Raw genomic sequence first — 56,944 nt, forward strand, 5'->3', positions numbered from 1 at the left:
GAACTCATCAACGGTGGGCTGGAATTCTGCACGAATCGTCATGAGCTAAATCATGCCTGAAGTTACCTAGAGGCGCACGCCCAGCAAGGAATTAACTGCGGTGCGCAGCAAATCGGATGCCTCTTCTGTTGCTTCCCCGGATTCTGGAGCCTTCTTCGCCCATTCATCGAGAACCGCAATGGCGCGCGGAGTATCGAGATCATCAGCCAACGCCAACCGCAGGTGCTGAATGACTTCCTTGACCTCCTCCACCGTGCCCGGATGGCTTAAAGCTTCGCGCCATCGCTGGAGTCGCTCCTGCGCAGTGCGCAAAACGTCATCTGACCAGTCGCGGTCGGCACGGTAGTGGCCGGCGAAGACACCCAAGCGAATCGCTGAGGGATCGACGCCCGCCTCCACGAGCTTGTGGACGAACACGAGGTTGCCCAAAGACTTGGACATCTTGGTTCCGTCCAAGCCGATCATGCCGGTGTGTACATAGGACTGCGCCATGCGCTCCACGCCGAGCGCTGCTTCTGCGTGCGCTGCGGAGAATTCGTGGTGCGGGAACTTCAGGTCCGAACCGCCGCCTTGAATATCGAAGCTGGAGCCAAGCCGGTTGGTTGCGATGGCGGAGCACTCAATGTGCCATCCAGGGCGGCCCGGCCCAAAAGGCGAATCCCAGGCCGGTTCGCCTTCACGGTGCGCGCGCCAAATCAGAGCGTCAAGAGGATCGCGCTTGCCGGGGCGATCAGGGTCGCCACCGCGCTCGGCAAAGAAGGTCTCCATTTGCTCGCGGGAGTAATTCGACTCGTAGCCGAAGTTCTTCGTGGCCTCGATGGATGCGTAGACGTCCGGATAGTCGGGGTCATCGACGACGTAGGCCGCACCTGCGTCGAGAAGCGCCTGCACCATCTCCGTAATCTCGTCGATGGCTTCCATCGCCCCAACGAAGTGCTGCGGAGGAAACACGGAGAGCAGCTCCATGTCTGAGCGGAAAAGGTTGATTTGGGAGGTCCCCAACTCGCGCCAATCCACGCCATCGCGCTCCGCGCGCTCGAAGAGCGGATCATCCACATCGGTGATGTTCTGGGCGTAATTCACCTTGTAGCCGTTATCCAGCAGCTGGCGGTAAATCAGATCAAAGGTCAGATAGGTCGCGGCGTGGCCCAGGTGGGTCGAATCATATGGGGTGATGCCACAGACGTACATGGTGGCAGTCTCCCCACTGATGTCGAGCTTCTTGACCGCTTCATCAGCGGAGTCATAGAGGTGAAGCGGCGACGGGGCGCCAGGGACGGAATCGATGTGCGGGACAGGCCAAGATTGCATGCCCACAATCCTAACGTGTGCTGCCTCCGACGCGGGCGCATGGCCGGGCACATGGCTGTGTATCGCAGGGTGCTGCGGGGCTGGGCCTCTTCACCTCCTACGCGGCCAGCACGCCAAGTCCCAGCAAGAGCATGACGATCAGGCCGACGGGGATGCGGTAAGCGGCGAACCACTCGAAGGAGTGGCTGCCCACGAACTTCAGCAGCCAGGCGATAGATGCATAGCCCACAACGAAGGCGATGAGCGTGCCAACGAGTAATTGGGCGCCGGTGGCGGATTGTCCCACGGTGGGACCGAAGGCGTCGCCAAGCGAAAACAGCCCCGAGGCCATCACCGCCGGAATAGCCAAAAGAAAGCTAAAGCGCGTGGCCACCTCACGGTCGAGGCCGAGGAAGAGGCCACCGGAGATGGTGCCGCCGGAGCGTGAGACGCCAGGGATGAGTGCTAGGCATTGGCATAGTCCCATAACGATGGCATCGCGCATCGTGAGCTCGTCGAAGCCGCGGGTTTTCTTACCCACGCGCTCTGCCAGGATGAACACAAAGGAAAACAGGACGAGCATGGAAGCAGTAATCCATAGGTTGCGCAGATTATCCCTAATCAGGTCTTTCCCCAGCACTCCCAGGATGCCAATCGGGATTGAGCCAACGATGACCATCCAACCCATTCGATAATCCTGACCGCGCTGGTCCTTATGTACGAGACCCACGCACCAGCCTTTCAGGATCTGCCAAATCATCCCTGCGAAGTAGACGATCACCGCCAGCTCGGTGCCCAGCTGGATGACAGCGGTGAAGGAAGCACCGGCATCCTGTCCCCAGAAAAGAGTGGAGACAATGCGCAAGTGCCCGGACGAGCTCACGGGCAGGAATTCGGTGAGGCCTTGGACAAGAGACAGGACGATGACCTGCAGCCATGTCATGGCTTCAGTTGTAGCTGTTGTAGTCACCCGCGATAGCCTACTCGGGAGTCCCATCGCTTCCTGTTTCCACCACGCTGGCTGCTAGGATGAGGGATCGTGAAAACGCGTCGAGTCCTGCTTTCTTTTGCCCTCCTTTCCAGCGCATGCGCGCTTGCCGCCTGCAATCCTACGGTCGGGGTTGGCGGGGACCCCGACTCGGCGGTCTATGGCAAGGCCGAGCCCGCGTCCTCCCCGGCATCAGAGAAGCCGGTGGGTACCGTCGTGCCATTTGATGCAGCGTCAGACCTCGCAGCCGTCGGCGACATCCTCGCTGTGCGCACCGAGGACTCGCTCGCGGTAGGTTCAGCTGCGGACTTTGAAGGGAAAAAGTCCACGCAGGTTACCGTGGACGAGAAATGTGGCGACCTCACCGCTTCTGAGATGCACTTCCTTCTAGCGTGCGGGGATAGCGTTATGCTCATTGATCCGCTCAAGCCGGATTCCCCGCAGGAATTGGCTGTGGAAGAGGAGCAACCGGTGACGGTGGCTGCGGAAGCCTCCAGTGGCGAAGTCTTCGTTGGCTCGAAGGACTCCACCACCATCGGCGTGTACCTAGACAGCGAACGCACTACCGGCATCACTGTGGAAGCAGGCTCGGATCAGCTCATCTCCGTGCCTAATCCGGATGGCGCCGACGGCATCGTCCGTGTCTTGAGGGAAGACTCCACGATTCAATCGCTGGACTGGGAGAAGGAGCGTGCAGGCGGACGCCTTCGCGTGGGCCAGGGTGTAGGTCAGATCGCAGGCGGCGAGGGTGCCGTGGTTGTGGCTTCGGATACCGTCGGCAAGCGCATCGCCATTTACACCGCCAGCGACGTCATCCGCTTGCACCAGTACGGCAATACCGATGGCACGCCGTGGGGTGTGGCTTGGGACGCCGGGCGCAAGCTAGCGTGGGCGACAACTACAGACAACAACCTCCTCCACGCCTACACCATCGCTGCGGGTGTCCCTGAGAACGTCGGCACCATGGATACGGTGGCGGATGCGCGCAATATTGCCGTGCTTGGCGACGGCACCCTCGTCGCCGCCTCCGCTTCTGGCGACGGGCTCCAATTCATTTCTGATCCACAGCTCGAGAAATCCCCGCGTTAGTATTTCAGTCCCCCCCTTCAGCCTCAACTTTCCAAAGGACAATGCATGCAGTACTCCGCTCTTGACCGCGCCCGCCACGTGGCTTACCAAGCCGCTTTGAAGGGGATGTTTAAGCTCAGCCCGGAAAGAATTCACGGGATCATCAACGGTGGGTTGGCTGTGTTCCAATCGGCCGGTCCCTTCAACCGTGCTCTGGGCAAAGCTTTGCCGGTTACCGATCCCGTCCTTGAACAAGACGTGTTTGGGGTGCACTTTCCGCGCCCGCTGGGTCTAGCAGCAGGCTTTGACAAGAACGCGGCGGCAGCCGACGTCTGGTCTCCCATCGGCTTTGGGTACGCGGAGCTGGGCACCATCACCCCGAAGGCGCAGCCGGGAAACCCGGCTCCCCGGTTGTTCCGGCTCAAAGCAGACAAGGCCATCCTCAACCGCATGGGCTTCAATAACGAAGGGGCGCTGGCGGCCGCACGAAATCTGCGGAAGCGCCGCTACAACGATGTCATCGGCATCAATATCGGAAAGAATAAGGTCACCGAGGCTGAGCACGCGGTCGATGACTACCGTCAGTGCGCATCAGTTCTCGGGGATTTGGCCGACTACGTTGTGGTCAACGTGTCCTCCCCTAATACCCCGGGACTGCGTGACTTGCAGGCAGTGGAATCGCTGCGCCCCATCATGGAAGCCGTGGTGGAATCGACGTCCTCGCCGGTCTTGGTCAAGATTGCCCCAGACCTCAGCGATGAGGACATTGATGCCGTGGCGGATATGGCCGTTGAAGTGGGGCTGGCGGGAATCGTGGCTACCAACACCACCATTTCTCGCGAGGGTTTGAAAACCCCCTCTGCTGAGGTTGCCGCCATGGGCGCAGGCGGCGTGTCGGGTCCCCCAGTGGCTGCGCGTTCCTTAGAGGTGCTCAAGCGCCTCCATGCCCGCGTAGGAGACGACCTGGTGCTTATTTCCGCGGGCGGAATCTCCACCCCGGAGCAAGCATGGGAGCGCATCACGGCAGGCGCTTCGCTGTTGCAGGGCTACACCGGCTTGATTTACGGCGGCCCGGATTGGATCCGTGACATCCACCGCGGCATTGCCCAGCAGATCCACGCTCACCGCCTCAGCAATATCTCGGAGGCCATTGGTTCTGGTCTTGAATGGATTGACTAGCCCGGCGAAGAGCTTTCAGGCCAGCCGCACGGAGCGCTTCAGCGTTTAGCGCAGTGTGCGGCGGATGATAACCGCGCACAGCCCTGCCGCCACTGCGTAGAGGAAGACGACGTATTGGCCCATCGTCGTGAGGACCGTACTAGGCAGCGCGCGGCTGGCGATGATAAGCACTAGCGCGAGAATCAGCGCAATGATTTGTTCGCGGCTACCACGCTGATCGCGGCGTTGGGTACTGAATGCGCCGACGAGGAGGGCCGCACCAACGATGGCGAGGCGGCGCCACGTCCATTCGAAGGTGGCGCCCCATCCGTCGGTGAAAATGGACACGAGCCCGAATAGTGCTAACACGGCAGCCAACAACATGAAAGCGCCGCCCACGCGCAGGGCGGCGGGGATTTCTACTCCGTCGGATGTGGGAGGGATGTCCGGGTTCTTACTCATTGTGATGAGTGTAATTGGGCCGCTTAGTGGGCCTCGTACCAGCCCCAGGTAATCGCGCGCCCGAGGGCGTGGAAATAAAGGTTGAAGCCGAGGACCGTAGGTGTTGCCTCCGGGTCGATCTCGAGGCGTTCGACGTCGACGGCGTGAACGGCGAAGAGGTAGCGGTGCGGGGCGTGACCTGCCGGCGGCTGGGGGCCATAATAGACGCGCTGGCCGGAGTCACCGCGCAGGCTGATAACGCCTTCGAGTCCGAGATCCTCAGCGGACCCTGCACCTGTGGGGAGCTCGCGTACGTCGGCCGGGATGTTGAAGGCCGCCCAGTGCCAGAAGCCGGACCCCGTCGGCGCGTCAGGGTCAAAGCACGTGACGGCAAAGGACTTGGTCCCTTCGGGCACATCCGACCACGACAGCTGGGGCGAGACATTTTCAGGTGCGCGGAAACGCTCTGCGATCTCCGCTCCCTCCTCGATATCGGACGAGGCCACGGTAAAAGCTGGGACATCCCCCAACGGTGCATAGGGGTCTGGACCGGGGAAACGGGAGTCGGTGGCGTAGTTCGCAGTGGAATGTGAAGTGTTACTAGTCATAAATCCATTTCTACCGGAAAGCTATCTGCCGCGTTGTCGCTTACTACCCGGCTGTCTCAGGAGGTGGCAGTGGATACGCAACTTTCATCGTTGTGTTTTCCTCGTTTAAGAACCCAGTGAAAACCCATTCTGAAGTGGCGATTTGTGAAGTTATGCCGGTTCGGGATACAGTATGCGAGTGCCCAGCCGAGAGGCTGAACAAACACCCTAGCCCGGGTGGCGGAATGGCAGACGCGCTAGCTTGAGGTGCTAGTGTCCTATTAACGGACGTGGGGGTTCAAGTCCCCCCTCGGGCACAGACCGAAGCCCCGTGCTTCACACCGTCAGAGATGATAATGTGAGGCGCGGGGCCTTCTTCATGCGTCGAAGGTCTATGCGTGCGATTCCGCAGTAGGTGCCGTCTCCTCTACTACCGTAGCCTTCTTCTTCGACGTGATGTAGCTATGTAGGCCCTTGATGACGATAGGCGCCACCGACAACGCGATGATAAGCAGCATAATCTTCTCAATCGAGTCAGCAATACCCGGAATGTTTCCGAGAAAGACACCAACGAGATTCATGGAGAGCACCCAAGCGACTGCGCCGCTGACATTCCATCCAATGAACTTCTTGTACCGCATTCCCGCCGTGCCGGCGGCTACCGGAATGAAGGTGCGCACGATTGGGACGAATCTTCCGAGCACTAGTGCAAGCGGGCCGTGCTTGCGGAAGAAGTCCTCGGCGGTGTTGAGATACTCCAGTTTGAGAAGCCGAGCGTCCTTCTTAAACAGGCCACGGCCAAAACGGTGCCCAATCCAGTACCCCACCTGGTCACCAGCTATCGCGGCGATCATGCCTACAGCAATGAGTACCCACAGGGAGACCTGGAGCTCATGGCGCAGAATCGCGGCAGTTACGAGTAGTGAATCACCTGGAAGAAATGGGAAGAGCACACCGGACTCGATGAAGACGACAAGGGCTATACCACCGATGACCCAGGGCCCAAAGGCTTCGAGCAAGGTGGCTGCGTCCATATAAGACGTGAGGTTGTGGATAAAGTCCATAATGCTCTCCAAAGAAAAATGCAGGCGCCAGGGCGGGCGCCAAAAGTAGGTGGTGAATCAAGAATTCGCTCCGCAGCTAGGGCGTAGAGACAATAAAAGGTGAAACTAGCTAAGACTGACACAGTAAAAGTGGCCCTAGAGATACATGCGGATGCGCACTGCTGTTCAGTATCCCCCGCGCACGGAAATACTCATGCATCGAATCGCGGCTTAACAGTAAGTTGAGGTGCAGCTCTCAGCTGCTCTCCAGCCAGCCAAGCCGTCTCCTGCCTCCGTCTTTAGCCGTTCTCCCATGCTTTGGACTCAATGCGGGGTTTGGCGTCTTCGGCACTAGACTTCTATCTCTATGAACACAGGTTGGGTGCACAGCGTCGGGGACTTCTTCGCGTCTCTGGGCCGCGCTGCGTGGCAAAGCTGCAAGCGTTGGACGTGGAAACGTTGGACGGCAGTAGTCGCTGCCGGTGCGGCATTGATGCTACTCGCCGTGCTTGTCGACGTCCCCTCACTCGCCGCCCTCCGCACGTGGTCAGACCAACTCGGGCCATGGTTTGTCGTTGCTTTTACGGGCGCCTACATCTTCTTCACCCAGTTCCCTATTCCCCGGACCGTGTGGACTTTGGCGGCAGGCCTTCTTTTCGGCCCGTGGCTTGGGCTTTCTGTTTCCCTTGTCGCGCTGACTATCTCCGCCACCATTTCTCTCCTTATCGTCCGCGGCTTACTTGGTGAGTGGATTCGCCCGCATCTCACGCACAAAGCGGTATATGCAATCAATGCCCGGCTTGAGCGCCGGGGTTGGCTAGCTGTGGCGTCATTGAGAATGGTGGCTGGAGTTCCGTTTTCCTTACTAAACTATGTTGCAGCGCTCACGCCGATTTCGGTGACTCACTTCGCCATCGCCACACTCATCGGTTCGATTCCCACCACCGCCATCGGGGTCTTCTTCGGGGATGCGCTCACCGGAACGATGAGCCCCTACACGATCGCCGGCTTCCTTATCGCTGCGGCAGTGGGAATCGCTGGTCTCATCCTAGACACGCGGTTGCCGCTCGGCCCCGGAATGCGTGGCCCAGTCAAGCGCAAAGAGTAGACTGAGCGTTGTTTCTTGCTGGAAGGAGTCTCTCACTGTGCTAGCTGTCCATGCCCGCTACCGCGGACGCTCGGTACGCCGCGCCGATTTGGTTCAACGATCCGCCGCTGCGCTTTCCACCCTGGAGGGAATCGGCGAGTTTGAGGTCCTCGGTGTCGAGGATATTTGCGCTGTGGCCTATTCTTCTCCGGCGGTCTGTGATGTCGTTATGGCGCTTCTTGCGGACGGTGACTGGGCCATTGGCATCGGAATTATCCCTGGCGACGGTGCGAGTGATGCTGAAACACGCGCAGTGGCAACCGCCGCGGTAAAGGGCTCGGCGCGGGCCGGACACGTCTACGCCAAGATTGATCGGCGCGGGCGCGCTGCGGAGGCGCAGGATATTGCAGCGGCATTCGCCCTACTCGGCTTTGTGCTGCACAAGCGCACAATGGAAGGCCGTGAGGCGACATCTCTTGTACGCGGCGGGTTGAATCAGAACGAAGCCGCGGAAGAGCTGGGCATTTCCAAACAAGCGATGTCCCAGCGCCTCCAAGCGGCGGGGTGGGCAGCAGAGACGGCCGGTTGCCAGCTCGCCATTAACCTCATTGACCGAGCGAATTCGAATTAGAGCAAATCTTCTTTGCTCAATTCCGGTGTTGTGACAAAGTCGACGAGCCGCTCGACGGCGCCGATGAGCGTGGAATCGAGATCCCGGAAAGAATTCACGGCGTTGTACACGCGGCTCCACCCTTCCTTGGGATCAGACCACCCCGCGCGCTTGCAGATGCCCGTCTTCCAGTCTTCCCCATAGGGAACCTCGGGCCAGGCGCGCAGCCCTAGGCGCTCAGGCTTTACAGCCGCCCAGATATCAATGAAGGGGTGACCGGTGACAAGCACGTGCTCGCCCACCGTTTGCGTCAACCGCGTTTCCTTTGATCCTTCGACTAGGTGATCCGCGAGGACGCCCACACGGCGTCCCGGACCGGGCTGAAACTCAGCCAGGCGTTCCTCAAGGTTATCGAGTCCTTCGAGGTATTCGACGACCACACCTTCCACCCGCAGATCGTGACCCCAGACCTTTTCAACGATGGCCGCGTCGTGAATGCCTTCAACCCAAATGCGCGAAGGTGCGGCAACTTTCGCCTCAAGATTCTCCACACGGCGCGACCCGGAGTTTGACTTCCGCGGCGCCTGCTTTTCGACGTATCGCGTTAACGTCACTGGCTGCCCCTCCAACAAGAACCCCCCTTTCACGAGTTTGAATACTCGCTCATTTCCATGTCGGTCCTCGAGGCGCACGACTGGGCCCCATACGGTTTTGTCGACGCCCAACACTGCCCCTACGAAGTCATCACCTCGAACCTCGACGACCATGCCTGGCTCAGCGGGTACCTCGGGGTACTCCGGCTTCTTGTTCCGCGCATGTCCTGCAAAAATATCGCCGCCATAGGGATCTCGGGAATTCAAGCTCATAGGGGTCTACCCTATCGTCTACACTGTCCAGCCATGGATATGCGCGCCGAAGTCTGGTCCCCTGTACAAAACGTTTCTGTTTGGCTTGGTGCATGGCTATGGGGGCACGAATCCACTGATGGCTTTCTTGATGCCCTCAGCGAGCTGGGTGGTGAGCAACAAGGGGTCGAAGGAGAGCCGTTTGTTGATGTTATGTCACTTCTCCGGCGTGAAACGGCCTCCGTCATCGAGCGTGGAGAGCGCGAACCACTGCTTCGGCTAGTTCTCTCCGGCCCTGGCGACGCGCCAGCACTTCCAGCCGGTACGGAATCGGCGCGAGCGGCGGCAGAAAACCCGGCAGGCGCAATAGTGGTGCGTACCAATGATCGAGATCGAAACCTGGTGTTGGTGCCCACCTATACCGCGGGCGCGACGCGGTGGACGGTCATTGAAGAGACTGCCCCGTTACCCTCGCCCGCTTGGCTTAGCCCGGGCGAGGCCGATGAGCTTTTGAGTACTGCGACGAATGAGTCAGCAAACCTCATCGAGGCATTGGGCTATCGCAGCGATGCCCTCCCTAACCCCCGGCTAACAGTAGGCACGTTGAGCGATTTCTACGACACCCCCGGATTACCCGCTGCAGTGCCGGGGCGAGCAGCGAAGCTCTTCGCCCGCGCTGACCGCGTGGCGGCCATCATCGAGACGGTGACTGACCGCATTCAAGATCACAGTCTCGATCCGCAGCTTCTGCGCCTGTGGCGCCATATCCGCCAAGCACGCATGGCCGGCGTGGCTTATGCGCTCACCGAGTTCGCGCGTTAATGCGGCTTGCGCAGAGACCAGATGTCACAACAACCTTCAGCGCAGGGTGCGCCATTGACCGTACAGCCCTGAACGGTAACCTCACCGAGTGAAGCAGGTTCAGCGTCATGCTCTAGCTCCTCGATGAGGTCCACGATGAGCGAGGCAAAACGTGCAGATGGGCCGGCGGTGCGGGTGCGATAGACGCTAACGCCCATTTCCTCAGCGGCTTGCTTCAGTTCAGTATCGAGATCCCAGATGACCTCCATGTGATCGGAGATAAATCCAATTGGGCACACGACGACGCTGTCGACACCATCTTCCTCGTGGATTCGCGTGGTGTGGTCGACAATGTCCGGTTCCAACCACGGGGTGGCTGGGTTTCCTGAACGGGATTGCCACACTAGGTCATAATTCTGGACCCCGGCAGCCTTGGCTACGAGCCGTGCAGCCTCCGCTACCTGGCGGGAATAGATATGCTTATCGCCTTCTGCTCCCCCAACAGCATCGTGTGCCGATGGCACTGAATGCGCAGTAAAAAGCATGCGGGTGCTAGCCAGCTTGTCTTCCGGCACCTCCGCATAAGCCTCGCGGACGGCTGCGGCCATCTCCTCAATGAACTTGGGGTGATCGAAGAATTGGCGCAGTTTGGTGAAGTTCATGTCGGGCAGTTGCTCGTCCTCGAGGTGCTTGCGCAATGCAACGATGTCCTCGTTGTACTGGCGGCAAGCACTGTAGCCACCCCAGGCGGAGGTAGCGAATACTGCGACGTTGCGCACACCATCGGCGGCCATCTGCTCGACGGCTTCTGCTCCAAACGGGTACCAGTTACGGTTACCAAAATAAACCGGTAGATTATGTCCGCGTTCCGTCAGCTCCGCGGAAACATTAGAAATAATCTCTCGATTTAGCGCATTAAGCGGACTAATGCCGCCTAGGCGGAAATAGTGTTCCCCGACGACTTCGAGCCGCTCGCGCGGGATGCCGCGCCCACGGGTAACGTTCTCCAAAAACGGGACGACCTCCTCGTTTCCTTCCGGGCCACCGAAGGAAAGAACGAGGAGGGCGTCAAATGAGGAGGGCACCGAATCGGTGCCGCGGGTGTTGCCCTGGGCAGTACGCAGTGTGTCAGTCATGCAGCCCAGTTTAGCAACGGGCTGAACTAGATCAGTCGCACGGCATAGGGTGCCATGCCGGCTTGTCGTACTGGGGAGATGCTGACGTTTTGACCGGACTGCGGAGCTTCGACCATGGTGCCGTCACCAAGATAGATTGCCACGTGCTGATTTCCGCTCGGGCCGTAGAAGACAAGGTCGCCTCGCTGCATCTCGCTCGGGGAAATCTTGGTTCCCTTCTGATACTGGTAGCCGGTGTAATGCGGCAGGGAAATGCCGACGCCAGCAAAGGCATAGAGCACCAGCCCAGAACAGTCGAAGCCGACCTTGTTGTAGTCGCCATAAGAGTCAGCGACGCCGCCGTCGCGAATGCCCTGCGTAGGACCGTTGGCATCGCCACCACCCCAGGCATAGGGAACTCCCACCTGAGACGTTGCGCGCTCGATGACGGTCTCGATCTTTGCTTCGCGGGAGGCATCGCCCAGTGAAGCGGATGCCTTCTTCGTCACGCTATCGGTGGTGTCAAGTTCCTCCAGGACACCGGAGACATCGGACTCAAGGGAATCCTCGTTATCAGTTGCGTTCGCTGCATCGCTATCGGACGTCTCCGTGGAATCCGTCACTTCCCCAGTGCTGTCTTGCCCACCCTGGAGGGCAAAGAGCTTGGAAGAGCCTTCCGCCAGAGCATCGATTTCCTCTTGGCTCAAGCTGTTATTGTGGTCCGGCTGAGATGCGGCCACCATCGAGGCCACCGTTCCCACCGCTTCAATGCCAAGCGCAACGGTTTCCGCATCGATTCCGTTCGTATCGAAAGAGCTGGAGCTCCCGCCCTGGGAGTTCTCGGCGTTCTCTTCAGAGGAGCTGGCCGTGCTTGTCGACGACAACTCTTGCACGTTCGGATCGGAAGCCACAGTGCTTGCGGCGCTTGAGAGCTCTTCCAAATCATCAGCATCGGCAGAAGTCGTCGACGGCTGCGATTGAAGCGTAGGGTTCTGTGCCTCAGAGTCGGAGGGGCCGGCCACGGTGGTGGACGCTGTGGACTCGGAGGTCGGCTCCGAGCTGGCCGGTGTCGAACGCCCCGCAGCGGACGGCGAGGATACCGTCGATGGGTCGTGGGCAGGAGTCGTGACACTAGACTCAGAACGACCCTGTGCAGAATTAGTCCCGGCCCGAGCCTTGACCTTAGATCCAGCTGTTGGGCTTGACACATCTTCTCTGTCCAGACCCTTGGCTTGATTTAGCGCCTTGTGAAGAGATGAGAGTTGGGAAAGCAGGTCCTCGCGTTCGGACGTGGATTCCTCAATAGAAGCCTCGGACGCGGAGAGTTGCTCGCGCGCGGCAGCCTCGGCATCGGCCGCCCGGTCCGCACGTTCCTCGGCCAGTTGTTGGGTCTTCCGCAGCTGGGATTCCTTGTTCGCCTTTTCCGTGCGCTGCTTTTCCAAGTCGCTAACAACGGCCTGCTGCTTCTCAGACTGCGAGCGAAGGTAGGACTGGCGCTCCAGCATGTCCGAACGCGCGTCTTTTCCTGCCGCATGGGAGACGGCATCGGAAGTATTGGCTCGGCGGTAGGCGGAACGGGAGACCTCATCCAGCTTGGCCTGGGCATCGGCGACATCCGCTTGTGCGTCGTCAAGCTGCTCGCGCGCCGTCGTTGTTCCTTGGCGCGCTTGGTTTGCCTTAGTGCGGGCGTCGTTGAGATCGACCAGCGCACGGTTGACGGTTTCGCGCTGCGCACCTATGGAGGCTTCCGCTTGTGCGATGCGCTCCTCAATCTGGGCGATTGCGCCCGCGAGATCTGCGATGGATGGGTTGTCGGAGGATAGCAGGGATTTGATGTTGATCTGCTCAGGCTCCGCAGCCACTGCAGGAGTGAGCGCGGAGACAGTAGACAAGGCGGCGGTGGTCGCTATGGCAGCGCACGCTGCCTTAAAGCGCCGAAAGCCGAAAGATGATGTGGTGGCCACGAGGGTTATCTCCTAGACACCTACCCCGGAGATGTCACGCATGTTGCGTAGACGAGCTTGCCGGACATCGAGACCTGGAGGCGACGAGTTGGACGAGCAAAAGAAACAGCGGTGTGTACGTAGCTAGTCTCGCCTTCAAGCAGGATGAGGCGGCAATCGATTTCCCAATGGGACAACAGATTCCCCAATGGGAATAGTGGACTTAATAAGGCTTGCGCCCGGAATTAACCGGGATACGCGAACGCGGCTTGCCCCTGAAGAGCTCTTTGCTCTCTACGCCACTAAATGCCGAATTGACGGGGCGGCATTTTCTCTCATGGAGGCGGCAGGGAAACCTGCGGGGCGTCTGGCGTGTGCACCAACATCACGTCGAACCGTGCGTCATAGCTAGCCACACTGCACTCTCATGGTGCTCGCTGGGCTCACGGTGAGCGGAGCCGAGTGTGGCTGCACGATCCGACGACGAAGGGACACACACCCATATTCAGGCTCGAGGTCCTGCGTCGGTTCCTCCTCGCTCGGCGCCGCGCTCGTGGAGGGCACTTCCGCGGTCCTTAGTGGCGCACGCGTAAGCACTCACAGCTGGCACCCAACCGGAAACCGATGGAACTCATGGCCATCACAGCCCTCGATGAGGGCGTGCGAATGAAGTGTATGAAGCCTCTTCCACTCGGGAGGTAGGTGTTTCGATATCTAAAAGGTTGAACACTGGTACCGACTGCGTCGAGAAAACTGCATTGCTACGCGCATCGCTAGCGCGGTGCGACGGTCATCCACCAGGCGGTGAACCCCAACGGTCCTCTTCGCTCGCGGCGTGCTTCCCCACATACCCGTGCGACAAATCAGTTGAGAGTCAAGGCTTGGTCCATGAACGTATGGAGCAATAGTCAACCCGTGAGTCGATACGTGAACCATACGTCACCGACACGCCATCTCGCACACTTTTCCCATCTTTCACATCAGCCACGGAAAACCACAAGGCGTTACAGGCGCACCTAACCTGCAATGACTTTGTTATCAATGTGTAACTGTGACGTTGCTCACTCTCCCCCGGAGTGCAAACCTCTTCCCCTTGACTATCGCTGTGGATTGCGGCCCTGGGGCTGCCGCAGAAGCTCCGATTGCTCCCAGCGGAACCTGTCTTCTGGGGTGCAGGAAACGCTCCATTTCGGGACTGGAGAGAACCGAAGTATTCGTCGACTTAAGGTGCCTGTGCGGCATCCGATGTGGTCGCTGTGCGAGCCGTATTCCTAGGCCCCTTGCGTACCTCTCAACCACTCCCCCGTTGCAAAAGTCAAGGCTTAGTGGTTGATACTAGCCACTTCCCTACCCCTGCGGTAGGTACGGCGCATGTTTAGTGGAATGCTCGCGGCGGCCTCGATCGCTTAGTTTCTGACCGTGTCAGCCTTCCGTGTGGCGGCTCGAAATCCCGCCCAGCCCGCAACTGCCGCTACGCAGAAAAACAGCGTCAAGATTGTCAGCCATGGCGCTGAAAAATGATCTGCAGTTGCATAGAAATCATTCAGCAAAGTTACCTGATCGAGTCCAGTTGGCAGCGAATCCTCGGCTGCCTCAATGGATGCCCGAGCATAAGAATTACTGACTGCGGACACCCGCATTGGCGCTTGGAGAATCACGGTATCGAGTCCCGTTTGTTCTTGAAGGGTTGTCGCCAGGTCGCGCAGATCGGGAATTTTGTCGGGGAAGACATCTACCACTGCGATGCCATGGTTGGGCTGGAGGGAGTCTGCGATGTGGACCTGGAGGTCGGCGTCTTGCGCCAGCTCTGGGTTGGAGAACGCTACACCGTCGGCCGAGAGCTGATCTGCAATGTCATCTACATCTACGCCCGCCGGGATCATCCGCCACTCCTTAATCTCTATGGCCGTTAATGCTTGGTGGCACAGTCTTCTGTCCAAACACGATTCGGAGGTTTGTCCCCCGGATTCCCGATCGAGCCTAAACCTCGGAGCGTGGGCGAGGCCGGTGACTCGCCGCTACCCCCGAAATGTAGGAAACAGAACGCCCGTACTGTTATGCTGGTGTCGACCGAGGGTTCTTGCATCTACAATAGATACGGAACATTCGCGTTCTGAGATCGCCGATACACCTGGCTCCATGTGGTTGCTAGGGCATATCGGCAAATTCGATGAACCTTCGACCAGTGTTCGATAACCCACAAGCGAAAAGCAAGGAATGGAGCTCCTTATGACTGAAAGCCTGAACTCCTTCGGCGCCAAGAAGACTCTTGAGGTCAACGGTAAGTCCTATGACTACTTTGACATCAATGCAGTCGAGGGCCTGGAGAAGCTTCCTTACTCCCTCAAGGTCCTGGCTGAGAACCAGCTGCGCTACGAGGACGGGAAGAACGTAACCAAGGATCACATTAACGCTTTGGCCAACTGGGATCCGTCCGCTGAGCCGGATACCGAGATCCAGTTCACCCCGGCCCGCGTTCTGATGCAGGACTTCACCGGCGTCCCCTGCGTGGTCGACTTGGCAACCATGCGTGAGGCTATCGCCGCCCTCGGCGGCAAGCCGGACCAGGTGAACCCGCTCAACCCGGCCGAGATGGTTATTGACCACTCCGTCATCGTCGAGGCTTTCGGCTCCACCGAGGCCCTGGAGAAGAATGTTGAGATCGAGTACGAGCGCAACCAGGAGCGTTACCAGTTCCTGCGCTGGGGTGCCGAGAATTTCTCCAACTTCCGCGTTGTTCCTCCGGGAACCGGTATTGTCCACCAGGTCAACATTGAGTACCTTTCCCGCGTGGTCTTCGACAACGATGGTGTTGCCTACCCGGATACCTGTATTGGTACCGACTCCCACACCACCATGGAAAACGGCCTGGGCATCCTGGGCTGGGGCGTTGGCGGCATCGAGGCCGAGGCTGCAATGCTGGGTCAGCCGGTGTCCATGCTGATCCCGCGCGTCGTGGGCTTCAAGCTCACCGGCGAGATTCCGACCGGCGTGACCGCTACCGACGTGGTGCTGACCATCACCGAGATGCTGCGCCAGCACGGTGTGGTTCAGAAGTTTGTTGAGTTCTACGGCAACGGTGTGAAGTCCGTGCCGCTGGCTAACCGCGCCACCATCGGTAACATGTCCCCCGAGTTCGGTTCCACCGCTGCGATCTTCCCGATCGACGAGGAGACCATCAAGTACCTCGAGCTCACCGGCCGTCCGCAGGAGCAGATCGATCGCGTCGAGGCTTACGCCAAGGCTCAGGGCATGTGGCTCGAGCAGGACGCTCCGGAGGCACAGTACTCCGAGTACCTCGAACTGGATCTGTCCACTGTTAAGCCGTCCATCGCCGGCCCGAAGCGCCCGCAGGACCGCATTCTCCTCTCTGAGGCAAAGGAGCAGTTCCGTAAGGATCTGCCGACTTACGCTTCCGGCGAGGTTGTTGCAGACGAGTCCACCATCGAGGCAAAGCGCATGACCTCCGAGGGTGGCGACGAGAATGCTCTCGTCGACGTTACCGGTGGCCTGAACAAGTCTCGTGCAGGCGAAGGCGAGTCCGCAGCCAAGGGCGGCTCCGGCCGCCAGTCCAACCCGGTTACCGTCACCTCCCCGAACGGTGGCGAGTACACCCTGGACCACGGCATGGTTGCTATCGCTTCCATTACCTCCTGCACCAACACCTCTAACCCGTCCGTCATGGTTGGCGCTGGCCTCATCGCACGTAAGGCTGCTGAAAAGGGCCTGAAGTCCAAGCCGTGGGTCAAGACCATTTGTGCCCCGGGTTCCCAGGTTGTTGACGGCTACTTCCAGCGCGCAGACCTCTGGAAGGATCTGGAGGCGCTTGGCTTCTACCTCTCCGGCTTCGGCTGCACCACCTGTATCGGTAACTCCGGCCCGCTGCCGGAGGAAATCTCCAACGCCATCAACGAGCATGATCTGGCTGCTACTGCGGTGCTGTCCGGCAACCGTAACTTTGAGGGCCGCATCTCCCCGGACGTCAAGATGAACTACTTGGCCTCCCCCATCATGGTCATTGCATACGCTATTGCTGGCACCATGGACTTCGATTTCGAGGCTCAGGCGCTGGGTCAGGATCAGGACGGCAACGATGTCTTCCTCAAGGACATCTGGCCTTCCCCGAAGGAGATCGAGGACACCATCCAGCAGGCCATCTCCCGCGAGCTCTACGAGGCTGACTACGCCGACGTGTTCAAGGGTGACGACGCATGGCGCAACCTGGACGTTCCGGAGGGCGAGACCTTCAAGTGGAACGAGGATTCCACCTACATCCGCAAGGCACCGTACTTCGACGGCATGCCGACTGAGCCGGAGCCCGTTCAGGACATCAAGGGCGCTCGCGTCCTTGCTAAGCTCGGTGACTCCGTGACCACCGACCACATCTCCCCGGCTTCCTCCATTAAGCCGGGCACCCCGGCCGCTCAGTACCTGGATGCCAACGGTGTCGAGCGTCAGGACTACAACTCCCTGGGTTCCCGTCGCGGTAACCACGAGGTCATGATGCGCGGTACCTTCGCCAACATCCGCCTCCAGAACCAGCTGGTCGACGTCGCCGGTGGCTACACCCGTGACTTCACCCAGGAGGGCGCACCGCAGGCCTTCATCTTCGATGCCTGCGAGAACTACAAGGCAGCCGACATTCCGCTGGTTGTCCTTGCTGGTAAGGAGTACGGCACTGGTTCCTCCCGTGACTGGGCTGCTAAGGGCACCAACCTGCTTGGCGTGAAGGCTGTCATCACTGAGTCCTTCGAGCGTATTCACCGCTCGAACCTCATTGGCATGGGCGTCATCCCGCTGCAGTTCCCGGAGGGCGAGTCCCACGAGTCCCTGGGCTTGGATGGCACCGAGACCTTCGACATCGACGGCATCGCAGCCCTCAACGAGGGCGGCATTCCGAAGACGGTCCACGTGACCGCCACCAAGGAGTCCGGCGAGACCGTTGAGTTCGATGCCAAGGTTCGCATCGACACACCTGGTGAGGCCGACTACTACCGCCACGGCGGCATTCTGCAGTTCGTTCTGCGCCAGATGGTCAAGGCCTAAAACAGCCTTGCCCATTATGTAGGCACCCCGACTCTGGGGCGACCTACATAGTTAGGCACCAAGGCCAGCTAGCAACATGGAGTGCTGGCTGGCCTTTCTGCTTCTGTCCTTCCCCTCTACTTCCACCACCCGTTTATCCGCCGCCGTGCTTAAAGGAGCTAGTTTTCAGCCATGCCGATTATGAGCGACTCTGAACTGAACCGCCGCCGCCACGACATTCTGGTTGGCGCACGTAAATGCTTCGCTGAGCACGGCTACGACGGCGCGACGGTGCGGCGTCTCGAAGAAGCCACAGGTAAGTCGCGTGGGGCAATCTTCCACCACTTCGGTGATAAGGAGTCCCTCTTTCTTGCCTTGGCCCGGGAAGACGCCGCCCGTGAGGCCGAAGTTGTTGCGAACAACGGTCTCGTCGAAGTCATGAGTGAGATGCTGCGCCATCCGGAACGCCATGACTGGCTTGCTACCCGGCTTGCTGTGACCTCGATGCTGCGTACCGATCCGTCTTTCGCCGCGCGCTGGCATGAGGAGCAACAGATTCTTGATAAGGCGGTCCGTGCCCGCTTGGAATCCAACGCCGAGAAGGGGCGCATGCGAGACGACGTCTCAATCGACACTCTCGTGACATATCTTGAAACCTTTATGGACGGATTTATCAACCGCCTAGCGCTCGGGGATACGAAGAATCTCGAGCAGGTTTTAGATTTGGTCGAACAATCGATTCGCGGCTCCCACGCCGATCACTAGGCTTTAGTACTCGGTGACGAAGTGTGGTCGCCGCTACACTGTGGCGCATGGACCATACTCCCCTACGACTTTCGCGCACGCAGTGCGGAATAGGTCTGAGCGCTACGCCGCGGCTTGCTCCAAAGGAACAGCGCACCCACGATGCTCAGCCGAACCCGCGGATGGACAATTCAGGTCTTCGCGAGGTCATCGAGGAGGCTGGGCCTCAGCCGGGACGCCTCTCGTTTGGTGCTGTCGCAGTCTGGACTTTTATAGGTCTCGTCGGGCTGTTTATGTTCAGCATGTCGATTCCTTTCTTCACTGGTGGCTTTGGTCCTCCGCAAAGCAGCTTCTCCGATCTAGGAGTATTTTCGCTTATCCCAATCATTATTTGCCTCGTCAGTCTTACTGTTTTCATCGTAGGTTTGCGGAGTATTTTCAAGGAAATCCGAAATGCACAGCGTCTGCGCACCGCGTGGCGCAACGGCTGGATAGAATACCGTCCTGCTCTTATTGGCGAGCTTGTTTACCTGCGAAGCGAAACCGAAGGGTCCGACGACCGTAAGCGGACCTATTTCTATTATTCGGCGCCTCTTTTGATCCTTCAGCCAGACGGCACACTAGCGAGCGCAATGTCCGCTGAGTTCCGCGCTGACAATCCGAATAGGCTAAGGTCACGGGGCGCTGCTCTTGCCGAAGGGGCCCGAATAGCAACCGCCGATACCGCGAACAATAATGGATGGACGGCCGCGGCTTACCGCGCCGATGGGATGAGCTCAGAGGCGGAACTATCCAACGGTCTCACCAACCGCCAAGTGGATGCCGTTCTCCAATTCGCTGAACAACGGTGGGTACGCTAGCTCTCCCCGATTAAGACCGGGTTTTCGTCGGGGGCTAGTCCCCAGCCGCCGATGGTCACCGAGAAAGTGGAGACCACGACCATTAAGCTGTGATCCATGACTCACTCGCCTTTGCAGCTGCCTCGCACTCCGCTGAAGCTTCCTTCCTCAAGTGCAGGATCCCTCGCGCCTAAGGATTTGAAGGATCACGATCAGCAACCCAACCCAAACATGGATCGCAGCGGCATCCGCGAGGCTATTAATAGCGTCGGGTCTCCGATCGGCCAATCCAACGTCGGCACAATTATCGCTGGCTTTATCCTCACCTTCATTGGCGGTTCAGCGCTACTCTTTTCGGTGGCTCACACTATCTTTATATCGATCCTGTTCCCCGGAGCTGAGGGCACAATTGGGAATATTCCGATAGCCAGCCTTATCACTGGGGCCGCTGCCCTAGTGTTCGTCATTATCGGGATCATGCTCCTACGGGGGCGCTTGGGTTCCACAACACGATTGCGCACCGCGTGGGCGAATGGATGGATTGAGTACCGCCCCGCCCTGATCGGTGAGTTGATATATAGACGGCGTGTCGATTACAACGATAAGACCGACTATTACTACACCGCCCCGATCCTGATCTTGCAACCGGACGGCTCATTGACGAAAAGCATGACCGAAGAATTCATTGCTCCAAACCCGAACTGGCTGAAACTGCGTGGCCGGCTGCTTGCCGACGGGCCCCTCGTCGCCACCGTGGACTTCAACCACAACAACGGATGGGGCGTGGTGGGTTACCGGGCAGATGCAGATAAACCGCAGCCAGAACTGCAGAATGGTCTGCGCAAAAAGAACATTGAAGCAGCACTGTCTTTTGCAGAGCGGAACTGGGTAAGAAGTTAGTGATAAGAATGTCTGACCACGCTTTAGCACCATTCGACTTCCCAGAACATCACTACTCCGAGAGGCTCATTCCCCGCACTCGGAGTTCTGTGTCCGCCCCGAACTTGAGATCAAGCACATCTAGCATCGCTCGCGCGATCGCAGCGGCTGGGCCACTCCCAGGCGGGGCCGCACCTGAATGGCGAAGTCTACGGAACAACCTCATCACGGCGGTAGTGGGCCTAGCTATCGCACTATCAGCCTTTATCGGCGAAGATATGTCTATTAGTTCCGGATGGCAGGGATTGGCCGTTGCGGTCTTTGTTCTCTTCCTCGTCGTGGCGGCCGGTCGAAACATTCGAGCAATTCGGAGCTCTACGTGGGGTGCTCGCCGCCTACGGACGGCGTCGGAAAATGGGTGGATCGAGTATTATCCCGCGCTGCTTAGTGAGATTTGGCAAACAGGTCGACACGTGCCGCACGCTGATCCCACCGAGTACTACTACAAGGCGAAAGTGCGCATTTTCCTTCCAGATGGCACAGTTCAAGAAATCATCAGCGATGAGTTTGACTCCCACACTTCTCCCCGCTCCTTCCGGGAGCATGGTGTGGCCGTGGTACGGTTCCAAAGCCAAGCGACGTTCAAGCACCCCACAGGGTGGTATATCGCGGCCCATCTGTCCACAAAGCCACTTCGCTATGCGAGCCTCCACCACCAACTGAGCAGAGAGCAAGTCATCGCCGCGCTTGACGCGGCGGCATCCGCTCGATTTTAGATATCCTTCACGCTTCCATCGCCATCGATGAACTCTAGCGGCGAAGTCGGGAAGCTTTCGCGTCCGGCGACCTCGGTGACCACCTCAGCGACAAGCTCTCGGGAGGTTGTCAGCTTACCGGTGCGCTCTGCGTCCTTATCTAGCACGGTGATGCCGCGCGAAGGCTCCTCCGTCAGGGCTGCCGGGCCAAGGATGAGGTAATTGAGGTCGGTGGAGTTGAGCTTGTTGTCCACCTCCTTCTTCGACTCCACGTAGGCGTACCACTTCTCATCCGCAGGATCGGTCGTGTTCTCCGTGGCACCCATGTAGGAAATCATGATGTAGGCGGGAGTGTTCTTGCCCTCGGCAGAAAGCTTTTCCAGACCCGCAATAGATGCCAGCGCCGCATCACGGTCGACCGCCCACGTCACCTCCGCACCAGCACGGCCACCATTTCCGGCGCCCCACACGACGACGTCATAGTCAGCCAAAAGCTCTGCCCAGTCCTCAACAGAAAGCTCAGTGAGATCGCGCACCACCGCGGTGGCACCGAGGGCCTCAATATCAGAGACCTGGTCCGGGTTGCGGATGAGGGAATGGACGGTGAGGTTGGCGTCGACAAGCTTGGGCGCCGCCAAAAGCCCAACCTTGCCGTGGCCGCCGATGTACAGAACCTTCTTGCACGTAGTTGTTGTCGTATCAGTCATGTGCGCCACCGTACGCGCCGGCTCGCTATCCTGCATGACCCCAGGGCAGCGTGAAAAACCGACGGGCTACAATCAAATTATGATCGCCATCATGACTGTTACCGGTGTTGATAACACCGGAATTATCTCTGCCGTTTCCACCGCCCTCGCTGAGCTCAAGATCAACATCGTTGACGTCTCTCAGACCCTCATGTCTGGGTACTTCACGATGATCCTGCGCGTCGAATTCGATGAGAATGAGGTCAGCATCCAACAGATTCAGGAGCGGATGAATACCGTCGGTGAGTCCATCAAACAATCCATTCGCGTGCAGTCGGAAGCACTGTTCACCGCCATGAATGAGATTTAGGAACGAGAATCAGTCATGCTTAATCGCTTCAACACCGTCAGTATTCTCGACACCATCGAGATGATCGAGAAATACCGCCTCGATATCCGCACCGTCACCATGGGGATCTCGCTGCTCGGCTGCACGCGCTCCACCATGGAAGCTACCGCAGAGGCCGTTTATGATCGCGTAACCACCCGCGCGGCTCAGCTCGTGGAAGTCTGCGAAGGGATCGAGGCCGAGCTCGGCATCCCGATCGTCAACAAGCGTATTTCCGTCACACCGATCTCACTTATCGTGGCTGGCGTCGAAGGAAACCCCGTCGACGTCGCCCGTGCACTGGATCGCGCCGCTGAGACGACAGGTGTTAACTTCGTCGGCGGCTACTCCGCATTGGTTGAAAAGGGTGCCACCACTGCGGAGAAGACACTCATCCGCTCTATCCCGGAAGCGCTGGCTGAGACCAACCTGGTGTGTTCCTCGGTGAATATCGCATCCTCGCGCGCCGGCATCAACATGAACGCCGCAGCGCAGATGGGACGCATCATCAAGGAAGCTGCCGAACTCACCAAGGACCGCAGCGCCATCGGCTGTGCGAAGCTCGTGATCTTCTCCAACTCCGTGGGCGATAACCCCTTCATGGCCGGTGCCTTCCACGGTATCGAGGAACCGGACTGCGTTGTCTCCGTCGGTGTGTCTGGGCCGGGTGTTGTCGACCGTGCTCTCGGATCCCTGGAGGGCGCCACCCTTAATGAAGTCGCCGAGGAGGTCAAGAAGGCCGCCTTCAAGGTCACGCGTGCCGGACAGCTCGTTGGTTCGATGGCCTCGGAGCGCCTCGGGGTACCCTTTGGCATCATTGACCTCTCCCTAGCTCCCACTGCCGAGCTGGGAGATTCCGTCGCGCACATCCTGGAGCACATGGGTCTGGATCAGGTGGGCACGCACGGAACGACGGCAGCCCTCGCACTGCTTAACGACGCCGTCAAGAAGGGCGGCATGATGGCCTGCTCCCGCGTGGGCGGTCTGTCTGGTTCCTTCATCCCGGTTTCGGAAGACAAGGGCATGATCGATGCGGTGCGCACCGGCGCTATTTCCATCGACAAGCTGGAGGCCATGACCTCCATCTGCTCGGTGGGCTTGGACATGATCGCCATTCCGGGCGATACTTCTGCGGAAACTATTGCCGGCATGATCGCTGATGAAGCCGCCATTGGCGTGATGAATCATAAGACGACCGCCGTGCGCGTTATCCCCGCCCCGGGAACCAAAGCTGGCGATGAGGTCAATTTCGGCGGCTTGCTCGGCTATGCTCCGGTCATTCCGGTCAATGAGGTGGGCAACTCCACCTTCATCAACCGCGGTGGCTTCATCCCGGCGCCGGTGCACGGCTTCCGAAACTAAGACCTCAGCAACTCGGATTAGTTTTCACCAAGCACTTGACCCTCACACCATGTGAGGGTTTAGCTTTGTCCTATGAAGATATCGGACGTCGCCGCGGTCGCTGGATGCTCAGTTCGTTCTGTACGACATTTACACGAGACGGGCGCGGTTCCTGAACCCGCCCGCACCAGCGGGAACTACCGCGACTATTCTGTTTCTGACTTGGCTTCGGTGCTGCGCGCGCGGGCGCTGATCGACGCCGGTGTCCCCGTCGCCGACGTAAATCTGCCGGATGCTATCGATCGTTCATTTGGCGTGCTCGACGAGCGCATCGCTCGGCTCAAGAACCAACGTGAACGCTTACGCGCCCTTGCCCAAGCACCCAACGGGACTCCACGAGACATCCGCGAATCACTCAAAGAGGCGATCCATGATCCCGCGATGCTGCAGCTCGAGCTTGATTCTTGGGATCTGATGGCGCTGTGTGGTGTCGCGACGGAAGGAACCTGGCAACAATTGCGCGAGAACCTTGAAGATGCCGAATGTTTGAGAGTTCTCCGCGAGGTTGAATCGCTATGGCGAAAACTGGGTGCATTGTCCCCGAATGATCGCGAGGTCACGGTAATCGTCGCCAAGCTGCAGCATTTAGGCGAACGCGGCCTCATGCGGGGAATCTATCCTACGTTGCGCCCAGGTAAGGTCCCGCTGAGTCCCACCGATGCACCGACAACTGGTGCACAGGGCAGAGCGCTCGCGGCACTGTCGGGAGCGCCACATGGATAGGATATGGAGATTCCTGGGAAAACATCCTGGATTCCGATTGGCAAGGTATGAACTTAGCCTCTACCGGGATTTGTGGCGTTGGATACGCGGCGAGACTTTGCTCCCCGCTGGTGCTCAGGCACTTCCCCACCCTCCGGGCAGGCTGCAAATGCTTGGGTTTGTCACCGCAGTGTTGGTGGTTGAAATGGTAGTCGTCCACCTGATTCTCCCCGCAGGTGTGGTGCGGGTTGTGGCGCTACTGGTGTCGCTGTGGGCCATCATTTTCGTGTGGGGGTTGATTGCCGCTGAGCGCATTCGCCCCAGTTATATCTCCGACGATGCTACCGTTCTGCGGCGCGGAAGAACTGTCTTCGCTGAGATACCAACTGCCGTTGTGCAGCACAAGAGCGTTGACCGCAGTTTTGCCTCAGCGATTGAAGTACGCGATGGCGAGCTGACAGTAGGCGGCCCCACAGGCACGGACACCCTCCTGCAGCTGAGCTCGCCTGTTATGGCCACCCCGGATCGCTATCCTTGGCAGCGGCCCCAGCCGATGGAGGTTGATAGGGTGCGCTTCTTCAGTGCTGCGCGCGAACATTAAATGGCGCTTTCACTGGTGGAAAGAGAATACTTATGCGCCGGCGTTGCGGAGTTTGTCTTCGAGTTCCGCTATTAACGGTAGTGCTAGTTGCGCGCGGTCAACGTCGATTCCCCATTTCTCGGGTTCACTACGCACCATGTGCGCTGTGGCAGTGAGAAAGCGGGCGAAGTTTTCCACTACCGCGCGATTACCATTGCGCACTCCCTCGTTGAGGACTGTATTGCTCAGGCGCTCAGTCCATATTTCTAGGATGTGCGGCGAGGTGCTCTTAGCAATCGTCGTGCACGCAGCACGCGCCAAGCGTTCTGCCTCATCGTCGTGCCACACTCCCCCTGGGACGCGCAGGCGGCAAGAAATAATTGCCGCGCCCTCCACGGCAGGAATCATCCCCATGCGCACGCAGGTTTCTACATAGTCCGCGCCGTAGCCGACCGCCATGACGTGTCCGACGTCCTTGACTATGCCACGCGTGTCTTCTTCGGTGACGTACCATGCGCGGAAGGTGAGATAGTCCTCGTAATGAAAGTGGCCAGACTCAGCGAGGACAGTGAGTAATCGCGCGGCCATGACCTTGGTCCACACCTTGTCCGTGCGCAGGTAACCGGTGAGGCGATCCCGAACCTGGTCGATGTGTCCATCCCACTGCCCTGACTCAATACCTTCTTTAAGCTCGGCAAAGGCCCAGTCCACACGGACTTCAGGCCGCTTGCTCACCAAACCGGTAAGCAGTGGTTCAATGACAGAATCGAGGGTATCGGTGTGGCTCATGGCTTCAGTCCTCTCCTGCTGCAGCATGGCTGGGGTCGTAGCGCTACTAGACCCAGTGCGTGGGAAGCCGGAAGGACCCAAGAAAAGAGCCTTGAGCGGTGAGTGAGTGTGCCCCCGATTCTAGCGCACTATAGGTTTTATGGAAGGCCACCAAGTACCACGGTGACCAGAAGAACATAGAGCGTTACCGTTGCCGCTTCTGGGGCTGGGTACTAGCCCCTAGGCCAACTCAACGATCTCCATGTATTCGTCGTTCCATAAATCCTCGTCGCCGTCAGGCATGATGATGACACGCTCTGGGTTGAGGGCCTTTACCGCGCCTGGGTCGTGGGTTACCAGAACTACGGCACCGGTATAAGTACCGAGCGCATCGAGAACCTGCTCGCGGGACTGGGGGTCGAGGTTGTTCGTGGGCTCGTCGAGAAGCAGCACATTTGCGCGCGAGGACACGAGCGTGGCCAAGGAAAGACGCGTCTTTTCACCACCGGAGAGCGTGCCGGCGGGCTGCTCCAGCTTGTCCCCGGAGAACATAAAGGCGCCGAGTAGACCGCGCAAATCCTGCTGGCCTGCATCGGGGCAAGCCTCGATGGTGTTTTCCCACACGGTCTTGTCTGGGTCGATGTTGTCGTGTTCCTGGGCAAAGTAGCCGATGCGCAAACCATGGCCGGAGACGATACCGCCCTCACCGTCGGTGCGCTCCACGCCCGCTAGAAGCTTGAGCAGGGTCGTCTTTCCGGCACCGTTATAGCCCAGCACGACGACGCGCGAGCCCTTGTCAATGGCCAAGTCCACGCCCGCGAAGACCTCGAGCGAGCCATACATCTTGGTCAGGCCCTTCGCGTTCATCGGGGTCTTACCGCAGGGAGCCGGCTCCGGGAACTTGATGTGGGCAACCTTGTCGGCCACACGCACGTCATCGAGCTCGTTCATCATGCGCTCAGCGCGGTGCAGCATCTGCTTAGCTGCTGCGGCCTTCGTCGCCTTAGCGCCGAGCTTTGCGGCCTGCTTGTGCAGGGCGGCCGCCTTCTTCTCTGCGTTGGCGCGCTCACGGCGGCGGCGGGCCTCATCGGTCGCACGGGCATCGAGATACTTTTTAAAGCCCATGTTGTAGACATCCGCCTCGGCGCGCACGGCGTCGAGGAACCAGACCTTGTTGCAGACGGCCTCGAGCAGGTCCACGTCGTGCGAGATCATGATGAGCCCGCCCTCATGCTTCGACAGGAAGCCGCGCAACCAGGTGATGGAATCTGCGTCGAGGTGGTTCGTGGGCTCGTCGAGAAGCAGCGTGGTCTGGGACTTGCCGGAGCCTGCCGACGCCGCGAAAAGAATCTGCGCCAGCTCCACGCGGCGGCGCTGGCCACCGGAGAGCGTCTTGAGCTGCTGATCCAAGACGCGCTGCGGGAGGCCAAGGTTGTCACAGATCTGTGCGCACTCGGAATCCGCCTCGTAGCCGCCGAGGGAATGGTACTCCTCTTCCAAGCGCGAGAACTTGCGGATGGCCTTATCGCGGAACTTGTCGTCCGTTGCCGTCTCCATGAGTTCCTGCTGCTTGGCCATGCGCCGCTTGATCTCATCGAGACCACGGGCCGAGAGCACGCGTTCGCGCGCGGTCTGTTCGATGTTGCCCTCGCGGGAATCCTGCGGCAGGTAACCAATGGGGCCAGAGCGCGTTACCGAACCGCCATAAGGCTCGGTCTCCCCCGCCAAGATGCGCATCGTCGTGGTCTTTCCTGCGCCGTTGCGGCCGACCAGCCCGATGCGGTCACCCGGCTGTACGCGGAGGTGCTGGCCGGGGGCGTCGAGAAGCGTGCGTGCGCCCACGCGCACCTCGAAATCATTGGTCACAATCACGTCGAAACAGTCTAGCAACCAGGGCAGTTAAACCCGAACCAGCGGCAGGGCGCTGATCGACGTAAAGCTAACGGTACGGAGGATAAGTCATCTGGAAATTCGTGGCCCGGATTCGGCGCGCTTGACCTATACAAGATGAAAGATGTGCCTACATTGACATCATGAGTACATCAGCCACATCGAAACCGCCATTAATCCTCGCGATTACCGCCTGCCCAACTGGTATTGCGCATACCTACATGGCGGCAGAAAACCTCGAGGCCGCTGCCGCGGAACTTGGTTACCGGATCAAAGTTGAGACCCACGGCTCAATCGGTGTCGAAGGCACCTTTAGCGCTAAGGACATCGAAGAAGCCGATGCCATCGTAATTGGCGCCGACACTGTGATTGCCAAGGATCGTTTCCGCGGCAAGCGCTTGGCAGCAACGGGCGTCGATGAAGCTATTAAGCACCCAAAGGAGCTCCTCCGCCGTTCGCTGTCCGCGTCGAAATGGGAAGAAAAGTTTTCTGCCGAAGAGCCGAAGGGATCTCAGCGCGAGGACAGCTCCGGCAGTGCCCATGGCGCGCGCGCCGTGGGACAGACCCTCTATAAAGCGCTGATGAACGGCGTATCCCACATGATCCCGTTCGTGGTGACCGGCGGTCTCCTCATCGCAGTAGCACTGTCAATTGGAGGAACCCCGACGCCCGAAGGCTTGGCAATTCCCGAGGATTCCTTCTGGAATACGCTGAACGAGCTGGGTGGTTTGGCCTTTTCACTCATGGTGCCGATTCTTTCCGGCTATATCGCAGTGGGCATTGCGGACCGTCCTGGGTTGGCGCCTGGTCTGATTACTGGCCTCATCGCTACGACTGGATCACTCTACGGATCTGAAGCAGGTGCCGGGTTCTTGGGAGGTATCGTCACCGGCATCCTGTCCGGCTATGTGGCGCTCGGGATCAAGAAGATTCCGGTGAACAAATACATCGCCCCGATTTGGCCGATCATCGTTATCCCGATTTTCACCACCCTCATTGTGGGTCTTATCTTCATTTACCTGGTCGGCGCACCGATAGCTGGCGCATTTGAAGCCATGACCGAGTACCTCGCAGGAATGCAAGGCTCCTCTGTCGTTGTGCTTGGCCTCGTTATCGGCGCGATGATCGCGTTTGACATGGGCGGCCCCTTCAACAAGACAGCGTTCCTCTTTGGTGGAGGCATGATTGCCGCTGGTAATGCAGCCCCTATGGGAATGGCCGCTACCGCTATCGCTGTACCGCCATTGGCGGTAGGCGCTGCCACCCTTGCCCGCCGTGCCTGGTTTAATAAGGCCGAAAAAGACGCCGGTATCGCCGCGCTTTTCATGGGGCTATTCGGCATTACGGAAGGCGCAATTCCCCTTGCCGCTGCACGCCCTCTGCAGGTCATTCCGGCGAACGTCATCGGCGGTGCGGTTGCCGGTGGCCTAGCAGGCGCATTCGGAGTTAAAGACCATGTCATGCACGGCGGCCCCATCGTCGCAGTGCTCGGTGCTGTCGACAACGTCGTGGGCTTCTTCGTGGCATTGCTTATTGGCGTTGTCGTCTGTGCATCAGTCATGCTCCTCTTAATCGCACTTACTCAGCATAAGAAAACGACAGAGAAGAATGAGAGCAAGAGCGACCAGGGCGCTGCGGACAAAGCTTCAGCAAACGCGGCGGAAAGCTCGCATCTGGGACAACCACTGCTGTCTATCGAAACGGTGAGCCTCGACCACAGTCTGGGCAGTACTCGCGACGAAACCATCGAAGCACTAGTGCGGCTAGTTTCTCCTCGCCTTGCTGATCCTTCTGCGGTGCTCACAGCGGCTCTTGAGCGCGAGACGAAGCACTCTACCGGCGTGGGCCATGGCGTGGCGATCCCGCACGCCCGTTCAGCTGGCGTGAAGGTTCCTACCTTGGCTTTTGCACGTCTATCCGAAGCAATCACGTGGGCACAGGGTGAGGAGCCCACAACGATGGTGTTCCTCATTGCCGTGCCAGACGACGCCGGCAAGCAACACCTCAAACTGCTTTCCAAGCTGGCACGGGCAATCATGAAGGAGGACTTCCGCGTTCGCCTTCAGTCCGCTACAACCCAAGAAGAAGCCGTCGATATCATCTCCTCGGCGCTGGATCCGGCGTCCTTGCCCACTGTGGGGCAGCGAAACGATTAGACCGCGAAGCCGAGGGCCTGGAGCATCTCGCGGCCCTCTTCGGTGATCATGTTCGGGCCCCACGGCGGCATCCACACCCAGTTGAGCTGGACGGCGTCGGCAAGCTTGTTGCCCACCACGACGTCGTCGATCTGCTCACCAATGACGTCAGTCAGCGGGCACGCCGGGGACGTCAGCGTCATGTTGATGACGCAGGTGTTCTTACCGTCAATGTCCTCGAGCCAGAGGTCGTAGACCAGGCCCAAGTCAACAACGTTGATGCCCAGCTCCGGATCGATGACGTCCCGGAGGTATTCGGTGATGTCGAATGCCTTGGCAATCTGCTCTTCGGTCTGTTCAGGCTTTACTCCGCCGCCGGCGAAGGAGGCGTTCTCGTCCTGATACGGGTCGGTCGGCTGGCTATCGTTAGTGGTATCCGCCATCTACTTCTCCGATTCAGTCAGCGCCTGCGCGGTGGCAGCCTGGAAGGCCTTCCACCCCAGCAGCGCGCACTTAACACGGGCAGGGAACTTGGCCACGCCGGCAAAAGCGACGCCATCCCCAATGATCTCGTCGTCTCCCTCAATTTCGCCGCGGGAAGTCACCATGCGGTCAAACTCCTCGAGCTTGGCGTTGGCCTCCTCCAACGGGATGCCTACGATTTCTTCCGCCATGACGGAGGTCGAAGCCTGCGAGATGGAGCAGCCTTCAGCGTCGTAGGACACGTCCTCCACAGTTTTGCCGTCGGCCGACAGCTTCACGCGCAGCGTGATCTCATCGCCGCACGAGGGGTTAACGTGGTGAACCTCAGCCTGGCCATCGCGCAGGCCGGAGAATTTCGGGTTCTTATAGTGGTCCAGGATCACATCCTGGTACATGGAATCTAGGTTCATTCGCTCACTCCAAAGAAAGCACGGGCAGCCCGCACCGCCTCTACGAGGGCGTCGACCTCGTCCTCAGTGTTGTACAGGTAAAAGCTAGCGCGTGCGGTCGAATTAGCCTTGCACGCGCGGTGCAGTGGCCACGCGCAGTGGTGACCAGTTCGGATGGACACTCCATGAGCATCAAGCACCTGGCCCAAATCATGCGGGTGGATGCCCTCCACGATGAAGGAGACCGCTCCCCCGCGATCCTCGGTGTTTTTGGGGCCGATGATGCGTAGACCAGGAATCTCGGAAAGCTTGTCCAAAGCCAATGCGGTGAGCTTCTGCTCGTGGGCGTGGATGGCCTCCATGCCCACTTCGCTCAAAAACTTCACCGCGGCCCCCAGACCAACGACCTGGCTGGTCATCTGAGTTCCGGCCTCGAAGCGAGTCGGCGGCTCGGCAAAGGTCGAGCCCTCCATCTTGACCACCTCGATCATGGAACCGCCAGTAAGGAAGGGCGGCAGCTGTGCCAGCAGCTCCGCCTTGCCGTAGAGCACACCGACGCCGGTTGGGCCGCACATCTTGTGCCCAGAGAACGCAGCGAAGTCCACGTCGAGAGCGTGGAAGTCCACCGGCATGTGCGGAACGGACTGGCATGCGTCCAGAACCACCATCGCGCCTACAGCGCGGGCACGGCGCACCAGTTCCTCGACGGGGGCCACGGCTCCCGTCACGTTGGACTGGTGGGTAAAAGCCACGACCTTGACGGAGTCATCGAGCTCGAGCGAATCAAGATCAATGCGGCCGTCCTCAGTCATGGAGTACCACTTCAGCGTCGCGCCAGTGCGCTGGCACAGCTCCTGCCATGGCACCAAGTTCGCATGGTGCTCCAATTCGGTGACGACGACGGTATCGCCCTCGCCGACATAAAGCTGACCCGCGCGCTCATCGCTAAGCACGTAGGCGACTTCATTCAACGCCTCAGTGGCGTTCTTGGTGAAGGAAATCTCATCGCGGTCCGCGCCAACGAAAGCGGCAATGGCCTGGCGGGCGGACTCATACGCGTCATCGGCTTCCTCCGCCAACTGGTAGGAGCCGCGGTGCACCGGCGCATTGGTGCCGAGTACGAACTCCTCCTCAGCCTTCCACACCGGGAGGGGACGTTGCGAGGTCGCACCCGAATCCAGGTACACCAGTGGCTTACCGTCGCGCACGGTGCGCGAGAGGATGGGGAATTGCTCCCTGATCGCATTAACGTCTAGTTCAGACATAGGTCCTTGTGCTCGGTTCTTTATCGATTGCGTACGTGGTGTGTGCAGCCTGATGAGTTCTACTTGAGGAACTGCTCGTAGCCGTCCGCCTCAAGCTGATCAGCCAGCTCGGCGCCACCGGTCTTGATGACGTGTCCGTCTGCGAAGACGTGGACAAAGTCTGGGACGACGTAGTTGAGGATGCGCTTGTAGTGCGTGATGAGGAGGATGCCGCCCTTGGTTTCTTCCTGGTAGCGGTTAATCCCCTCGGAAACCACGCGGAGGGCGTCGACGTCCAGGCCGGAGTCGGTCTCATCCATGACTGCGAACTTCGGCTTGAGGATGTCCAGCTGCATGACCTCGTGGCGCTTCTTCTCACCGCCGGAAAAACCTTCGTTCACGGAACGGTGGGCGAAGGACTTGTCGATGGAGAGCTTCTCACGAGCTTCCGTGAGCTCCTTGTTCCACTCGCGCAGCTTCGGGGCCTCGCCACGAATAGCGGTCACGGCAGAGCGCATGAACTGCGACATCTTCACGCCCGGCACCTCGGTCGGGTACTGCATGGCGAGGAAGAGGCCAGCGCGGGCGCGCTCATCAACTTCCATCTCGAGGATGTTTTCGCCGTCGAGGAGCACCTCGCCCTCAGTAACCTCGTACTTGGGGTGGCCGGCAATGACGTAGGACAGGGTGGACTTGCCGGAGCCATTGGGCCCCATGACGGCATGGGTCTCACCGGAGTTGATGGTCAGGTTGACGCCCTTGAGGATCTCCTTCGGCTCGCCGTCCTCCTCGTTGGGGAGCACCTGCGCGTGGAGATTCTTAATTTCCAGAGTAGACATTGAGTTGGTACCTGCTTTCGGGGAGTTTTAAGCGTTGATCTTGGCGAGCTCGTCGACGACGCGGGATTCCAGTTCCTCGCGCAGGGACTCGACCGGGATGCGTGAGATGACTTCGGAGAAGAAGCCGCGGATGATGAGGCGGCGTGCCTCGGCGGCCGGAATGCCGCGGGACATGAGGTAGAACAGCTCGAGGTCATCGAAGCGGCCCACAGTTGCGGCATGGCCGGCGCCGACGATCTCACCGGTCTGGATCTCCAGGTTCGGGATGGCGTCTGCACGTGCGCCCTCGGTGAGAATCAGGTTGTTGTTCGTCTCATAGGTGTCCGTGTTGTTCGCGTTCTTGCGGATGAGCACGTCACCGACCCAGCAGGTGCGGGCCTCCGGGGTGCGGGAAGCGGAGCCAGCCTCGGCCTTCTGCGCGGACGTAGCGCCCTGCAGCGCGCCCTTGTAGAAAACGCGGGAGCGGCAGTTCGGCACATCGTGGTCCACCAGCAGACGGTTCTCAAAGTACTGGCCGGCATCGGCGAAGTAGACGCCCAGCAGTTCGGCATCGCCGCCCGGGGCGTCGAAAACCACGCGTGGAACGAGGCGCACAATCTCGCCGCCGAAGATGGCAGTGTTGTGGCGCAGGACGGCGTCGCGGCCCACCTTCGCGATCTGGTGGGACAGGTGGACGGCGTCATCTTCCCAATCAGCGTCAACGACGACGGTGACGTGGGCGCCGTCGCCCAACACGAATTCAACATTGTCCGCGTGGGTGCCGGAGCCGACGTACTTCAGCACGATGGTGGCTTCGGCGTGGTGTCCCACGTGGATGGAGGTCGCACCAAAGGAGGTCACGCCCTCACCAGCACCGGTAATGGTGATCTCCACCGGCTGGTCCAACTGTGCCTCAGCGTCCACAGTGACAACCTGTGCTTCCGGCATGGAAGTCCAGGCCTGTGCGGCAACACGGTCAGCAGGGGCGCCAGCGGTGCCCAAGCGCTCGTCGTCAGGCGCGACGGTTTCGGAGGTTACGCCTTCCGGAGCGGTGACGTCGATCTTCTGTGCGGTCGCCGGCGCAAACTCACCGTTGTGCAGGCCCCGCAGGTTACGCAGGGCGATAAAGCGCCACACCTCATCGCGGCCATGCGGGACCGGGAAGTCCTCCACATTGAATGACGTGAACTGGTCACCCTTGGTGACGTCAGCAGGATTAAATTCGTTGGAAGCTACCATTTAGCCCACCGATCCTTCCATCTGCAGCTCGATAAGACGGTTGAGCTCCAATGCGTATTCCATGGGGAGCTCCTTTGCAATCGGCTCAACGAAGCCGCGCACGATCATCGCCATGGCCTCTTCCTCGGCGATACCGCGGGACATGAGGTAGAACAACTGCTCCTCGGAGACCTGCGAGACGGTCGCCTCGTGGCCCAAGGTGACGTGGTCGTTACGGATATCGTTGTACGGATACGTATCCGAACGCGAGTTATTGTCCACCAGCAGCGCATCACACTCGACGTTGGCCGTGGAGTTGGCAGCGTTGGCGTTGACCTGCACCAAACCACGGTAAGCGGCGCGGCCACCATTGCGGGCCACCGATTTGGACACAATGTTGGAGGAGGTGTTCGGCGCCATGTGGACCATCTTGGAGCCGGTGTCCTGCACCTGGTTGTCCGCAGCGAAAGCCAGGGACAGAACCTCGCCCTTAGCGTGCTCGCCGGTCAGCCAGCAGGAGGGGTACTTCATGGTGACCTTGGAACCGATGTTGCCATCGACCCATTCCATGGTGCCGCCCTCTTCCACCTTGGCGCGCTGGGTCACCAAGTTATAGACGTTGGTGGACCAGTTCTGAATGGTGGTATAACGGCAGCGGCCGCCCTTCTTCACGACGATCTCGATGACACCGGTGTGCAGTGAGTCCGAGTTGTAGATCGGAGCGGTGCAGCCCTCGATGTAGTGGACGTAGGCGTCCTCTTCCACGATGATGAGGGTGCGCTCGAACTGGCCCATGTTCTCCGTGTTGATGCGGAAGTAAGCCTGCAACGGGATGTCCACGTGGACGCCCTTCGGCACATAGACGAAGGAGCCACCAGACCAGCAGGCATTGTTCAGTGCGGAGAACTTATTGTCACCGGCCGGGATGACCGTGCCGAAGTACTCCTGGAGGATCTCCGGGTACTCGCGCACAGCAGTATCGGTATCGACGAAGATAACGCCCTGGGCTTCGAGGTCCTCACGAATCTTGTGGTAGACCACCTCGGACTCGTACTGGGCGGCAACACCGGAGACTAGACGCTTCTTCTCGGCATCCGGGATACCCAGCTTGTCGTAGGTCTCCTTAATATCTGACGGCAGGTCATCCCAGGTTTGGGCCTGCTTCTCAGTGGAGCGGACAAAGTACTTAATGTTGTCAAAGTCGATGTCGGAGAGATCCGGGCCCCACGTAGGCACCGGCTTCTTGTTGAAAACGCGCAGTGCCTTGAGTCGGGACTCAAGCATCCATTCCGGCTCGTTCTTCTTCTCCGAGATATCGCGGACGACGTCTTCGCTCAAACCTCGGTGTGCTGCCTGGCCGGCCGCGTCCGAATCGTGCCAGCCGTAGTCATATCCACCGATGGAGGAGATGATCTCATCATCGCTCATCTTGGTCTCAAGCCCTGGTGCTGGTTGTGCCTGTGTCAAAGCCCGCTCCTTTCTATGTTGATTAGTCTTTTTCCCGTTCCACCGCAGTCGGCGGGACAGGTTTTAAGGGGATATTCGTGGTGCAGATTCCGTGGCCATCCGCGATGGAGGCCAAGGGCTGCACATGTTTGCCTAATAGCGCGGAGAAAACTTCTTGTTCAGCTTCACACAACTCCGGATGCTCAGCAGCCACATGGGCCACCGGGCAATGGTGCTGGCAAATCTGCACTCCATTTCCCACCGATGTCACCGTGGCCGCGTAGCCGTGTGCATCAAGCACAGCGGCCAGCTGGCGTGCCACCTCAGGTACGGATTCTTCCTCCTCTACCAAAGGAGTCACGTCTTCCACGAGCCGCTCGAAGCGGGCCTTGGCAAAGCGCCGGACCGCCTCGGGCCCTCCCGCTTCGCGCAACGCGGTGAGTGCTTCCGCCGCCAGTTGGTCATAGGCATGCCCGAATTGGGCACGGCCTTGATCCGTGAGGCGGAAGTGCTTGGCGGGGCGACCACGGCCTGCCGACTGCCCGGGGCGGGCTGCTGGGCGGCGGTGTACAACCTCGGTGAGTCCTTCCTCCACCAAAATGTCTAAGTGCCGGCGTATGCCGGCTGCAGAGAGACCTAGGCGTTCACCTAAGTACGACGCCGTCACCGGGCCGTCCTTGAGAAGCAACAACATGACGTGGCGGCGAGTATCGCCCTCGGTTGAGCGAGTCTCCCTGGGTAACTCCTTCGTCACGGTGCACACCTCCTTGAGTGAATCATTCCCTGTTTAGACAACACTAGTGTTCCTTAATTCATTCCCAATTTCCACTCTTTCATTCGTGTCGCGGGCAGCTAGTTCCCGCTCACCACTGAGCCGCTAAGGTAGACAGTCATGAATATGGAACGCGACTACACCCGATCGGGGCGACTGCCCCGCGTCATCTGGGGCGTGCGCGATGAGCTTCCCCGCATGGGTGTTCCTGGTTCCCGTTCCGCGCTCCTTCACCAAGACTTCCCCGACTCCGCCGGGGGAGCAGATCACGCCGCGCTTGGCGACGCACACCGCCGCACCATCTCCCAGCTGCGTACACTGTTCACGCTTCGCTGGCTCGGCACGATCGGCGCATTGCTCATTGCACTCGGCGGCCTGGGCGCCGGCGCACTCCCAGTGGTGGGAAACCCGTATGAGTCCTTACCTTTCGGTTCACTCATGTCACGAATGCTGCAGTCCTCCTCCGCCATCGTGTTTATCGGTGTCGGTTTCATGGTGACCGCGTGGATTTGTATGGCCCCACTCGTGGGAGCACCACTGCGCCTGCGCAAGGCCGAGCACAATCCAAAGCTAACGGGCGACGGGGAAGATACGAGGTTTAGCCACTCCCCACGAGTGCTGACGCAAAGCCAGATGTGGCGAACCTGGCTGGGATGGGTACTTCCACTACTGGTCACCGCTCCCCTTTTCACCCAAGACATCTACTCCTACCTGGCCAACGGATCCATCGTGCTGCAAGGCCTCGATCCCTATTCCGCAGGCCCTGTCGAACTGCTGGGGGCCGATAACGACCTTGCCCGCTCCGTCCCTTTCATCTGGGCAAACTCCCCCTCCCCGTATGGCCCTGTGGCGTTAGGACTGGCCGCATTGGTCAGCTGGCTCACCCACGACTCCATCATCTGGGGTGTAGTCCTGCACCGAGTGTTTTCCCTCGTCGGCATTATCGCTGCTGGCTGGGCCATTTCACGTCTCGCCGCCCGCTGCCGCGTGGCCCCAGAGGGGGCACTCTGGCTCGGCATCCTCAACCCCTTAACCATCCTTCACCTGGTAGGAGGCATTCACAATGAATCCTTCATGCTAGGGCTGGCTCTCGTCGGAGTGGAATTGGGCCTTCGGGCCGTCAACGATCCCCAGGCCGCCCGCTGGCGGGTATGGGCACTGTTCATCGCGTCTGGCGTCTTCATTTCGTGCGCCGGCATGGTGAAGGTTACTGGCTTCATTGGACTTGGGTTTGTCGGTATGGCGGCTGCTCGCTGGCTCGTCGACAAGCACGGTGTGCCCGCCATCCGGGCGGTCCTTGGCGCCGGTCTTGCCCAGCTGCTTCTGCTCGCCGTCTCTATTGCGGCAGTCACGATAATCACGGGTATCGATATTGGATGGATCTTTGGTCAAGGCGGCGCGGCTACGATCCGCTCCTGGCTCTCTGCGACAACCTCCGTGGGCGTCGGCGCAGGCTTCCTCGGGATGCTGTTGGGTTTGGGCGATCACACCGAAGCCATTCTCAGCGTCACCCGTACTGTCGGCGTCATCATTGCCGCCGGTTTTATGCTCCGCATGCTGTATGCGACCTTCCGCGGAGCCATCCACCCGGTGGGCGGACTCGGTGTGTCCACCTTCGCGCTCGTGGTTTTCTTCCCCGTCGTCCAGCCCTGGTACATCCTGTGGGCGGTGCTGCCGCTCGCGGCGTGGGCAAACCGACGCTTCTTCCGTATGGCGGTAATGATTTACTCCGGGTTGATGAGCTTCATCGTCCTACCGCGCGGGCTAGGCCTGCCCCCAGGCACGGTCTTCGTTATCTACTTGGCCGCTGTGGTGACGTTCGTAGCACTGATCGCTGCGGGGTGGGTTGCGTTGCGTCGATCGGGCGTGCGTGTCTTAAACTAACTGCCCGTGACTAGATCGGCTCTCATCCTAGAAAACGTCATAAAGACCTATGGCGACGTCAACGCGGTTAATGGGCTGAGCTTCCGCGCTAATTACGGCGAGATTCTATGTCTGCTTGGCCCCAATGGTGCGGGCAAGACAACCACCATCGAGATGTGTGAGGGATTTAAGAGACCCACCTCCGGCCACATTGAGGTTCTGGGGCTTGACCCTGCACGCAACCCTGACGCGGTGCGCGCCCGCATTGGCATCATGCTGCAGGGCGGAGGTTCTTATTCCGGAATCAAGGTTAAGGAGATGCTGCAACTTAGCGCCTCCTATAACGACAATCCCTTAGACCCGGAATGGCTACTGGATACCCTAGGGCTGCGCGCGGTGGAAAAGAATAGCTACCGTCGTTTGTCGGGCGGGCAGCAACAGCGGCTTTCTCTCGCCTTGGCCATCATTGGACGTCCAGAATTGGTCTTCCTCGATGAACCCACGGCAGGTATGGACGCGCAATCGCGCCTTGCCGTGTGGGATCTCATCCGTGCGTTGCGTGCAGATGGCGTGACAGTCATCCTCACCACGCACCTCATGGATGAAGCGGAAGCACTCAGCGACCGCGTGGTCATTATTGATCACGGCCGGCTCGTCGCCAGCGGCACCGCAGCGTCGCTGACGAGTTCCGCTGATATCCCACAGGTGAGTTTTGAGACCGCGACTCCAGTGGACCTTGAGGCGCTGCGTAAGGCAGGCATCTCCGCCGACGCTACCCGCCCCCTCCACTACCGACTCACCTCTTCGGTCAGCCCGGAGGTCATCGCAGAGCTCGCCACGTTCTTAGCCGCGCACGACGTTGTCCTCCGCAACCTGCAAACCTCGCACCGTAACCTCGAAGAGGTCTTCCTAGATCTCACCGGCCGCGAGATGCGCAGTTAGCCCGCATCTGACACCTACCACTTTGTTTGATCAAGGAGAAGCTCCATGAGCACCTTCGCACCCGGCACATTCAGCCCGAATCCGCAGCGCGTTGGCGTTGCCGCCATGGCCCGTGCCCAAGGGGCAATCGAGTCAAAGCTGATGCTGCGGCACGGCGAGCAACAGCTACTGAGCATCATCATTCCGCTCGCTATCCTGATCGGCGCCGCCAAGATGCAGGACAGTACGGGCCACGGCGTAGAGGAGATCTTCCCCATGGTCCTAGCCGTCGGCGCTACATCCTCTGGGTTTACCGGCCAAGCTATTTCTCTGGCTTTCGACCGTCGCTATGGCGCGCTCAAACGAACGGGCGCATCAGGAGTTCCGGCCTGGGCCATCGTGGTGGGAAAGATCCTTGGCGTTCTTTCAATGGTGGTACTTCAGGTCCTCGTACTGGGCACAGCAGCTGCCATCCTCGGGCTGCGTATTACTGCCAGCGGTGCCGCCATCGGTGTGGTGGTGTTGGCGTTTGGTGTCGCCACATTTACAGCGCTCGGCTTGCTGCTCGGCGGGACCCTCAGTTCAGAGGCTGTCCTGGCGGTCTCCAACCTCATTTGGTTCATTCTGCTCGGTACCGTCGGCTGGGTTATGTATTCCCAGGGTCTGGGCGATAATGGGGTACTCACGCTCGTGCCCACTGTGGCGATGGCCGGTGGGCTCGACATCGCTCTTAAAGGAGCATTCCCTGTCTTTGAGATCCTCGTCCTCATCGGGTGGTCAGCGGTAGCGTCGTTTGCAGCGGTGCGTTGGTTCCGCTTCGAGGGCTAAAAGTGATTCTTCTCCCTTGCACGGCGTGACGCACATGCCGGTTTTGGTTCCGGAGCGGTGCCGAACGGTAGGCTGAGTACCCGTGAGTACTGCCAACATTTCTTCTCAACGCACCCCTGCGCCTGCTACAAATCCTGCAGGCCCCTCGCTGAAGACACAGCGCATTATCGCACTCGTCCTCTTAATCTGTCAGGCTGGCATTACAGTATCGGGTTCTATCGTCCGCGTGACCGGTTCCGGCCTTGGTTGCGTGACGTGGCCCAACTGCCACCCCGGCTCCCTCGTTCCTATCCAGGGCGCGGCCCCCATGCTGCACCAAGCCATTGAGTTCGGTAACCGGCTTTTGACCTTTGTTGTGGCGGCGGCCGCGATCGCCAGCATCGTGGTGGTCTACAAGGCGAAGCGCCGCACAGAACTCAAGGTCTATGCCTGGGCGGGGCTCGCAGGTATCTTCGTGCAGGCACTCATTGGTGCCCTGTCGGTCGTGCTGAAGCTTTCTTGGTGGAGTGTGGCAATTCACTTCCTCCCCTCTATGGCCCTGGTGTGGATTGCGGCCATGCTGTTCTCCCGCATCAACGAACCCGATGACGGAACCCCTACTCGCTTCTTCCCCGCCGCCGTGCGCACGCTCGCGGTCGTTGCTGCGGTAGCGCTCTCCATCGTGCTGCTGACCGGTACCTTTGTCACCGGCTCCGGAACACACTCCGGCGACGCTGGCGTGGGCATGGAGGGACGCCTCGGAGTCGATACCTATGGCATGGCCGTCATCCACGCTATCTGCATGTACGTCTACTTGGCGCTGACCCTCATCGTGGTCTTTCTCCTTCACCGCACTGGTGCGCCCAAGGCGGCCAGGAAGGCCGGCTGGGTACTCATTGCCTGCATCGTCATCCAATGGGCTCTTGGCGTAACGCAGTTCTACCTGCACATTCCACGCTGGACAGTCCCCTTCCACGTTGGGATGTCCTCGGTGGTTACGGCCTTCACCGCCCTACTGTGGGCGCATGGACTGCGCCGCGTCCGCACCACTGAAATTGCTTCCTCCAGCGCTACTCAATCTGGTGTCGAAAGCAGCTCCGCAACCCAACGCTAGGACAACCCGCTAGGTGCTCACAGCGCCGTCTTCCCCACCACGCTAGGAGGAAGGCGGCGCTTTTTGCTGCGCGGAGCCCTCGGCTTCGTTTAGCCTAGACACCATGCATGCTATTCAGGTGACCACGACCGGAGGGCCCGAGGTCCTCACCTACGCCGAGGTAGAATCCCCCACGCCGACGAAGGAGCAGCTGCTTGTCGACGTCTCCGTGGCCGGTGTCAACTACATCGACACCTACTACCGCGAAGGCATCTACAACGCCTCCGTGCCGTTCATCATCGGACTCGAGGGAACCGGACGCGTTGTGCACGACCCCCAGGGGGAAATCGCCCCGGGCACGATGGTGGCCTGGGATCACGCTTTCGGCTCCTATGCGGAGCAAGTCTGCGTGCCGCGCGACCGCGTGGTGGCCGTCCCCGACGAGATTCCTTCCGCCGTCGCAGGTTCCATGCTCCTCCAGGGCATGACGGCGCACTACCTCACCCACGGTGTCTATCAGCTGGGGGAAGGTGCGTCCTGCCTCATTACCGCCGGTGCGGGCGGCGTGGGCTTAATCCTCACCCAGATGGCCAAGGCCCTGGGCGCCACCGTCTATTCCGTGGTTTCCACCGATGAGAAGGAAGAGCTGGCCTACGGCGCGGGTGCAGACCACGTGTTCCGCTACAGCAGTGGCTTGGCAGAGCAGGTACGTCGTCACAATGGCGGGCGCGGCGTCGACGTGGTCTACGATGGCGTCGGCAAAGCCACCTTCGGTGAATCCCTTGAGGTTGTGCGGCCGCGCGGCACGGTAGCGCTCTTCGGCGCCGCGTCGGGCCCCGTCCCGCCGATGGACCCGCAGCTGCTGAACAAGCACGGCTCCATCTTCCTCACCCGCCCCTCGCTCGGTGCTTGGACCTCCCAGGAAGGCGAGTTCCAGATGCGCGCCCAGGCAGTGGTGCAGGCGGTCATCGATGGCGACCTCGACTTCCGCATCTCGGCGGAATATCCGCTCGCCGAAGCCGCTCAGGCCCACCGCGACCTCCAAGAGCGCAAAACCACCGGCTCCATCGTTCTGCGCGTAAGAGAAGACTAGTCCAAGGAGTAGCTCCCTGGACTAGTTCGAGATAATTGGAGGTTCGCTGATCTGGTTGGCAGGCCGCCTCGTTAGAAGAGGGCGGCCGACCAGCCCAGCATGCGACCGATGGGTTCCCAGCCCACGACGGCGTCGATAGACAGCCCAATGAAGAGGACTGAGAGATAGTTATTGGAGTAGATGAATAGGCGCATGGGCTTGACCTTTGCGCCCTTCTTCACGCCTTGGTGGAGGCGGATTGCCATCCATAAGAAGACCGCACCGGAGGCCACCGCGGCCACCAAGTAGATCCAGGAGGCTGCCGGGATAATAAGGAAGGTCACGATTACCGTGCCGATGGTGTACCACACAATCTGGCGGGTAACTTCCACCTCCCCGGCAACGACGGGCAGCATCGGCACCCCGGCCTTGCGGTAGTCCTCCTTGTATTTCATCGCCAGCGCCCACGTATGAGGCGGGGTCCAGAAGAAGATGATGAGGAACAAGACTACGGCTTGCCACCAACGGTCAGGCTCCCCCGCCGGTGCGTTATCCCGGATCACCGCCCAGCCCACCATGGCGGGCATACAGCCTGCTAGGCCACCCCAGACAATGTTCTGGGAGTTTCGCATCTTAAGGAACTTCGTGTAGACGATGACATAGAAGAAGTTAGTCAGCAGCACGAAGAACGCCGCCAGCCAGGAATGCGCCAGCACGCCCAGCCAGAAGACGGATAGTGCGAGCATGACCCAAGCAAAAATGGCGGCATTGCGACGCGAAATAGTCTTGCGCACCAGCGGCCGAGCACGAGTGCGCTGCATCTTCTGGTCAATCTCATAGTCCACGACGTTGTTGAACGTGTGGGCCGCAGCGGCACCCATCCATCCGCCAAAGATGGTGGATACGATGAGCCAGAAGTTTGAGGACACCGCCTCGAATCCACGCTGGGCCTGGAGCATAGCCGGGATTGCTGCCACGAGGAGGAGTTCAATGATCCTCGGTTTCGTTAGCGCAAAATAGGCCTTGATGGTCTCCAAGGAATAGTCCTCCGTATATCCGGCACGTGGGTGTATGGCTTATAGGTCTGAAGTAGTGGTCGTCTGCTCGCGCTAAAAAGTTCCCGAGATATCCCGAGAGCTGTGTGGCACGGTCGAGGTTTCCTCTTCGAAGCACTCGCCAGCCAGATCCGAAAGCGGGGAGCAACGGCGTCAACCATGCCAGACTACCGCCCGAAACCTGGTTTATATAATCCCCCGCCGAAGATCGAAAAACCTTTACACTGATTAACGGTATATCTGTTTCCAGAAGCGAAGTGAGGTTTTCGCCGTGTCGCACGAAAAGTTGTCCCCGGAACTGCAGGCTATGGTTCAGCGCCGTTATCCTTCGGACTGGAGTGACCTCGACACCCGCGCCGTGGATACCGTCCGCGTGCTCGCTGCCGATGCCGTTCAGAACTGCGGCTCCGGCCACCCCGGTACCGCCATGTCCTTGGCGCCTCTGGCCTACACGCTCTACCAGCGCGTGCTCAACCATGACCCAGCCGATGTTCACTGGGCGGGGCGCGACCGCTTTGTCCTCTCAGTGGGGCACTCTTCTCTGACGCAGTATATCCAGCTCTTCCTCGGCGGCTTCGGCCTCGAGATGGAGGATCTCAAGTCTTTGCGCACGTGGGGTTCTAAGACTCCCGGCCACCCGGAGGTTCACCACACCGACGGCGTAGAAATCACCACCGGCCCGCTGGGCCAGGGCCTGGCTTCCGCGGTTGGTATGGCCATGGCCGCGCGCAAGGAGCGTGGATTGTTCGACGCTTCCGCCCCGGCTGGCGAATCTCCTTTCGATCACTATGTCTATGTCATCGCCTCTGACGGTGACCTGCAGGAGGGCGTGACTGCTGAGGCCTCCTCCTTGGCAGGTACTCAGAAGCTGGGCAACCTTATCGTCTTCTGGGATGACAACCGCATCTCCATCGAGGATGACACCAACATTGCCTTCAACGAGGACGTCGCCAAGCGCTACGAGGCTTATGGCTGGCACGTGCAGACCGTGGAGTCCGGTGAGGACGTCGAAGCCATCGAAGCGGCCGCTGCTGCTGCCCGCGCCGAGACCTCTCGGCCTTCCTTCATCCGTGTGAAGACGGTCATCGGCTACCCGGCACCGAACAAGATGAACACCGGTGGCGTCCACGGCGCCGCCCTCGGTGAGGATGAAGTCGCCGCCACCAAGGAAATCCTCGGGTTCGATCCCACACAGTCCTTCCACATCGACGAGGAAGTCCTCGCTCACACCCGTGAGCTGACTGCCCGCGGTGCACAGAAGCACGCCGAATGGCAGGAGAAGTTCGACGCATGGGCTGCGGCCCACCCGGAGGAAAAGAAGCTCTTCGACCGCCTCCAGGCCCGGGAACTTCCGGCTGACTTCGCCGCTGACCTTCCTACCTGGGAGGCAGGCGAATCTCTGGCCACTCGCAAGGCCTCTGAGGCCGCTATCCAAGCGCTCGCAGCCTCCCTGCCGGAGATGTGGGGCGGCTCCGCCGACCTGGCGGGTTCCAACAACACAGTCATCAAGGGTGCGGATTCCTTCGGCCCGGAGTCCATCACCACGGGCGCCTGGACGGCCACGCCTTACGGCCGCAACCTGCACTTCGGTATTCGTGAGCACGCCATGTCCGCAATCATGAATGGCATCGCGCTGCATGGTAATACCCGCGTTTACGGCGGTACCTTCCTCATCTTCTCCGAGTACCAGTACCCTGCCGTCCGCCTCGGTGCGCTCATGTCTACTGATACCTACTACGTGTGGACCCACGACTCGATTGGTCTGGGTGAGGACGGCCCCACCCACCAGCCGGTGGAGACGCTCTCTGCCCTCCGTGCCATCCCCAACCTCTCCGTCATCCGCCCGGCCGATGCCAATGAGACTGCCCAGGCATGGGCAGCGGCACTCGAATACAAGGCAGCGCCGAAGGGTTTGGCGCTGTCCCGACAGAACCTGCCCGTGCTCGAGGGCACCAAGGAGAAGGCCGCCGAAGGTGTTCGCCGCGGCGCCTACGTCCTCGTTGAAGCATCGAAGGAAACCCCGGACGTCATTCTCCTCGCCACCGGTTCCGAGGTTCAGCTCGCGGTAGAAGCCGCCAAGCAGCTCGAGGCTGAAGGCACGGCAACGCGCGTTGTCTCCGCTCCGTGCCTGGAGTGGTTCGACGAGCAGGACGCCTCCTACCGCGAATCGGTCCTTCCCTCCTCGGTCCGCGCTCGCGTCTCCGTGGAGGCTGGCATCTCGATGCCGTGGCACAAGTACACCGGTACTTTCGGCCGCACTGTATCCCTGGAACACTTCGGTGCCTCCGCACCGGCGGCGGAGCTCTTTGAGAAGTTCGGCTTCACCGCCGACGCTGTTGCCGACGCCGCCCGCGAATCACTGAACGCTGCCAAGGAAAGCTAGTTTCCCGTTCCGAGTTCTCACCACGAAAGGATCTGCACAACACCATGACGCATATTGAAGAATTGGCTCGCCTCGGGACGTCGACCTGGCTAGACGATCTTTCCCGCGAGCGCCTAGACTCCGGCAATCTTCGTGAGCTCTTGGACACCAAGTCCATCGTGGGCGTCACCACGAACCCAGCAATCTTTGCCGCGGCAATGTCCTCCGGCACCTCCTATGACACCGACATCGCAGCGCTGAAGGAAAAGTCCGCTACCGCGGATGAGGCAGTGTACTCGCTGGCAATCGACGACGTCCGCAACGCATGCGATATCTTCACTGAGATTTACGAGAAGTCGGGCGGGCGCGACGGCCGCGTCTCCATCGAGGTTGATCCACGCATCTCCGCCGATGCAGACGCAACCTTGAAGCAGGCGCGCGAATTGTGGGCCAAAGTTGACCGCCCCAACCTCATGATCAAGATTCCGGCTACGGAAGGCTCCCTCCCAGCCATCACCGAGGCGCTTGCGGAAGGTATCTCCGTCAACGTCACCCTGATCTTCTCCGTAGAGCGTTATGCCCACGTCATCGCTGCGTACAAGGAGGGAATCAAACGCGCTGCCGAGGCTGGAAAGGACGTCTCCACGATTCATTCCGTGGCATCCTTCTTCGTCTCCCGCCTGGATACCGAAGTGGACAAGCGCCTCGAGCTGATCAGCACTGAAGAAGCCCTCGCACTGCGCGGAAAGGCCGGGGTTGCCAACGCCCAGCGTGCCTATGCTCTGTTCCTCAAGGAATTCAAGGAGGCAGGCGCACACCTGCCGGCTGGTGCACACCCACAGCGCCCCCTGTGGGCGTCGACGGGCGTCAAGAACCCCGACTACCCCGCCACACTGTACGTCTCCGAGCTAGCTGGCCCAGATACCGTCAACACGATGCCGGAAAAAACCATCGATGCTGTTCTCGAACAGGGCAACCTGCACGGCGACGCTCTCAGTGACTCTGCTGAGCAGGCAGAGAACGTGTGGTCACAGCTGAAGGCAGTCGGCATCGACTTCGACGATGTTTTTGCTGTGTTGGAGAAGGAGGGCGTCGACAAGTTCGTCAACGCCTGGGAGGAATTGCTTGCCTCCATGACCGACCGCCTCTCCTAATCGAACGCGAATTCTTGACCGCCTACAATCGCCGCGCGCACCGCAAACGGCCATGCAACTATGGTCGGCGGGGCGCGTGTCGCTATGCTGGGCTGTTGGACTTACCTCACACAGACCGAAAGGACACTTAGTGAGCACTAGCAGCGCGTGGGTCAACCCGTTGCGCAACTCGAAGGATAAGCGCCTGCCACGCATCGCCGGCCCCTCTGGCATGGTGATTTTCGGCGTCACGGGTGACTTGGCGCGCAAGAAGCTCCTCCCCGCCATCTACGACTTGGCCAACCGCGGATTGCTTCCTGCAGGCTTCACTTTGGTCGGCTACGGCCGTCGCGACTGGGACAAGCAGGCATTCTGTGACTATGTCCGCGAGGCCGCCGAAGCAGGTGCGCGAACCACCTTCAACGAGCATGTGTGGGAGCACCTTGCCAAGGGAATCGAGTTTGTGCAGGGCAACTTCGATGACGCCGGCTTTGACAAGCTTTCTGCGCGGCTGGCGGAGCTCAATGACTCCCGCGGCACGGGTGGAAACTGGGCCTACTATCTTTCGGTACCGCCGGAGTTTTTCTCCGATATTTGCCACCAGCTTGAGCGCGTCGGTATGGCCGATAGCACGGATAATTCCTGGCGCCGCGTCATCATTGAAAAGCCATTCGGACACGATCAGGCTTCCGCGCGCGAGCTCAACGAGATTGTCAACGCCGTCTTTCCTGAGTCCTCGGTTTTCCGCATCGACCACTACCTGGGCAAGGAAACGGTCCAAAACATCATGGCCCTGCGCTTTGCCAACCAGATTTTCGAGCCAATGTGGAATGCGCATTACATCGATCACGTGCAGATCACGATGGCTGAGGACATCGGGCTGGGCGGGCGTGCCGGCTATTATGACGGCATCGGCGCCGCGCGCGACGTCATCCAAAACCACCTCCTCCAATTGCTTGCTCTCGTAGCAATGGAAGAGCCCTCCTCCTTCGACCCCGAGGCTCTTCAGGCGGAAAAGATTAAGGTGCTGCGAGCCACCAACGCCGTGCATCCGCTGAACAAGACCACTGCCCGTGGCCAATACTCCGCCGGCTGGCAAGGATCGCAATATGTCAAAGGCCTCCGGGAGGAAGAGGGTTTTGATCCGGAGTCCACGACGGAAACCTATGCAGCCTGCACTCTTGAGGTCAATTCCCGCCGCTGGGCGGGTGTTCCTTTCTACCTGCGCACTGGCAAGCGTCTCGGCCGCCGCGTGACTGAAATTGCGCTCGTCTTTAAGACAGCACCCCACCAGCCGTTTGATCAAGGCCAAGCTGAGGCTCTAGGCCAGAATGCCGTGGTGATCCGCGTTCAGCCAGATGAGGGCGTCACCATGCGTTTTGGTTCCAAAGTCCCCGGATCCACGATGGAGGTCCGCGATGTCAACATGGACTTCGCGTATGCCGAGGCCTTTACGGAGGAGTCTCCCGAGGCCTATGAGCGCCTGATTCTCGACGCCCTCCTTGACGAGTCCTCCCTCTTCCCCACCAATGAAGAGGTTGAGCTGTCTTGGTCCATCCTCGATCCCATCATTGAATACTGGTCCAACATTGGTCAGCCGGAACAATACCGCGCCGGCACGTGGGGACCGGAGTCTGCCGATAAAATGCTGCGCCGCCGGGGACATTCCTGGCGTCGTCCGTAGGTCCCTAGGAGGAATGGCTTAATGATTATCCCCTTGCCCGATACGACTACGCGCAAGATCTCCAAGAAGCTCGTGGAGATGCAGGAGCATTACACGCTCACGACAGGCCGCGTCCTCACCCTCATCGTCATGACTGAGGAAGGCGATGACCTAGACAACCTTCTCGCCTCGGTTCGTGATGCCTCCCACGAGCACCCTTCTCGCGTCATCGTGATTGCCACGGGTTCCTTGGAGGAAGAGACGCGGCTCGACGCCGAACTGCGCGTGGGCGGCGAAGCGGGCGCTTCCGAAATCGTCGTGATGCACCTGCACGGCGCGCTAGCGGACCAAGCGGAGTCCGCGGTTACTCCCCTTCTCCTTCCCGATACCCCAATCGTGGCATGGTGGCCCACCGCGTGCCCACCGTCACCAGCCGCGGTGCCCATCGGCGCACTCGCCCAACGCCGCATTACGAACGTGGCTTTCGGCAGCGGCGTTGACCAGTATGACCTGCACGTGTTGTCTTCGGGCTACACGCCTGGTGATTCCGACATGTCGTGGGGCGCTATTACCCTGTGGCGTGGCATCGTAGCCTCGGCGCTTGACCGTCACCCCCATGAGCCGGTCATTTCCGTCGAAATTTCTGGTGCTGAGCACCACGCTGCAGTCGACTTTGCAGCTGGCTGGCTTCTCGACGCCCTCTCCGTCCCCGTCACCCGCACCGTCTCGGACTGCACCGCGGGTCCTTTCCCGATCTCCTCGGTAGTCTTCCGCCGCCCCACTGCAGATGTCAGCGTGACCGTTGTCGATTCCGAGACGGTCAGGGTCAGCGTTCCCGGCTCCCCAGAGTCCCTCGTAAGCCTCACCGTACGTTCCGAAGCGGAAGTACTCTCAGAGGAACTCCGCCACCTCGACGCAGATAAGACATACGCCCATTCTCTCCGCGCTTTAGCTCGAGTGGACTACAGTGTGTAGTCGTAAACTTTTCTTTTTCACCTAGACCCCTAGACCCCTAGACACAGCATTCACAAGGATCTTTCTGCACTATGGTCACGCTTCGCCGCGTTAGCGACATCGATGAGCTCATATCCTCCGCCGCACTCGCCTTTATTGAGACGGTTGCGGCGGTTCAAGCCCCGGGCGGAGGCCTTCACAAAGACGGAGTAGCCCGCGTAGTCCTCACCGGTGGCGGTGCAGGCATTGGTGTCTTGCGCGAATTGGCTCGCCTTGCTCACGCCGCCCAGCAGCAAGGAACCGACTTCCCTGCCCTCTCGGTGGACTGGACGCGAGTCCATGTCTTCTTCGGCGACGAGCGCAACGTGCCGGTCAGTGATCCTGATTCCAACGAGGGCCAAGCCCGCGAAGCACTCCTGAGCCAGGTCGCCGTTCCCGAGCGCCATATCCACGGCTATGACTTGGGCGCCGTGTCCATGGAACACGCCGCCCAGGCTTACGAAGGCGAGATTCGTGAATTCGCACCTGAGGGTTTTGATCTGCATCTCCTCGGCATGGGACACGAAGGCCATATCAATTCCCTCTTCCCGCATTCGGAGGCAGTCTACGAGGACTCGGACTATGCATTCGCTGTCCACGATTCCCCGAAGCCGCCTTCGGAGCGTGTCACGCTAACCTATCCCGCGATCAACCGCTCCCAGCGCATTTGGTTCCTTGTCTCCGGAGAAGAAAAAGCCGAGGCGGTATCACACCTTGTTGCTGGCGCTGCCGCAGAAGACTGGCCGGCCGCTGGCGCCCAGGGAGCGGAAGAGACCCTGCTTTTCGTGAGCGAAGACGCCGCGCAGAAGCTCTAACAACGCGTGCGCCCGGGCCGAGAAAACCTATAACGCCGCGTGTCCCCCTCGACGTGAGGAGGCACGCGGCGTTAATCGTGTCCGGAGCCGGAGGCTCGTCAGCGGCCTTTAGCTATAAGCCTGCAGCAGGTTCAGGGCTACGATGCAGGCGAGCCAGATGACCACCATGACCACGGTATAGCGGTCGAGGTTCTTTTCCACCACGGTGGAACCAGACAGGTTGGACTGTACGCCGCCGCCAAAGAGGCTGGACAGGCCGCCGCCCTTACCTTTGTGCAGCAGCACGAAGATAGACATCAAGATTGCGGCAATCACGAGGATGATTTCCAGTGCCAAGATCATGAAATAGTTCCTTGTTGTACGCGTTCAAACGGTTAGTGTGGCGCGTGAAGGTGTGCATCACTTTCACGCTGGAAAAGGGGCGCCAGCGAACGGGCGCAATAAACCTTGATGATACACCACGTGGCGGGCCAGAAACCATTCCGACCCGCCACGACAGAGTGGTGCAGATGCGATCAGCTGGAAGAACTAAGCGCCCTGTGCAGCGTTAGCCGCCAACTTGGCAAACTCCTCGCCCTTCAGGGATGCACCGCCGACGAGGCCGCCGTCTACATCAGGCTTGCCCACGATCTCTGCGATGGAGTCGACCTTGACGGAACCACCGTAGAGAATGCGGATGCCTTCGGCCACTTCATCGCCACCCAGCTCGCGAATGAGCTCACGGATAGCGGCGCACACTTCCTGTGCGTCATCAGCGGAGGCAACCTTGCCGGTGCCGATTGCCCACACGGGCTCGTATGCGATGACGGTCTTGGCAAGATCCTCTGCGGCAAGCCCCTGCAGGGAGTTGCGCGTCTGGGTGACCACGTAGTCGACGTGGGTGCCAGCCTCGCGCACGTTGAGGGGTTCGCCGACGCACACAATCGGGCTGATTCCGTTAGCCAGTGCCGCTGCAGCCTTTTCCGCAACGAGCTGGTCGGTCTCGCCATGGTACTGACGGCGCTCGGAGTGGCCTACGACTGCCCACGAGCAGCCCAAGGCGGACAGCATCTTGCCGGATACTTCACCGGTGTAGGCGCCAGACTCGTGCTTGGAAATATCCTGTGCGCCATAGGTGAACTGGAGGTCGTCGCCGTCGACAAGCGTTTGCACAGTGCGGATATCAGTGAACGGGACCATGAAGGCCACGTCGACCTTTTCGTAGTAGTCCTTCGGCAGGGAGAAGGCGAACTTCTGCAGGGAGCTGATGGCTTCCTTGTGGTCGAGGTTCATCTTCCAGTTACCAGCAATTAGCGGGATACGTGCCATGATTAGCCTTTCTAGATCAGACTGTGTTGACGGTGTATATGACTAGGATTCCAGGACCTTAACGCCCGGCAGCTCCTTGCCCTCCAGGAACTCCAAGGAAGCGCCGCCGCCCGTGGAAATGTGGGAGAAGCCTTCTTCGTCGAGGCCGAGGAGGCGGACGGAGGCTGCGGAGTCGCCACCGCCAACGACGGTGAAGGAGCCGTTCTTCGCGGTGGCGTCGATGATGGACTGAGCGACACCTGCGGTGCCCTTGGAGAAGGCCTCCATCTCGAACACGCCCATCGGGCCGTTCCAGAAGACGGTCTTGGAGGAAGCGATGACCTCGTCGAACTTCTTTACAGACTCCGGTCCAATATCGAGGGACATCCAGCCCTCCGGAATTCCGTCGAGTGCAACGACCTTGTTCTCTGCGTCAGCGTTGAACTCGGTTGCAGCAACGAGGTCGACCGGCAGGACGATCTTGTCGCCGAAGCGCTCGAGCAGCTCCTTGCAGTTGTCGATCTGGTCTTCTTGCAGCAGGGAATTCTGAACGTTGTAGCCCTTTGCAGCCAGGAGCGTGTAGCACATGCCGCCGCCGATGATGACCTTGTCGGCCTTGCCAGCAAGGGCTTCGATCACACCGAGCTTGTCGGAAACCTTAGCGCCGCCGAGTACGACAACATACGGGTGCTCAGGCTTCTCAGCCACTGCTGCGAGGGTCTCCACTTCCTTCTGAACCAGCTTGCCGGCGTAGGCAGGCAGGCGCTTGGCGACGTCATACACCGAAGCCTGTGCGCGGTGGACGACGCCAAAGCCATCAGAAACGAAGGCGCCATTATCCGCAGCGAGTGCAACGAGCTCATCGGCAAAGGCCCCACGCTCGGCCTCGTCCTTGGAGGTTTCGCGAGGATCGAAGCGAACATTCTCGAGCAGCAGGACATCGCCATCATTGAGGCCGTTGGCGCGCTCATGGGCATCCTCACCGCTGACGTCGCCGGCCAGGGCAACGTACTGGCCCAGGGCCTCAGACAGTGCCTCAGCAACCGGTGCCAGGGAGTACTTCGGGTTGACCTCGCCCTTCGGGCGACCCAGATGCGCGGACAGGATGACCTTGGCTCCGCCTTCGATCAATGCCTTGATAGTCGGCAACGAGGCGGTGATACGGCCAGAGTCGGTGATGTTTCCCTCGTCATCGAGCGGAACGTTGAAGTCCGAACGAACAAGGATGTGACGGCCGGAAACGCCTTCTGCGAGCAAGTCGTCCACAGTCTTGAAAGCCATAGTGTTCTCCTTAAAGGTAGGTATTCAAGCTAAAGGTTAATGCTATTCAATTAGAAAGTGTGGTGAACGCCTAGCACGGCGGGTTCGGGGCGCCGTGTGCGTTCTGGATAGACGAATAACGGCCCAGCGCACGCCACGTAATCATGAGGCATGGCGCATGGGCCGGTTTTCTAACCTGTGGTGCTACCGCAGGCAATCACAGCTTGGTTCACTGTGCTCATTCTAAGAATCGAGTCCTTAGAGCTTGGAGGCAACCAAGGAGGTGGTGCGGACGAGCTGGTTGGTGTAGCCCCACTCGTTGTCGTACCAGCCGAGTACCTTGACCAAGTTGCCGTTGGAGACCTTGGTCATGCCGGCATCGAAGATGCAGCCGTGCGGGTCAGTGATGATGTCAGTGGAGACAATCGGGTCCTCGGTGTAGCCCAGGGTCTCACCGAATTCGCCGGTGGCAGCTTCCTTGATGGCAGCGTTGATCTCCTCGGCGGTAACCTCGCGGGAAGCCTCGAAGGTCAGGTCGGTGGCGGAACCGGTGATGGTCGGAACGCGCATTGCGTAGCCGTCCAGCTTGCCCTCGAGCTCCGGCAGAACCAGAGCGACAGCCTTAGCAGCACCGGTGGAGGTCGGAACCATGTTCACGGCGGCGGCGCGGGCGCGGCGCAGGTCGCGGTGCGGAGCGTCCTGCAGGCGCTGGTCACCGGTGTAGGAGTGAACGGTGGTCATGAGGCCCTTCTCAATGCCGAACTTGTCGTTGAGGACCTTTGCCATCGGAGCCAGGCAGTTGGTGGTGCAGGAAGCAGCGGAGATGACATTGTGCTTCTCAGCATCGTACTTGTCGGAGTTGACGCCGTAGACGAAGGTGCCGTCAACGTTCTTGCCCGGTGCGGAGATGATGACCTTCTTGGCACCGGCCTCGATGTGAGCCTTGGCAGCCTCACCGTCGGTGAAGAAGCCGGTGGACTCGATGACGATGTCAACGTTGTGCTCAGACCACTTCAGGTTCTTCGGGTCACGCTCTGCGGAGACAGCGATGCGGTGACCGTTGACAGTGATGGACTCCTCGTCGTGCTCGATGGTGCCGTCGAAGCGGCCCAGCACGGAGTCGTACTTAAGCAGGTTGGCAAGGGTGCCGTTGTCAGTCAGGTCATTGACGGCTACGACCTCGAGGTCGGTGTTGCCCTGTGCAACTGCACGGAAGAAGTTACGGCCGATACGGCCAAATCCGTTGATACCTACGCGAATGGTCACTGTAATGTCTCCTCAAATAATCGAGTGAAGTTCTGTTGTGGGGCTTCCGAGACTCTGTCTTTAACGGCAGTGCGGTAAACCGCTTCCGCGGGACCGTTGCTCTGCCACTTCCGTGACGTGCTCGGTGGTTTTCCCAACACGGCCGATAGTACCGACCCATTGTGCTTCCCGCAGTGAGCATGTGAGCTCCTGTTGCAAGCTCTCGCATGGCGGCACAAAGAGGCGTACACTAGTGAGGCTTCAAACGGGGATGGTGGGGTACCAAAGTTCAGACACCTGCGGTAATGCCCGATTATGTGGGATTGTGTGGGGTGCCGGAATTGTAGGGTGGGATATCTCACTTAACCGGAAAAGAGCGGGTTAACCCAAAAACAGTACTGGCATTCAAACCATAAAAAATGCCCCAGAAGAGCCTTTCAGTGCCCGAACGGGCACCCACGACTCTGTCTGGGGCAAGGATTGGAAACTAAGACGTTTGGATTCTAGGACTCCTCAAAGAGATCCTCAGTCACCGCTTTCGTCGTATCCGGTACACCAAGTTCCTTGGCGCGCTTATCCGCCATGGACAATAAGCGGCGAATACGCCCAGCCACCGCGTCCTTGGTCATCGGCGGATCTGCCAATCGCCCGAGTTCTTCCAAGGAGGCTTCGCGGTGCTGCACACGTAGACGGCCAGCATCAGCCAAGTGCTCCGGCACGTCATCACCCAAGATCACCATGGCACGCTCGACGCGGGCCGCAGCGGTTACTGCCGCTCGCGCGGAACGGCGCAAGTTGGCATCGTCAAAGTTGTCGAGGCGGCGAGAGGTGTCGTGAGCCTCTCGCTGGATGCGCTTCTTTTCCCACGTCAGGCGAGTCTCCTGAGCGCCCATACGGGTCAGCAACGCGCCAATGGCGTCGCCATCGCGCACCACGACGCGGTCGGCGCCGCGTGTTTCCTTGGTCTTCGCCACCACGCCCAAACGGCGCGCGCAGCCCACGAGGGCGAGAGCCGCCTCCTGGCACGGACACGTCACCTCGAGCGCTGAAGAGCGGCCCGGCTCTGTCAATGATCCTTGAGCCAAGAAGGCTCCACGCCACGCCGCTTCATTATCAGCAACAGAACCTGAAATGACCTGCGGTGGCAGGCCCACCACGGGGTGTCCGGAACGAGTTACCAAACCCAGCCGCCTCGTAAGCTCCTTGGCCCCGGAGGTGATTCGCACTTGCACTCTACTCTTCTTAGAGGATGCAGCGGGACCCGCCACATGGGTGCTCGCCGCGATTGAGTACAGCTCATCGAGCGCAGTGACCAAACGATTGGCCACGCTCTGGGATTCCAATTCGACCTCGTACCTCACTCGATCCCCGGTGATGTGGAGGTCACCGGCAAACCTGAGAATTGCGGCAACCTCCGCCGCACGAGCGGACTGGCGCGGTACGGACACCGCCGTAAGCTCTTCCTTGACCTGCTCGGTCAACGACGCAGACACCTCGTGCCTCCCCTTTCGACTCTTGACACAGTGCACCGCGAACGTCGGCAGTAGCGCAGTACGACGCAACCTGACCTCACTCTGGAAGGCACGCAACGCGTCGCGCCGCGCTTGTGCGCTATGACGTAGCAGTGAACAATGAATGCCCCATAGTCTATCGTGCGCCTAGCCCCGATGAGTGCCCGGGGCACCCGCCGTCGCCCCACGTTCGGCAGCGTACTCGGAATACAGTTCGGTGAGAACTTGCGCTAGCTTGTCTGGACAGTGTTTGTTCAGCGAGTTCCCGTCAGCGTCCGTCTGACAGACATCCCGAAATACTGCGCTGGCGCCGAGCACACTAGCAGCGCGCTGCACAAAGACTCGCTCCGATTCATTGGGGAGACCGGTGCCGTCGACGATGACTTTGTCGACCCGCAGGTTTGGCGCATGCTGCGCTAGCACGTGCAGGTGGCGCTCCGCAGAAAACCCCTGGGTCTCCCCTGGTTCGGCGGAAAGATTGAGCACCACCACGCGAAGGGCATCCGACGACGTTATAGCGTTGACGATGTCTGGAACGAGAACGTGCGGGAGCACGGAGCTAAACCACGAGCCGGGGCCCAAGGTGATCAAATCCGCGTCGTGCAGCGCAGCGATCGTTTCCGGGTTAGCTTCCGGCTTCTCCGGGATAATGCGCACGCGGCGCACCTGCCCCACAGTTGAGGCAACGGCCACCTGGCCGCGCACGGAGCGCATGATACGGGGGTCGTCGTCAAGCCCGGAAACATCCGCCTCAATCTCGAGCGGTAGATTTACGGCCGGCAGCACCCGTCCGGCCGACTCCGTCAAACGCGCAACGGCATCGAGCGCCGCCTGGAAGTCCCCCAACACCTCGTTGAGTCCGGCGATAAGGAGATTGCCCACAGCGTGCCCAGCCATGGCACCAGTGCTCTGGAATCGATGCTGCAAAGTAGAAGCCCACAGCTGTCCTTCTTCCGAATCGCTCGACAGAGCTGCAAGGGCCATGCGCAAATCACCAGGCGGGATTATGTCCATCTCACGGCGCAACCGGCCGGAGGAACCGCCATCATCGGCCACGGTAACAATGGCGGAGATTGTCTCCGCGCCCGTACGGCGTGCGGCCAGCAGAGTTTGATACAGCCCATGGCCGCCGCCCAGGCTAGCCATGTGGATAGGGAGAGTCGTCACGGGAACACTAGCTTTCAACTATTCAGGTAGGGAATGAATATGTATCTTATCGCACCTAATCGCGAGAAATATCTCGGTGCAACGTGCTCACATCGAGGTCACCGCGGTCCCTGAGGCGGCGGGCGATTTCTTCCGTAACGGCCACCGAGCGATGGTGCCCACCGGTACAACCGATGCCCACGGTGATGAAGTTCTTCCCCTCATGGCGGTAGCCGGTGAGCATCGAGTCAAACATGGTGATGAACCGCTCGATAAAGGGCTCAGCCGCCTCTTGAGACAAGACATAATCCGCAACCGGCTCGTCGGTGCCACGGTACCCCCGCAGCTCAGGTACCCAATAGGGATTGGGAAGAAACCGAACATCAACGACAAGGTCCGCGTCACGCGGGGAGCCATGCTTGAAGCCGAAGGACTCAAGCGTGACGTGTTGCTTCTCATGACCCATTTCGCCGAAGGATGCTTCGATAGCGCGCCGCAGATCATGGACGGACAGGTTGGTCGTATCGATGATGATGTCCGCGCGCTCGCGAATTGATTGCACCGCTGCGCGCTCTCGTTG

53 protein-coding genes and 1 tRNA gene (2 of these 54 running past the window's edge) are annotated in these 56,944 nt (G+C 59.8%); 26 read left to right on the plus strand and 28 right to left on the minus strand.

Annotation, left to right across the window (positions count from 1 at the left end; translation table 11 throughout):
* The 3 genes from HMPREF2604_RS10395 to HMPREF2604_RS10405 all read right to left on the minus strand — a co-directional run.
* Positions 1–42: the start of a hypothetical protein gene (locus HMPREF2604_RS10395; protein WP_070520547.1), read on the minus strand. Its footprint begins 342 nt before the window's first position; the window shows 42 of its 384 coding nt (coding positions 1–42); its start codon is at positions 40–42; its stop codon lies beyond the left edge, outside the window.
* 24 nt (positions 43–66) lie between these two features.
* Positions 67–1,311 carry a cysteine--1-D-myo-inosityl 2-amino-2-deoxy-alpha-D-glucopyranoside ligase gene (mshC, locus tag HMPREF2604_RS10400; RefSeq protein ID WP_070520550.1) on the minus strand — a complete coding sequence of 415 codons (1,245 nt, stop codon included), beginning with the start codon at positions 1,309–1,311 and terminating at the stop codon, positions 67–69.
* A gap of 97 nt (positions 1,312–1,408) precedes the next feature.
* Positions 1,409–2,260: an undecaprenyl-diphosphate phosphatase gene (locus tag HMPREF2604_RS10405; protein WP_180952115.1), complete on the minus strand. Its 852-nt coding sequence runs from the start codon at positions 2,258–2,260 to the stop codon at positions 1,409–1,411.
* Between the two features lie 69 nt (positions 2,261–2,329).
* On the opposite strand from HMPREF2604_RS10405, the gene HMPREF2604_RS10410 reads away from it, so the two are divergent.
* Positions 2,330–3,367, plus strand: coding sequence for an NHL repeat-containing protein (locus HMPREF2604_RS10410; protein WP_070565297.1), 1,038 nt, complete (start codon positions 2,330–2,332; stop codon positions 3,365–3,367).
* Positions 3,368–3,412: 45 nt separating this feature from the next.
* Positions 3,413–4,525 carry a quinone-dependent dihydroorotate dehydrogenase gene (locus HMPREF2604_RS10415; protein WP_070565299.1) on the plus strand — a complete coding sequence of 371 codons (1,113 nt, stop codon included), beginning with the start codon at positions 3,413–3,415 and terminating at the stop codon, positions 4,523–4,525.
* A gap of 45 nt (positions 4,526–4,570) precedes the next feature.
* On the opposite strand, the gene HMPREF2604_RS10420 is transcribed toward HMPREF2604_RS10415, so the two are convergent.
* Both HMPREF2604_RS10420 and HMPREF2604_RS10425 read right to left on the minus strand, forming a co-directional pair.
* On the minus strand, positions 4,571–4,966 hold the full coding sequence (locus HMPREF2604_RS10420) for a hypothetical protein (RefSeq protein WP_070520563.1): 396 nt from the start codon (positions 4,964–4,966) through the stop codon (positions 4,571–4,573).
* Positions 4,967–4,989: 23 nt separating this feature from the next.
* Positions 4,990–5,553: a YbhB/YbcL family Raf kinase inhibitor-like protein gene (locus tag HMPREF2604_RS10425; protein ID WP_070565301.1), complete on the minus strand. Its 564-nt coding sequence runs from the start codon at positions 5,551–5,553 to the stop codon at positions 4,990–4,992.
* Positions 5,554–5,763: 210 nt separating this feature from the next.
* Here HMPREF2604_RS10425 and HMPREF2604_RS10430 point away from each other — a divergent pair.
* Positions 5,764–5,849: transfer RNA gene (locus HMPREF2604_RS10430), tRNA-Leu, on the plus strand.
* 75 nt (positions 5,850–5,924) lie between these two features.
* On the opposite strand, the gene HMPREF2604_RS10435 is transcribed toward HMPREF2604_RS10430, so the two are convergent.
* Complete coding sequence (locus HMPREF2604_RS10435; protein WP_210384683.1) at positions 5,925–6,596, minus strand: DedA family protein; 672 nt, start codon at positions 6,594–6,596, stop codon at positions 5,925–5,927.
* Between the two features lie 346 nt (positions 6,597–6,942).
* Between HMPREF2604_RS10435 and HMPREF2604_RS10440 the strand changes: the two genes are divergently transcribed.
* Positions 6,943–7,683 (plus strand): TVP38/TMEM64 family protein, encoded by a 741-nt coding sequence (locus tag HMPREF2604_RS10440; RefSeq protein WP_070565303.1) that lies wholly within the window; start codon positions 6,943–6,945, stop codon positions 7,681–7,683.
* 37 nt (positions 7,684–7,720) lie between these two features.
* Positions 7,721–8,293 carry a MarR family transcriptional regulator gene (locus HMPREF2604_RS10445; RefSeq protein ID WP_070564530.1) on the plus strand — a complete coding sequence of 191 codons (573 nt, stop codon included), beginning with the start codon at positions 7,721–7,723 and terminating at the stop codon, positions 8,291–8,293.
* On the opposite strand, the gene HMPREF2604_RS10450 is transcribed toward HMPREF2604_RS10445, so the two are convergent.
* On the minus strand, positions 8,290–9,138 hold the full coding sequence (locus HMPREF2604_RS10450) for a DUF3097 domain-containing protein (RefSeq protein ID WP_070564527.1): 849 nt from the start codon (positions 9,136–9,138) through the stop codon (positions 8,290–8,292). The two genes, HMPREF2604_RS10445 and HMPREF2604_RS10450, sit on opposite strands and share 4 nt — an antisense overlap.
* A 33-nt stretch (positions 9,139–9,171) precedes the next feature.
* Here HMPREF2604_RS10450 and HMPREF2604_RS10455 point away from each other — a divergent pair, with 33 nt between their 5' ends.
* Positions 9,172–9,939, plus strand: coding sequence for a hypothetical protein (locus tag HMPREF2604_RS10455; RefSeq protein WP_070565306.1), 768 nt, complete (start codon positions 9,172–9,174; stop codon positions 9,937–9,939).
* Here the strand turns inward: HMPREF2604_RS10455 and HMPREF2604_RS10460 are convergent.
* From HMPREF2604_RS10460 to HMPREF2604_RS10470, 3 genes are all read right to left on the minus strand, one after another.
* Positions 9,936–11,054 carry a ferrochelatase gene (locus HMPREF2604_RS10460; RefSeq protein ID WP_070565308.1) on the minus strand — a complete coding sequence of 373 codons (1,119 nt, stop codon included), beginning with the start codon at positions 11,052–11,054 and terminating at the stop codon, positions 9,936–9,938. The genes HMPREF2604_RS10455 and HMPREF2604_RS10460 overlap by 4 nt on opposite strands.
* Positions 11,055–11,080: 26 nt before the next feature.
* Positions 11,081–12,997 (minus strand): DIP1281 family NlpC/P60 protein, encoded by a 1,917-nt coding sequence (locus tag HMPREF2604_RS10465; RefSeq protein ID WP_070565310.1) that lies wholly within the window; start codon positions 12,995–12,997, stop codon positions 11,081–11,083.
* A gap of 1,385 nt (positions 12,998–14,382) precedes the next feature.
* Positions 14,383–14,859 (minus strand): Rv1476 family membrane protein, encoded by a 477-nt coding sequence (locus tag HMPREF2604_RS10470; protein ID WP_070565312.1) that lies wholly within the window; start codon positions 14,857–14,859, stop codon positions 14,383–14,385.
* Between the two features lie 346 nt (positions 14,860–15,205).
* Between HMPREF2604_RS10470 and can the strand changes: the two genes are divergently transcribed.
* The 5 genes from can to HMPREF2604_RS10495 all read left to right on the plus strand — a co-directional run bounded on the left by can (position 15,206) and on the right by HMPREF2604_RS10495 (position 21,239).
* Positions 15,206–18,022 (plus strand): aconitate hydratase, encoded by a 2,817-nt coding sequence (gene can / locus HMPREF2604_RS10475; RefSeq protein ID WP_210384684.1) that lies wholly within the window; start codon positions 15,206–15,208, stop codon positions 18,020–18,022.
* Between the two features lie 171 nt (positions 18,023–18,193).
* Positions 18,194–18,766: a TetR/AcrR family transcriptional regulator gene (locus tag HMPREF2604_RS10480; protein WP_070565315.1), complete on the plus strand. Its 573-nt coding sequence runs from the start codon at positions 18,194–18,196 to the stop codon at positions 18,764–18,766.
* 47 nt (positions 18,767–18,813) lie between these two features.
* Positions 18,814–19,605 (plus strand): hypothetical protein, encoded by a 792-nt coding sequence (locus tag HMPREF2604_RS10485; protein ID WP_070565317.1) that lies wholly within the window; start codon positions 18,814–18,816, stop codon positions 19,603–19,605.
* Positions 19,606–19,701: 96 nt separating this feature from the next.
* Positions 19,702–20,484, plus strand: coding sequence for a hypothetical protein (locus HMPREF2604_RS10490; protein ID WP_070565319.1), 783 nt, complete (start codon positions 19,702–19,704; stop codon positions 20,482–20,484).
* A 257-nt stretch (positions 20,485–20,741) separates the two neighbouring features.
* On the plus strand, positions 20,742–21,239 hold the full coding sequence (locus tag HMPREF2604_RS10495) for a hypothetical protein (RefSeq protein WP_227485770.1): 498 nt from the start codon (positions 20,742–20,744) through the stop codon (positions 21,237–21,239).
* On the opposite strand, the gene HMPREF2604_RS10500 is transcribed toward HMPREF2604_RS10495, so the two are convergent.
* Positions 21,236–21,925, minus strand: coding sequence for an SDR family oxidoreductase (locus HMPREF2604_RS10500; protein ID WP_070565409.1), 690 nt, complete (start codon positions 21,923–21,925; stop codon positions 21,236–21,238). The two genes, HMPREF2604_RS10495 and HMPREF2604_RS10500, sit on opposite strands and share 4 nt — an antisense overlap.
* Positions 21,926–22,004: 79 nt before the next feature.
* On the opposite strand from HMPREF2604_RS10500, the gene HMPREF2604_RS10505 reads away from it, so the two are divergent.
* The 4 genes from HMPREF2604_RS10505 to HMPREF2604_RS10520 all read left to right on the plus strand — a co-directional run bounded on the left by HMPREF2604_RS10505 (position 22,005) and on the right by HMPREF2604_RS10520 (position 24,996).
* A complete protein-coding gene (locus HMPREF2604_RS10505) occupies positions 22,005–22,274 on the plus strand; it encodes an ACT domain-containing protein (RefSeq protein WP_070524521.1) in 270 nt (89 codons plus the stop codon).
* Between the two features lie 15 nt (positions 22,275–22,289).
* Positions 22,290–23,654, plus strand: a complete 1,365-nt coding sequence (locus HMPREF2604_RS10510; protein WP_070564503.1) for a PFL family protein — start codon at positions 22,290–22,292, stop codon at positions 23,652–23,654.
* A 72-nt stretch (positions 23,655–23,726) separates the two neighbouring features.
* Positions 23,727–24,416 carry a MerR family transcriptional regulator gene (locus HMPREF2604_RS10515; protein WP_070565321.1) on the plus strand — a complete coding sequence of 230 codons (690 nt, stop codon included), beginning with the start codon at positions 23,727–23,729 and terminating at the stop codon, positions 24,414–24,416.
* A gap of 184 nt (positions 24,417–24,600) precedes the next feature.
* A complete protein-coding gene (locus HMPREF2604_RS10520) occupies positions 24,601–24,996 on the plus strand; it encodes a hypothetical protein (RefSeq protein ID WP_246818420.1) in 396 nt (131 codons plus the stop codon).
* A gap of 30 nt (positions 24,997–25,026) precedes the next feature.
* On the opposite strand, the gene HMPREF2604_RS10525 is transcribed toward HMPREF2604_RS10520, so the two are convergent.
* Complete coding sequence (locus HMPREF2604_RS10525) at positions 25,027–25,764, minus strand: DUF2785 domain-containing protein (protein WP_070524248.1); 738 nt, start codon at positions 25,762–25,764, stop codon at positions 25,027–25,029.
* Positions 25,765–25,983: 219 nt separating this feature from the next.
* The gene (locus HMPREF2604_RS10530; RefSeq protein ID WP_070524251.1) at positions 25,984–27,615 is read right to left on the minus strand and encodes an ABC-F family ATP-binding cassette domain-containing protein; all 1,632 of its coding nucleotides are present in this window, start codon (positions 27,613–27,615) and stop codon (positions 25,984–25,986) included.
* Between the two features lie 161 nt (positions 27,616–27,776).
* Between HMPREF2604_RS10530 and HMPREF2604_RS10535 the strand changes: the two genes are divergently transcribed.
* Positions 27,777–29,789, plus strand: a complete 2,013-nt coding sequence (locus HMPREF2604_RS10535) for a fructose-specific PTS transporter subunit EIIC (RefSeq protein WP_070565325.1) — start codon at positions 27,777–27,779, stop codon at positions 29,787–29,789.
* Here the strand turns inward: HMPREF2604_RS10535 and HMPREF2604_RS10540 are convergent.
* The 7 genes from HMPREF2604_RS10540 to HMPREF2604_RS10570 are packed head-to-tail and all read right to left on the minus strand — an operon-like array spanning position 29,786 to position 36,060.
* Positions 29,786–30,211, minus strand: a complete 426-nt coding sequence (locus tag HMPREF2604_RS10540) for a metal-sulfur cluster assembly factor (RefSeq protein ID WP_070524254.1) — start codon at positions 30,209–30,211, stop codon at positions 29,786–29,788. The two genes, HMPREF2604_RS10535 and HMPREF2604_RS10540, sit on opposite strands and share 4 nt — an antisense overlap.
* Complete coding sequence (sufU, locus tag HMPREF2604_RS10545) at positions 30,212–30,661, minus strand: Fe-S cluster assembly sulfur transfer protein SufU (RefSeq protein ID WP_070565326.1); 450 nt, start codon at positions 30,659–30,661, stop codon at positions 30,212–30,214.
* Positions 30,658–31,905, minus strand: a complete 1,248-nt coding sequence (locus HMPREF2604_RS10550) for a cysteine desulfurase (RefSeq protein WP_070524256.1) — start codon at positions 31,903–31,905, stop codon at positions 30,658–30,660. The genes sufU and HMPREF2604_RS10550 overlap by 4 nt, the downstream gene beginning before the upstream one ends.
* A 59-nt stretch (positions 31,906–31,964) precedes the next feature.
* The gene (gene sufC / locus HMPREF2604_RS10555; RefSeq protein WP_070524257.1) at positions 31,965–32,723 is read right to left on the minus strand and encodes a Fe-S cluster assembly ATPase SufC; all 759 of its coding nucleotides are present in this window, start codon (positions 32,721–32,723) and stop codon (positions 31,965–31,967) included.
* 27 nt (positions 32,724–32,750) lie between these two features.
* Positions 32,751–33,941 carry a Fe-S cluster assembly protein SufD gene (gene sufD / locus HMPREF2604_RS10560; RefSeq protein WP_070565328.1) on the minus strand — a complete coding sequence of 397 codons (1,191 nt, stop codon included), beginning with the start codon at positions 33,939–33,941 and terminating at the stop codon, positions 32,751–32,753.
* The gene (gene sufB / locus HMPREF2604_RS10565) at positions 33,942–35,387 is read right to left on the minus strand and encodes a Fe-S cluster assembly protein SufB (RefSeq protein WP_070524260.1); all 1,446 of its coding nucleotides are present in this window, start codon (positions 35,385–35,387) and stop codon (positions 33,942–33,944) included.
* A gap of 22 nt (positions 35,388–35,409) precedes the next feature.
* Positions 35,410–36,060: a helix-turn-helix transcriptional regulator gene (locus HMPREF2604_RS10570; RefSeq protein ID WP_246818424.1), complete on the minus strand. Its 651-nt coding sequence runs from the start codon at positions 36,058–36,060 to the stop codon at positions 35,410–35,412.
* Between the two features lie 198 nt (positions 36,061–36,258).
* Here HMPREF2604_RS10570 and mptB point away from each other — a divergent pair, with 198 nt between their 5' ends.
* From mptB to HMPREF2604_RS10595, 5 genes are all read left to right on the plus strand, one after another.
* Positions 36,259–38,022 (plus strand): polyprenol phosphomannose-dependent alpha 1,6 mannosyltransferase MptB, encoded by a 1,764-nt coding sequence (gene mptB, locus HMPREF2604_RS10575; RefSeq protein WP_070565332.1) that lies wholly within the window; start codon positions 36,259–36,261, stop codon positions 38,020–38,022.
* Positions 38,023–38,028: 6 nt separating this feature from the next.
* Positions 38,029–38,943, plus strand: a complete 915-nt coding sequence (locus tag HMPREF2604_RS10580; RefSeq protein WP_070565334.1) for an ABC transporter ATP-binding protein — start codon at positions 38,029–38,031, stop codon at positions 38,941–38,943.
* Between the two features lie 45 nt (positions 38,944–38,988).
* Complete coding sequence (locus HMPREF2604_RS10585) at positions 38,989–39,750, plus strand: ABC transporter permease (protein WP_070565336.1); 762 nt, start codon at positions 38,989–38,991, stop codon at positions 39,748–39,750.
* A gap of 82 nt (positions 39,751–39,832) precedes the next feature.
* Positions 39,833–40,843: a COX15/CtaA family protein gene (locus tag HMPREF2604_RS10590; RefSeq protein ID WP_070565338.1), complete on the plus strand. Its 1,011-nt coding sequence runs from the start codon at positions 39,833–39,835 to the stop codon at positions 40,841–40,843.
* A gap of 103 nt (positions 40,844–40,946) precedes the next feature.
* A complete protein-coding gene (locus HMPREF2604_RS10595) occupies positions 40,947–41,915 on the plus strand; it encodes a quinone oxidoreductase family protein (protein WP_070444867.1) in 969 nt (322 codons plus the stop codon).
* Positions 41,916–41,986: 71 nt separating this feature from the next.
* Here the strand turns inward: HMPREF2604_RS10595 and HMPREF2604_RS10600 are convergent, their stop codons facing one another.
* Positions 41,987–42,931 carry a heme o synthase gene (locus tag HMPREF2604_RS10600; protein WP_010186753.1) on the minus strand — a complete coding sequence of 315 codons (945 nt, stop codon included), beginning with the start codon at positions 42,929–42,931 and terminating at the stop codon, positions 41,987–41,989.
* A 325-nt stretch (positions 42,932–43,256) separates the two neighbouring features.
* On the opposite strand from HMPREF2604_RS10600, the gene tkt reads away from it, so the two are divergent.
* The 5 genes from tkt (at position 43,257) to pgl (ending at position 49,915) form a co-directional block, all read left to right on the plus strand.
* Positions 43,257–45,332, plus strand: a complete 2,076-nt coding sequence (gene tkt, locus HMPREF2604_RS10605) for a transketolase (RefSeq protein ID WP_210384686.1) — start codon at positions 43,257–43,259, stop codon at positions 45,330–45,332.
* Positions 45,333–45,376: 44 nt separating this feature from the next.
* On the plus strand, positions 45,377–46,465 hold the full coding sequence (gene tal / locus HMPREF2604_RS10610; RefSeq protein ID WP_070524280.1) for a transaldolase: 1,089 nt from the start codon (positions 45,377–45,379) through the stop codon (positions 46,463–46,465).
* A gap of 130 nt (positions 46,466–46,595) precedes the next feature.
* Positions 46,596–48,128, plus strand: coding sequence for a glucose-6-phosphate dehydrogenase (zwf, locus tag HMPREF2604_RS10615; RefSeq protein WP_083299248.1), 1,533 nt, complete (start codon positions 46,596–46,598; stop codon positions 48,126–48,128).
* A 21-nt stretch (positions 48,129–48,149) separates the two neighbouring features.
* Positions 48,150–49,082, plus strand: a complete 933-nt coding sequence (locus tag HMPREF2604_RS10620) for a glucose-6-phosphate dehydrogenase assembly protein OpcA (RefSeq protein WP_070524283.1) — start codon at positions 48,150–48,152, stop codon at positions 49,080–49,082.
* Positions 49,083–49,153: 71 nt separating this feature from the next.
* On the plus strand, positions 49,154–49,915 hold the full coding sequence (pgl, locus tag HMPREF2604_RS10625; protein ID WP_070524285.1) for a 6-phosphogluconolactonase: 762 nt from the start codon (positions 49,154–49,156) through the stop codon (positions 49,913–49,915).
* Between the two features lie 108 nt (positions 49,916–50,023).
* On the opposite strand, the gene secG is transcribed toward pgl, so the two are convergent.
* From secG to rapZ, 7 genes are all read right to left on the minus strand, one after another.
* Positions 50,024–50,257, minus strand: a complete 234-nt coding sequence (gene secG, locus HMPREF2604_RS10630) for a preprotein translocase subunit SecG (protein WP_070524288.1) — start codon at positions 50,255–50,257, stop codon at positions 50,024–50,026.
* A 186-nt stretch (positions 50,258–50,443) separates the two neighbouring features.
* Complete coding sequence (gene tpiA / locus HMPREF2604_RS10635; RefSeq protein ID WP_070524290.1) at positions 50,444–51,223, minus strand: triose-phosphate isomerase; 780 nt, start codon at positions 51,221–51,223, stop codon at positions 50,444–50,446.
* A gap of 42 nt (positions 51,224–51,265) precedes the next feature.
* Positions 51,266–52,483: a phosphoglycerate kinase gene (pgk, locus tag HMPREF2604_RS10640; protein WP_070524292.1), complete on the minus strand. Its 1,218-nt coding sequence runs from the start codon at positions 52,481–52,483 to the stop codon at positions 51,266–51,268.
* A 237-nt stretch (positions 52,484–52,720) separates the two neighbouring features.
* Positions 52,721–53,728, minus strand: coding sequence for a type I glyceraldehyde-3-phosphate dehydrogenase (gene gap, locus HMPREF2604_RS10645; RefSeq protein WP_070524294.1), 1,008 nt, complete (start codon positions 53,726–53,728; stop codon positions 52,721–52,723).
* Between the two features lie 482 nt (positions 53,729–54,210).
* On the minus strand, positions 54,211–55,200 hold the full coding sequence (gene whiA / locus HMPREF2604_RS10650) for a DNA-binding protein WhiA (RefSeq protein ID WP_070524296.1): 990 nt from the start codon (positions 55,198–55,200) through the stop codon (positions 54,211–54,213).
* A 165-nt stretch (positions 55,201–55,365) separates the two neighbouring features.
* A complete protein-coding gene (yvcK, locus tag HMPREF2604_RS10655) occupies positions 55,366–56,364 on the minus strand; it encodes a gluconeogenesis factor YvcK family protein (protein ID WP_070524298.1) in 999 nt (332 codons plus the stop codon).
* A 76-nt stretch (positions 56,365–56,440) separates the two neighbouring features.
* Positions 56,441–56,944: the 3' portion of an RNase adapter RapZ gene (gene rapZ, locus HMPREF2604_RS10660; RefSeq protein ID WP_070524299.1), read on the minus strand. 378 nt of this gene lie beyond the right edge of the window; only the last 504 of its 882 coding nucleotides appear in the window; its start codon lies off the right edge, out of view; the stop codon is at positions 56,441–56,443.

Source organism: Corynebacterium sp. HMSC055A01, from assembly GCF_001809405.1.
GTDB lineage: Bacteria > Actinomycetota > Actinomycetes > Mycobacteriales > Mycobacteriaceae > Corynebacterium > Corynebacterium hesseae.

Bases quoted from the DNA above. Each gene is read 5' to 3' on its own strand.
- mshC (WP_070520550.1), bottom strand. From the start codon at position 1,311: ATGCAATCTTGGCCTGTCCCGCACATCGATTCCGTCCCTGGCGCCCCG.
- HMPREF2604_RS10415 (WP_070565299.1), top strand. From the start codon at position 3,413: ATGCAGTACTCCGCTCTTGACCGCGCCCGCCACGTGGCTTACCAAGCC.
- HMPREF2604_RS10420 (WP_070520563.1), bottom strand. From the start codon at position 4,966: ATGAGTAAGAACCCGGACATCCCTCCCACATCCGACGGAGTAGAAATC.
- HMPREF2604_RS10425 (WP_070565301.1), bottom strand. From the start codon at position 5,553: ATGACTAGTAACACTTCACATTCCACTGCGAACTACGCCACCGACTCC.
- HMPREF2604_RS10435 (WP_210384683.1), bottom strand. From the start codon at position 6,596: ATGGACTTTATCCACAACCTCACGTCTTATATGGACGCAGCCACCTTG.
- HMPREF2604_RS10440 (WP_070565303.1), top strand. From the start codon at position 6,943: ATGAACACAGGTTGGGTGCACAGCGTCGGGGACTTCTTCGCGTCTCTG.
- HMPREF2604_RS10450 (WP_070564527.1), bottom strand. From the start codon at position 9,138: ATGAGCTTGAATTCCCGAGATCCCTATGGCGGCGATATTTTTGCAGGA.
- HMPREF2604_RS10455 (WP_070565306.1), top strand. From the start codon at position 9,172: ATGGATATGCGCGCCGAAGTCTGGTCCCCTGTACAAAACGTTTCTGTT.
- HMPREF2604_RS10460 (WP_070565308.1), bottom strand. From the start codon at position 11,054: ATGACTGACACACTGCGTACTGCCCAGGGCAACACCCGCGGCACCGAT.
- HMPREF2604_RS10470 (WP_070565312.1), bottom strand. From the start codon at position 14,859: ATGATCCCGGCGGGCGTAGATGTAGATGACATTGCAGATCAGCTCTCG.
- can (WP_210384684.1), top strand. From the start codon at position 15,206: ATGACTGAAAGCCTGAACTCCTTCGGCGCCAAGAAGACTCTTGAGGTC.
- HMPREF2604_RS10480 (WP_070565315.1), top strand. From the start codon at position 18,194: ATGCCGATTATGAGCGACTCTGAACTGAACCGCCGCCGCCACGACATT.
- HMPREF2604_RS10485 (WP_070565317.1), top strand. From the start codon at position 18,814: ATGGACCATACTCCCCTACGACTTTCGCGCACGCAGTGCGGAATAGGT.
- HMPREF2604_RS10490 (WP_070565319.1), top strand. From the start codon at position 19,702: ATGACTCACTCGCCTTTGCAGCTGCCTCGCACTCCGCTGAAGCTTCCT.
- HMPREF2604_RS10495 (WP_227485770.1), top strand. From the start codon at position 20,742: ATGTCTATTAGTTCCGGATGGCAGGGATTGGCCGTTGCGGTCTTTGTT.
- HMPREF2604_RS10500 (WP_070565409.1), bottom strand. From the start codon at position 21,925: ATGACTGATACGACAACAACTACGTGCAAGAAGGTTCTGTACATCGGC.
- HMPREF2604_RS10505 (WP_070524521.1), top strand. From the start codon at position 22,005: ATGATCGCCATCATGACTGTTACCGGTGTTGATAACACCGGAATTATC.
- HMPREF2604_RS10510 (WP_070564503.1), top strand. From the start codon at position 22,290: ATGCTTAATCGCTTCAACACCGTCAGTATTCTCGACACCATCGAGATG.
- HMPREF2604_RS10515 (WP_070565321.1), top strand. From the start codon at position 23,727: ATGAAGATATCGGACGTCGCCGCGGTCGCTGGATGCTCAGTTCGTTCT.
- HMPREF2604_RS10520 (WP_246818420.1), top strand. From the start codon at position 24,601: ATGGTAGTCGTCCACCTGATTCTCCCCGCAGGTGTGGTGCGGGTTGTG.
- HMPREF2604_RS10525 (WP_070524248.1), bottom strand. From the start codon at position 25,764: ATGAGCCACACCGATACCCTCGATTCTGTCATTGAACCACTGCTTACC.
- HMPREF2604_RS10535 (WP_070565325.1), top strand. From the start codon at position 27,777: ATGAGTACATCAGCCACATCGAAACCGCCATTAATCCTCGCGATTACC.
- HMPREF2604_RS10540 (WP_070524254.1), bottom strand. From the start codon at position 30,211: ATGGCGGATACCACTAACGATAGCCAGCCGACCGACCCGTATCAGGAC.
- sufU (WP_070565326.1), bottom strand. From the start codon at position 30,661: ATGAACCTAGATTCCATGTACCAGGATGTGATCCTGGACCACTATAAG.
- HMPREF2604_RS10550 (WP_070524256.1), bottom strand. From the start codon at position 31,905: ATGTCTGAACTAGACGTTAATGCGATCAGGGAGCAATTCCCCATCCTC.
- sufC (WP_070524257.1), bottom strand. From the start codon at position 32,723: ATGTCTACTCTGGAAATTAAGAATCTCCACGCGCAGGTGCTCCCCAAC.
- sufD (WP_070565328.1), bottom strand. From the start codon at position 33,941: ATGGTAGCTTCCAACGAATTTAATCCTGCTGACGTCACCAAGGGTGAC.
- HMPREF2604_RS10570 (WP_246818424.1), bottom strand. From the start codon at position 36,060: ATGTTGTTGCTTCTCAAGGACGGCCCGGTGACGGCGTCGTACTTAGGT.
- mptB (WP_070565332.1), top strand. From the start codon at position 36,259: ATGAATATGGAACGCGACTACACCCGATCGGGGCGACTGCCCCGCGTC.
- HMPREF2604_RS10585 (WP_070565336.1), top strand. From the start codon at position 38,989: ATGAGCACCTTCGCACCCGGCACATTCAGCCCGAATCCGCAGCGCGTT.
- HMPREF2604_RS10595 (WP_070444867.1), top strand. From the start codon at position 40,947: ATGCATGCTATTCAGGTGACCACGACCGGAGGGCCCGAGGTCCTCACC.
- tkt (WP_210384686.1), top strand. From the start codon at position 43,257: ATGGTTCAGCGCCGTTATCCTTCGGACTGGAGTGACCTCGACACCCGC.
- tal (WP_070524280.1), top strand. From the start codon at position 45,377: ATGACGCATATTGAAGAATTGGCTCGCCTCGGGACGTCGACCTGGCTA.
- HMPREF2604_RS10620 (WP_070524283.1), top strand. From the start codon at position 48,150: ATGATTATCCCCTTGCCCGATACGACTACGCGCAAGATCTCCAAGAAG.
- pgl (WP_070524285.1), top strand. From the start codon at position 49,154: ATGGTCACGCTTCGCCGCGTTAGCGACATCGATGAGCTCATATCCTCC.
- secG (WP_070524288.1), bottom strand. From the start codon at position 50,257: ATGATCTTGGCACTGGAAATCATCCTCGTGATTGCCGCAATCTTGATG.
- tpiA (WP_070524290.1), bottom strand. From the start codon at position 51,223: ATGGCACGTATCCCGCTAATTGCTGGTAACTGGAAGATGAACCTCGAC.
- pgk (WP_070524292.1), bottom strand. From the start codon at position 52,483: ATGGCTTTCAAGACTGTGGACGACTTGCTCGCAGAAGGCGTTTCCGGC.
- yvcK (WP_070524298.1), bottom strand. From the start codon at position 56,364: ATGGCTAGCCTGGGCGGCGGCCATGGGCTGTATCAAACTCTGCTGGCC.